This window comes from Terrabacter sp. 2TAF16 (assembly GCF_052115065.1).
Taxonomy (GTDB): domain Bacteria; phylum Actinomycetota; class Actinomycetes; order Actinomycetales; family Dermatophilaceae; genus Terrabacter.
Genome location: NZ_JBFRFZ010000003.1, coordinates 112,698 through 168,315, shown reverse-complemented (window position 1 = coordinate 168,315; position 55,618 = coordinate 112,698). Strand labels below are relative to the sequence as shown.

Here is a 55,618-nt window from a genome sequence, read left to right as displayed (position 1 = left end):
GTGGGTGCCGTGCGCGGCGACGTGGACGACACCCGAGCGGGCGAGTGCCCCGACGAGGTCGGCCCGGCGGGACGGCTCGGCGAGGTGGGCCACCTCGCCCCACGTGCCGACGATCGTCCGTCCCTCGCCCGACGCGCGAGGGACGGACGGGCCGACGCTGACGTGGACGGGCCCCCGACGAGGAGCGTCCCCCGGTGGTGCGGCGCGGCGGGTGAACGACGTCAGCGACAGTGCCACCGTGAACGGCCGTCCGGTCATCGACGGCAGGAGCGCCCACGGGAGGGCCGACAGCTCGGGGCACGTCACCACGACGAGGCCACGGTCGGTGCGCCACGGCCGCAGCAGGCCGTCGTCGAGCTCGGTCGCGCTCGAACGCAGCGACGACCAGACGGCGCCGGCGAGCGGGCCCAGGTGGTGCGTGGCCGCGGCCCGCAGGTCGACGCGGATGCGTTGGGCGAGCTCTGCGGCCCGATCGGCCGGCATGAGGTCACGCATCGTCGCGCGACCACCGACGACCCCGACCGCACCGATGCGGCCGCGGTGGCGGAAGAACCACACGAGGTCGCGGTCGACCCGGCCGAGGTGCTCGCGCGCCTCACGGACCCGCACCGGCACGGCGCGCGAGGCCCCGCCGCTGCGGCTCAGGGCCCAGTCGCGGTCTCGGATCTGCCGCTCCAGGCGCGAGGCGTGGTCGTGCAGCTCACGCGCCTGCTCGGGGTCGCCCTCGCCGCGCAGGTGCCCACGGACGGCGCGCAGCTGCTCGGTGAGCTGGGCGAGCTGCTCGTCGTCGGGCCGCCCGAGCGAGGGCAGCCGGTCGGTCGCGCTGCGCCACCGCTCGAGGGCCTCGAGCACGGCGCCGCTGCCCCGGGGCACGGCGAGCTCGAGGTCGAGCTCGGAGAGCCGGGCGCCGTGGACCGCGCGGGCGGTGCGCAGGTCGAGACTCGCGCTGCCCTCCTGGCCGGCCGCGAGGCGACGGGAGGCCCGAGCGAGGATGCGTCGGGCCGGCGCGAGGTCACCCGTGGCGACGAGCGTCATCGCGGTGACGACGGCGGCATCGAGCTCGTCGGAGAGTGACCCGGTGGAGACCCGCTCGAGGCCGAGCAGCCTCGTGTTGGCTCCGGCCGGGTCACCGGCGAGCAGCAGCGCCTGCGCGGCGACGACCCTGGCACTGTCGGCGAGCTCGGAGTCGCCCAGCTCGGTCGCCGTCTCCGCGAGATCGTCGGCGGTCGCCGCCGCCGCGAGCGCCACGGTGGCGTCCCCGACACCGACGACCTGCCGGACGAGCTCGGCGTCGGGATGGGCGTCCCCGACCCCATGACGGCCGTCGCGCTCCCGACCACGGCGGGTACGCCGCTGGCGGTCCAGCTCGACGAGGAGGCCGACGAGCATCGCCTTGGCAGCCCACGCGGTCGCCCCGATGCGGGCGTACGTCTCGCGAGCCGACGCCGCGGCCGAGGCTGCCAGGTCGAGGTGGCCGAGCAGCCGGTGGGCGCGCGCGAGTGCCAGCTCGAACTCGGCCCGCATCTGGTCGTGGCCGTCGCCCTCGAGGGTCTCGAGGCCACCGTGCAGCGCCTCGACGGCCTCCTTGACGAGCCCCGCCTCGAGCAGCACCTGGGCGCGGTCGAGGCGCGCCGGTCCCGTGAAGACGTCGGACTCCAGCTCCTCGGCGAGGGCCATGCCGGCGAGGGAGCGCGGGATGTCACCGAGGAGGTAGGCGGCATACCCCTCGTTGTGGCGGGCCATGAACTCCTGGGCCACCCCGCCGAGGTCGTGCGCGAGGCGCGCCGCCTCGGCGAAGGACTCGAGCGCCTCCTGCGGCCGCAGCAGCTCGAAGGCGAGCATCCCGCGGCTCAGGTGCACCGAGCACTGCTCGCGCTCGGTGAAGGCGTCGAGGCGGCGCACCGCCCCCTCGAGCCCGTCCCATGCCGAGGCGAGGTCACCGACGCGGCCGTGGATGTTGGCGCGCTGGTAGTCGAGCCGGGCTCGGAGCGCCTCGTCGCCGAGCTCGTCGACGAGCACCTCGGCCTCGGAGAGCCGAGCCAGGGCGGCCTCCACCCCGGACAGCATGAACTCCGTCAGGGCGAGCGTGATGAGCGTCTTGCAGCGCAGCTCGAGCCGGTCCCGGGAGGGCGCGGCGCCCGCCACGCGCTCGATCTCGTCGAGGGCCGCCGTCAGCGAGCGCGCCGCATCGACCGGCCGCCCGGCCATGTTGTCCGCGGCACCCTGCTCGCGCAGGGTGCGTGCACTCTCGAGCAGATCGATGGCTCCCGCCCGGCCTCTCGCTCAGGGGCCGGTCACCACGTCAGGTCGGGATCGTCAGATCTGGATCGTGGGGGTGATGACCGGTCGCATGTCCTCGTTGCCCGGGTCAGTGACGACGAAGTGCACCGGCCCATGGGGTAGATCATCCAGAACAAAGCGCCCGTTCGCATCCGAAATCACCGTCGAGCTGCCCTCGGTCGTCACCGCCTCGATCTGTGCACCGGGCGCCGTGACCCAGCCGTCGACGCGCACGCGGTCGTCCGCGTCGTCGTCGTCGGAGTCCGCCGGCCCGGCCGAGACCATGAGGCTCACCGAGGCGGCCGTGAACGTCACCGAGTCGGTGGGCGTCGGCTCGACCTTCGTCTCCGCGCCGCGGGTCGTCAGCAGGGCCGAGTCCATGAGCTCGGCGACCTCGGCGTGCAGGGCGTGGACCGTGATCGCGAACTTGATGCGCTCGGCGAGGTCGCTCGGGACGGGGTCGGCGTGGCCGAAGAGGTCACGCACGTGGTGGAGGTTGGCGATGTCGCGGGCATCGATGGCGTCAGTGTGAGATGTCATGTCAGACCGCCCATCCGGGGTCGGTGCCGAGGGTCGTCCTCAGCTTCTGGAGGCAGCGGCCACGGGTCGGGCCGATGCTGCCGACCGGCATCCCCAGCGACTCCGCGATGGCGGCGTAGTCGGGGCGGTCGGCGAACGCGATGACCCGGAGCAGCTCCTGGCACCGCGGGGAGAGGGTCGAGACGTGCTTCCACAGCACGCGCTGGCGCTCCGAGAGGATGGTCTGCGCCTCGGGGTCGAGCTGCTGCGCCGGGGCCTCCGGCACCTCCTCGACACCGAACTCGCGCCGGGCCCCGCGGGCGAGCCGCCACACCTCGCGCTTGACGACGACGACGAGCCAGCCGAGCACCGCAGCCGGCTCGTTGATCGAGTCGGCCCGGTCGACGAGCTGGAGGAACGCCGTCTGGATGGCGTCCTCGCACGTCGCCGGCGCACCGCCCTGGGACCGTGCGGCGTTCCACAGCACGGGGGTCACGAGGTCGACGAGCTCGGAGAGCCGCTCGCGCTCGCCCGCGCGGTAGGCGGCGAACGCCTTGCCCGCGAGGGTCCCGAGGCCGTCGGGGGCGGTGGGGGTCGGCGTCATGATCGCGCCCTTCCGATGCAGGTGCGCAGCGCACGGATGGCGCGCTTGCGCATGACGGGGGACGAGACGTCGGCCAGGCCGCCCTCGTCGATGAGGGCCGCCGCGAGCTCTGCCGCGAAGACCGGGGTGGAGAAGGACGTGCCGCTCCAGACACCGAAGCCACCGGTGTAGTCGTCGGGGTCGACCGTGCAGCGCACCGTGCCGTCGGCCGAGACCTGCGACGACGGCTGTCCCATGCCGTTGGTGAGCGGCAAGGTGCTGACGACGGAGACGCCGGACCGCACGGCGCTGACGACCGTGAGGTTGTTGGAGAAGAGCGCGACGGTCACCCCGTCGGGGTTCGTCGCGCCGACGCTGGCCAGCGGCGGGACCGACTTCGCGGTGACGCGCTGCGGGGGCGCCGCCGCGAGCGCCGCCGGGACGAAGGGCGCGTTCGTGCCGTCGTTGCCGACACCGGCCACGACGAGGACGCCGTGCTCGCCGAAGCGGTCGAGCAGGTCGGCGACCGGCCCGGACGTGTAGCTGCGGTCCTCGGCGTAGTAGCCGAGGGAGAGCGAGAGGACGTCGACCACCTCGGACGCGTCGTCGTGCTCCTGCCCGTGGACGTGCCGGTCGAGCAACGCCTGGAGGACATCGAGCATGACGCTCTCGTCGACGACGCCGTCGTCACCCATGACAGGGATGGAGAGGATCGTCGCCTCCGGGCAGCCCTGGCGCACGAGGCCGGCGATGAACGTGGCGTGCCCCTGGAGCAGCCCGACGGGCTCGCTCGGGGCCGGCACGGCGATCGGTGGGTCGACCGGCTTCGGCGTCTTCACCGGCACGAGCCGGCCGTCCTTGAGCTCGAGCCGCACGACCCCCTCGCCGTCCTTGAACCAGGGGTGCGCCGCGACCGCCGTGTCGGGCACGACGACGACGGGGTTGCGGTCGACGGGACGTGCCCGCAGCCGCGGGTCGGGCAGGGCCAGGGCCACCGGCATACGGCCGCCCCGCCCGGGCACGGAGTACTCCTGCAGCGCGGACCCGCCGACGCCACCCCAGTAGCCCCCGACGCCACCCCAGTAGCCGCCCACGCCACCCCAGTAGCCCCCGACGCCGCCCCAGTAGCCGCCGACGCCGCCCCAGTAGCCGTCTGCCGGGCGCAGGACGTGCTCGAGGCTCAGCTGCTCGGCGATCGGCTCGCCGGACTGGCGCAGCCGCTGGAGCACGCTCCACGCGTCGACAGGGTCGATCGAGCGGGTCGGCCGGAGCGTGATGCTCGTGCCCCAGGAGGGCTGGTCGAGATCGCGCGGCCCACCCTCGGGCCGAGGCGTCACGGTGAAGTCGAGCTCGAGCTTGCCCAGCGCCGTGCGCAGGTCCTCGAGTCCTCGCGGCCTGCCCCCACCCGACGGAGTCCGCACGAGGAGGCGGTCGGAGAGGTAGAGGGCGGGAAGCGGCGGGCGACCGTCGGTCAGGCGCATCGCCGTGGCCGGGTCGAGGGCGCGGACGGGCGGACGTTCGGGGCGGCGGGAGCCGCCGGCCGCGTTCTCGCCGGTCGCTCCCTGTGGGGCGTCGGGACCCGACTCTGACATCGACAACCTCCTGAGGGGCGGATGGTGTTGGAAAGACCCTTACACCCGACTGAGTGTGCGTACGCGTTTTCCTGATACATCGGGCCTTCCGAACTTTTTCGTCCGGAGACGTATCAAGCCCGGACGGGACGACTCTGGGTGGTCAGGGGGAACGGTCACCGGGCTGCAACGGGGCGCTGCGGAGGGGCAGCAGGCCCGGTGACCTGCACAGGGGTTCGGGACTTCCAGGGGGCGGTCCCGTCCGTGGGGCGCCGGGCCTGGCAGCACCGGCGCCCCCTCCCCTGCCCTCGCGCGCAGGGCGCACCTCGGACGGGCAGGGCCCGCGTATGCCGTCGCCGCGCGTCGCGCTCGCGCGCTCACTCCCTGCGGCGCATACTTCTCGAACGTGCGCGGACGTCGGTACCGCGCGACGTGAGCTCAGGGGAGTCAGGGTGCAGGGCATGGCAGGCGTTCGGAACAGTCACGATCGACGGGGCGGGATCGCCTCTGCTGCAGCGGTGGTCGTGCTCGGCCTGACGTTGACGGCGTGCAGCGGCACGACACCGCAGACGACGTCAGCCGTCGAGTCGCCCACGGTCACGGCCACGGCGACGGGCACCGTCCAGCCCGGCCCCACCGAGCCGATCCCGACGGTGACGGCCGACCCGCTCACCCCGACGAAGCCCACCCCGCGCCCGTCGGCCACGCTCAGCGCGACACCGGCTCCGACGCCGACGACACCGGCTCCGACGCCGACCGACCCGGGGAGCGTCGCGGGGGCGTGCGAGCGCACGCTGCCGGCATACCCCGTGCTCGAGCCCGGCGCGAAGGCAACCGCGGTGCGGTCGCTCCAGTGCTTCCTCAACGACGCCGACTACGGCCCGGTCGCGGTCGACGGCGTCTACGGCGCCCAGACCCGCGCGGCCGTGACGAAGGTCGAGTCGACCTTCGAGGGGCCGGCGCCCAAGCCGGGCCGCATCGACGCCGGCATGTGGGTGCTGCTCATCTCGCGCGCCCTCGGTGACGGCACGCTCAAGGTCGGCTCGAAAGGCCCCGACGTCGTGACGCTCCAGCGGGCGCTGCGGGCCGCGGGCGGCACGATCACCGTCGACGGGGACTTCGGCTCGGAGACGAAGAAGGTCGTCAAGCGCTTCCAGCAGGCCAACCGCATCGGGGACGACGGCGTCGTCGGCGACGAGACGCTCTTCCTGCTCAGGATGGGCGCGACGATCGGCTGAGGCCGAGTCGGCCGGACCGCCCGAGGAGGGCCGGTCAGGCGCGCAGGTCGTCGAGCCAGGTCCTCGCGCGATCGAAGTCGTCGTCGGACGTGCCGGGCCGTGCGTCAGGGCGACCCCCGTCGGCCCGCGGGTAGGACCCGAGAAACCGCACCTCGGCACACACCCGCCGCAGGCCCATGAGGGTCTCGCCGACGCGCGCGTCGAGGAGGTGGCCCTCGAAGTCGATGGAGAAGCAGTAGGACCCCATGGCCTCGCCCGTGGGCCGCGACTCGAGGCGGGTCATGTTGACGCCGCGGACGGCGAACTGCTCGAGCAGCTCGAGCAGGCCACCCGCGTGGTCGTCGCGCTGGAAGAGCACGACCGTCGTCTTGTCGGCGCCGGTCGGCTCGGGCAGCGTGCCGGGTCGCGCGACGAGGACGAAGCGCGTCACGGCCGACGCGTTGTCGCCGATGTCCTCGGCGAGGATCTCGAGCCCCTCGTTGCGGGCCGCGGCGGGCGCGCAGACGCCGGCGTCGAACATGACGTCGCCCGGCTGCCCGAGCGCGGCGGCGCTCGCGGCCGTCGACAGGGTCGGGACGTACTCCGCCTCGGGAAGGTGCTGCCCCATCCAGCCGCGCACCTGGGCCCAGGCGTGCGAGTGGGTGCCGACCGTGCGGACCGTGTCGAGCGGCACACCCGGCCGGGCGCAGAGGACGAACGTGATCGGGACGAGCACCTCGCCGATGACGACGAGCGGCTCGCCCGTCGCGAGCGAGTCGAGGGTCGCGGAGACGCCGCCCTCGACGGAGTTCTCGATGGGCACCATCGCGGCGTCGATGTCGCCCGTCCGCAGCGCCGAGAGCGCGGCGTCGACCGAGCCGAACGGCAGGTGGTCGCGGCCCTCGGCGGCGTCCCAGGCGTCGAGCGCCATCTGGGTGAAGGTGCCACGCGGCCCGAGGTAGCCGAAGCGGTGCAGCTGGTCTGGGGTGCGGGGCGGCGTCACGACGCGTCCTTCGTCCGGTCGGGCAGGCGGGTCGCCGAGGCCAGCGCCTGCTGCTCCTCGGGGGTCAGGGTGATGCTCGACTTCCCGCCGACGATGCCCTTGGCGTAGGTCCGGGACTCGCCGCGGGCGTGGATCGAGCTGATGACGATGCCGTCCCCGAGGTCGTCGACGATCGCGGCCGAGAAGGACAGCCGCCCGCCCATGTCACCGAAGGCGTCGTAGCGCACGACGGCGACGTTGCGCAGGCTCTGGCGCACGTCGTCCTCGGCGCTCGCCACGTGCTCGCGCAGGCGGGTCAGCTCGGCCGTGAGCCGGTCGATGCGGTGGTTCTGGGTGGCGGCCACGCGCGCGATGTCGGTCTGGCCGCCGTCGTCCAGGGCGGCGAAGTCGCGCCGGACCCGGGAGAGCTGCAGCTGGGCCCTGACGGCGAGTGCGAGGGCGAGCAGCGCGACGACGACGGCGGCGATGGCCAGGGTCGTCAGCGTCGGGGCGTCCACGATCGGCAAGGGTAGCCGCGCCGGTGGCCCGTAGCCTTCCGATTCCAGCCCGTGACCTCGCCCTCCACGGACAGGCTCGGTTTGTAGTCTGTCCCCCGTGATCCGCCGCCACCCCGTCAAGACGCTCGTCGTCCTGCTCCTGGTGATGGTGGCTGCGCTCACGCTCGCGTACGTCAAGCGCACCACCGTCCCCGTGCCGCCCACCTCGCAGCCGAAACCGGGCGAGTCGCTCGTCGTCGTGGGGCTCGGCGGCCTCTCGTGGGACGACGTCTCGGCCGAGGACACGCCCATCCTCTGGGGCCTGCTCCGTGACGGCTCGGCCGCGTCGGTGTCGGTCAAGAGCCTGCGGCTGACGACGTGCCCGACCGACGGCTGGGCCACCGTCTCGGCCGGCGAGGCGGCCGGGCCGGACACGACGGAGTCCCGCCCCCAGTGCACGCCGCTGCCGTCCGTCGCGGGTGACGCGACGACCGGCTACCGCGTCATCGGCTTCGACGCACTTGCGGCGGCGTCGCGCGAGGCGGAGTTCCGGGCACAGCTCGGCCTGCTCGGCGACAGCTTCGCGGCCGCCAAGACGTGCATCCAGGCCGTCGGCCCGGGCGCCGGCCTCGCCGCCGCGACGGGGGACGGCAAGGTCGCGAAGTACTCCCCCTTCCAGGCGACGACCCTCGTGTCCGACCTGGCGCAGTGCCCGGTCAGCATCGTCGACGTCGGCGGCATCAGCTCGACCGACCCCAACCCGACGCGGCACCTCGAGCAGATCAACGGCATCGAGCGCCGGATCGAGCTCGTCATGGACGCCATGCCCAACGGCGCCGACCTCGTGGTCGCCGGCCTGGCCGACCGTGACCAGCAGGAGCGTCTGCGGCTGCTCACGGCGAGCGGCCCGCACTACGCCCCGGGCCTGCTCGCGTCGGCCTCGACGCGCATGGTCGGGATCGCGCAGCTCTCGGACATCACGGCCACGATCCTCCAGCGCGGCGGTGTGGAGCCGCAGGCCGCCATCGGCGGCCGGGCGCTCAGCGTCGTGCCGTCGGCCAACAACAGCGAGTCGACGGCCGCGGCCAAGCTGACGGTGCTCACCGACATCGACACCAAGGCCGACGCGATGCACGACGTCGTCGCGCCGTTCCTGCTCATCTGGCTCGTGGGCACGGCCCTGGCGATGGGCGTGCTGTGGCTCGTGATGCGCCGGGCCCGACCGTGGAACCGCCGTTTCACGCGGGCGCGCGTCCTGCGCCTCGTGCGCCTCGTCGGCCTCGTCTCCGCGGCGATGCCCGCCGCGACCTTCCTGGCCAACCTCGTCCCGTGGTGGCGCTGGTCGACGAACACCGTCGTGCTCGTGGCGGTGCTCCTCGTCCTCGTCCTCGCGATCAGCTCCGTGCTGACCCTCGCGTGCCTCCAGGGCCCGTGGAGCAGCTCGGCCCTCGGCCCGCTGGCTGCGATGTCGGCCATCACGGCGGGCGTCATCGGCATCGACCTGCTGACGGGCTCACACCTGCAGATCTCGTCGATCTTCGGGCTCCAGCCGCTCGTCGGAGGCCGCTTCTACGGCATGGGCAACGTCGCCTTCGCGTTGTATGCCGCCGCCGTCCTGCTGCTGTGCGCCGCCATTGCGCACGCGCTCGTGAGGCGGGACTCCCCGCGGCTCGCCGTCTTCGCGGTCGTCGTCATCGGGGGCGTGGCGCTGGCCGTCGACGTGCTCCCCGCCTGGGGTGCCGACTTCGGTGGGCCGATCGCGCTCGTGCCGGCCCTCGGCTTCCTCCTCATGGGCGTCATGGGCTGGCGCACGTCGGTGCGCAACGTGTCGATCGTCCTGCTCGTCGCGGGCCTCGTCGTCGGGCTCGTCTGCTACCTCGACTGGCGCCGGCCGGAGTCCGAGCGCTCGCACCCGGGGCGCTTCCTCCAGACCGTCATCGACGGCGGTGCCTGGGACGTCATGTCGCGCAAGCTGTGGGCCAACGTCTCCCTCGCCGTGCACCTGCCGGTGCTGCTCCTCGTCGTCGTCGCACTCATGGTGGTCGTCGTCATGATCGTGCTGCGCCCCGGCATCCTCGGCACCGAGCCGCTCCGCCGCCTGCTCGAGGAGGCCCCGCTCATGCGACGCGGCCTGCTCTCGGTCATCGTCATGGCCGTCATCGGCTTCCTCACCAACGACTCGGGCGCCGCGATCCCACCCGTCGCGGCGATCTTCACCGTGCCGCTCGTCGTGTCGGCGGTCATGCACTTCCTGTCCATCGAGGCGCGGAACGCCCCCGTGCGCCGGCGCCGCGACCGCCACCACATCTGAGGGCAGCCTTCGTTCGAGGTATGCCGCCGCGTCCGACCGCGACCTATCACCTCGACCCGTGGCACGTCCCGCCCGATCGGGGTGCCGCCGCGCTCCACCGCGACGTATCACCTCAACCCGTGGGGCACCGGATGCGGGCGCCGGCCGTCAGCCGGGGCCGAGGCGGCGACGCAGCCGGCGGACGCCGAGGGCGAGCGCGACGTCGCGGTACTGACCGGCCCGGTGCACCTGCGCGCGCCAGTCGGTGCCGGTGACCCGGTGCTGGAGGTCGCACGGCACCTCGAGGATGGTCAGGCCGGCGTCGAGCACGTCGACGGTCATGCCCACCTCGACGCCCCACCCGCGGGCGAAGGGCGTGGCCGCGGCGATCGCCGCCGGCGAGAGGCAGCGCATGCCCGACAGCGGTTGCTTCGGCGCCCAGCCGGTGAGCTCCTCGATGCCGCGCCGGGCCAGGCCGACGACGAGGCCGTGCCCGCCCGCGCTGCCCTTCTGCTCGGGCAGGGTGGCGATCGTGAGGTCGGCCTCGCCGCGGGCGACCGGTCCGACGAGGGCACCGACGGCCTGGGCCGACGCCTCGAGGTCGGCGTCGACGAAGAGGACCGAGGTGCCGGCGTCGAGGCGCCCGACTCGGCGCAGCCCGGACACGCGGCCGAGGCCGCTCATCATCGCGTCGGCCTTGCCGTGGTTGCGCACGTGGCGCACGACCTCGGCCCCCTCGCGGGCGGCGATCACGGCGGTGCCGTCGGTCGACCCGTCATCGACGACGACGACCGCTGACACGCCGGGAATCGTGCGCACGCCCCGGATGGTCTCGGCGATCCGGGCCGACTCGTCCTTGGCCGGGATGACGACGGCGACGGACAGCGGTGGGGTCGTCATCGTCGCGCGTCTCCTCAGCGCAGGGTGACCTGGCGGTTGGTCAGCCCGGCCTTGGCGCCGCGCTCGGCCGCGGTGAGCGGCTCGGTCGAGGCGGCCGCGGCGTCGATCTTCGTCTTCATGGCCGCGACGGCGTCCTCGAAGTCGGCGGCGGCTGAACCGGGGTCGACCTCCCACACCGGGATGAGCAGTCCGCTCGAGCGGAAGCAGCCGAGCAGTCGGCCGTCCTCGCCGAGGTGGCTCTCGCCGGCGGCGTGGAGGCGGGCCAGGGCACCGGTCGCGGTGTCCTCGTCGAACGGCAGCACCCAACGCACGTAGGTGCGCTCGCCGATGCGGCACCAGAAGGCGGACGGTGCGGCGTCGAGCTTGACGGTCGGGATGGCCGACTCGTTGGCGCGGTCGAGCGACTCCTTGCCGTCGGCGTCGAGGTCGGCGTCGGCGACCCAGAAGTCGAAGCCCTCGTGCAGCTCCATCTCGAAGGTCGCCTCGGTGTCGAGGATGTCCTGCAGGCGCGGGGTGTCGGCCATCGAGACCGGCAGCGTCGTCACGGGCGAGCCGGCCTCGGCGACGGACGCGAGCGCGATCGCCTGGGCGATGTCGCGGCTCGTGTCGCCGCTCGCGTTGCCGGACTGGATGCCGACGAGCACCTCGCCGTTCTCGCGGTGCAGGCCCGGCCAGGCCAGGGGAAGCACGGTCGCGATCGTCACCTCGTCGGGCGCGTCCTCAGGCGCCTGGCCCTTCGCGAAGCGCACCGTGGCGGTCGCGGCCGGGACGATCTCGCGCATCGCGACCCAGTCGGTCTCGTTGGGCAGGCCCTCGAAGGGGCGCGCCACGAACGGGGCCGGAAGCGGACGTGCGGAACGGTCTGCGCGCTCGCTGCGCGGTCGACGTGATGCCTTACCCATGCGCGCCACCCTAGTGGCCGGGGCGGGGTCAGCCGAACGCGGTCGCGAGCGGGGCGAGGGCCAGCACGTCGTCGGGCCCGTCGAGCCCGACCGGTGCGACGAACGCGGTGGTGACCCCGAGGTCGGCGAGGCCCGCGAGACGGGTCGCGTGCTCCGCCGCCGTGCCGGCGTGGTGCCGCGCAGCGAAGGTCGCTGCGGCCGTGCGACCCCGGTGTCGCTCGACACGGCCCCAGACGTCGTCGCGGTCCCGGCCGACGAGCGGCAGGTCGAGCACCGTCGCGTGGACCGATGCCGGGTCCCGACCGGCCTGCCCCACGAGCGCGAGGTAGCGCACCACCTTGGCGAGACCGACCTCGTCGGAGGGCACGTTGCAGCCGTCGCCGAGCCGGGCCGCGATGCGCAGCGTCCGATCGCCGCCGCCGCCCACGATGACGGGGATCTCGCCGACCGGCCTGGGGTACGACGTCGTCTCGGGCAGCGAGACCCGCTGTCCGGCATACGGTTTGGTGCCGGGTGCCCAGAGGGCCTTCATCGTCTCGATCCCCAGTTCCAGCGCGTCGAGTCGCGCTCGCGCAGAAGGGAACCCGAGGCCGTATGCCGCGTGCTCGCGCTCCCACCAACCCGCACCGACACCGACGAACGCCCTCCCACCCGTCAGCGCGGACAGCGTCGCCACGGCCTTGGCCGTGATGCCCGGGGCCCTGAAGGTGACGGGCGTGACGAGGGTGCCGAGCTGGAGTCGGGTCGTCGAGGCGGCGAGGGCGCCGAGGGTCACCCACGGCTCCGGGATCGGGTCCCACGCGCGGCCGACCTGAGGGATCTGGATGAGGTGGTCCATGAGGGCGAGGCCGGCGAGCCCGGCCTCCTCGGCCGCGGCGGCCATGTCGCGCAGCCAGACGAGCAGGTCACCCTCGGCCGGGAAGCGCGAGAGCTGGAGCACGACCCCGTGCAGGCCCGGCGGTGCCCCGGCCGAGGCTGGAGGACGGGCAGGCCCGAGCGCGGGCCCGTCGGTGGACGACTGGTCCACGGCGACCCGCACGACCTGCCAGCCCTCGGCATCGAGCACGTCGACCGTGGCTGCGACCGACGCGAGCTGGCTCGTGAGGACGCGGGCCGGGACCGGGCGGTCGCGGGCCGCGTTGCGCGCACGGCATACGCCCGCAGGGGTGTCGAGGACGACCGCGACGGCCGGGAGTCCCACGGCCCGAGCGGCGTCCCGCCACGCGCGGCGCCGGGTGGCATCGGTGCCGAGCGTGTCGACGACGGTCGTCAGTCGGCGACCGAGGCGGGCGGCGACGACCTGCTCGAGCAGCGCGAAGGCATCGGTCGAGGCGTCGAGGTCGTGCTCACCGCTGCCGACGACGGCGCGCAGCGCGTCGGACGAGACGACCTCGGCGTCGCGGTAGCGCGAGGCCGCCCACGTCGACTTGCCCGAGCCGGAGGCGCCGACGAGGACGACGAGCGCCGGGTCGGGAAGGGACACGACGCGGGTTGCCCGAGGCTCAGTGCGAACGGCGGCGCGAGGGACCGCCGAGCGAGGCCCAGACGGTGCGGCCGTGGGGCTCCTCGATGACCCCCCACTCGTGGGCGAGGGAGCGGACGATGCGCAGACCGCGGCCGCCCGGGGCCCACATCGTCGGGGGCGCGGGGCGGGGCGCGGTCGGACCGCCGCCGTCGGAGACCTCGACCTCGACGACGTTGTTCTTGACCTTCCAGTGGATGCGGATCGCACCGTCGGAGAGGGGTTTTGCGTGGCGGATGGCGTTGGCGACGAGCTCGCTGACGACGATCTCGGCCTCGTCGATGACCTGCGGCGAGACCTCACGGGCCAGGAGGTCCTCGACGAGCTCCTTGCGGATCCGAGGAGCCGCGGACGGCGCCCACTGGATGCGGACGGTGCGCTTCTCGCCCAGCGGAACGGCCGGGACGTTGCTCATGGATCTCCTCGCGATCGCGTTGGCTCGTCGGGCGTCCACATCGGTGTGGGACGCCGAGCCGCTCCCCTGTGTGCTCGCCACGTCAAGTCCTCCTCACGGGCGATTCGCATGCCCCCGTCGTTGAACGCTAACGAAACCTGCGCCGTACCTCAATGAAGTGCGAGTTTTTCCCGTGGCGCTGACCTGCCGATTCGTCCGTATCCAGACATCTAGCGAATGTCGTAGAGGGCTGGATACGGCGGAAGCCGCGGACTCGCACCGGGGGGCTCTCGCACCCGCCCCGCCCTTACCCACTCGCGGAGGTCTTGGACAGGTGCTTGCATCACGAACAGTCGCGATATATCGTCGACCTATCGCGACTGTTCGTGAGTCGCGTTCGTAGAAGGAGAACCACCATGCACGGACACCACCACCACCGACGCGAGTCCGGCTGGGACGGCAACTGGGGCGGCGGCTGGGGAGGCCAGGGCAACGGCCCCGGCTTCGGACCCGGTCGTGGCCCCTGGGGCGGTCCCGGAGGACCCGGCCCCGGCGGCCGTGGCCGCCCCGGCCCGCCCCCATGGGTCGCCGACCTCGTCCGCCACTTCGGCGGACCCGGCTTCGGCCCTGAGTTCGGCGGACGCCGCGGACCCCGCGCCCGACGCGGCGACGTACGCGCCGCCATCCTCGACGTCCTCGCGGGCGACGAGATGAACGGCTACCAGCTCATCCAGCAGATCTCCGAGCGCACGAACGGTGCGTGGAAGCCGAGCCCCGGCTCGGTCTACCCGACCGTCCAACAGCTCGAGGACGAAGGCCTCGTCGAGGGCCGCGACGTCGAGGGCCGGCGACTGCTGCGCCTCACCGACGCGGGTCGCGCCTACGTCGAGGAGAACGCCGAGGAGATGGCCGCCACCTGGCGGCCCTTCGAGGAGTCGACCGAGGAGGAGGCGCCCCGCCCCTCCGGCGGTGCCAACGACCTCATGCCACTCGTCGGCCAGGTCATGGGCGGGATGTGGCAGGTCGTCACGACCGGCACCTCCCAACAGCGCGCGGAGGCGGCGGAGATCCTCACGGAGACCCGACGCAAGCTCTACCGCCTGCTCGCCGACGGCGACCCGGAGTAGGCCGGACAACCACCGGCCCCACCTGTACCCCGCGCGCGCTCAGTCGCGCTCGGGGTGCAGCACGAAGAAGCCGAGGTCGCGCCCACCGGCACGTTCCTCGTAGGCCGTGTAGCCGCGGTAGTACTCGAGCGCCGCCTCGCGCACGCGCTCCTTGTCGGGCCCCTGGACCTGCTCGGCCCTGACCCGGTGCACGACGCCGTCGACCTCGAGCGAGGCCTGCGGGTGCGCGCGGAGGTTGAAGTACCACGCCGGCGGCGTCGCCGAGCCGTAGCGGGAGGCGATGACGCCCCACCCGTCCTCGAGCGGCGCCAGCATGAGCGGCACGGTGCGGGGCTGCCCGGACCGTGCACCCGTCGTCGTCAGCATCCCGACGGGGACGGCGGCGAGCCACTGGCTCGGCAGGGTCCGGCCGGGCGCGAGCCGGTGGGCCAGCAGGTCGAGCCGGTGGAGCGCGCGCTTCGAGACCCACGCACCCGGCCGGGAGGCGACGACGGACCGCAGGGCGCGCTGGACCGGGTTGGCGTCGTCGACCGGGCGCAGCTGCATGTGTGCAGCGTAGGACCGTCGGGTGGCGTTGCGGGGTCGTCCGGCAGGATGGTCAGGTGCCCACGCCCGCCGCTCCCTCCGGCCTCCTCGTCGCCGGGACGTCGTCCGACGCCGGCAAGTCCGTCATCGTCGCGGGACTGTGCCGCGCGCTCGTGCGCCGTGGCGTGCGGGTCGCCCCGTTCAAGGCGCAGAACATGTCGAACAACTCGATGGTCTGCCTCGACGGCGGCGAGATCGGCCGGGCGCAGTGGCTCCAGGCCGTCGCCGCCCGCGTCGAGCCGACCACGGCGATGAACCCCGTGCTGCTCAAGCCGGGCACCGACCGCCGGTCGTTCATCGTCGTGCGGGGCGAACCGGCCGGGACGCTCGAGGCGGGCCAGTATGCCGCCGGGCGCGCTCACCTGGCCGACGCCGCGTTCGCGGCCTACCGCGAGCTCGCGGACGCGTACGAGCTCGTCGTGTGCGAGGGCGCCGGCTCCCCCGCCGAGATCAACCTCCGCTCGGGCGACTACGTCAACATGGGACTGGCCCGCGAGTTCGGCCTGCCGGTCCTCGTCGTCGGTGACATCGACCGCGGCGGCATCCTCGCCTCGCTCTACGGCACGTGGGCGCTCCTCGACGAGGACGACCGGGCACTGCTCAAGTCCTTCGTCATCAACAAGTTCCGCGGCGACGTGTCGGTGCTCGAGCCGGGGCTGGACGCCATCACGGACCGCACCGGCGTGCCGTTCCACGGCGTCATCCCGTGGCTGCTCGACGTGTGGCTCGACAGCGAGGACACCCTCGAGGTGGGTCACTGGCGGGCCTCGACCGCCCTGTCCGCGACCTCTCGCGACCGGCTCAAGGTGGCGGTCCTCAGGCTCCCCCGCATCTCGAACGCCACCGACGTCGACGCCCTCGCCGCCGAGCCCGGCGTCGACGTCCTCGTGACGATCGACCCGGCCGTCGCCGAGGCCGCGGACCTGCTCCTCCTGCCCGGGTCCCGTTCGACGGCAAGCGATCTCGAGTGGCTGCGCGAACGGGGACTCGCCGAGGTCGTCGACCGCCGCGTCGCGGCCGGACGTCCGGTGCTCGGCGTGTGCGGCGGCTACCAGATGCTCGGGCACGAGATCGAGGACGACGTCGAGGGCCGCGTCGGAGTCGTGCCCGGCCTCGGGCACCTGCCCGTGCGGGTCGAGTTCGGCGAGTCGAAGGTGCTCGCGCGGCCCGAGGGGTCGTGGGGCCAGCACGCCGTGGACACCGCCTACGAGATCCACCACGGCATCGCGCGACGGCTGACCGACGGTCACCCTGCGGCCGTGGAATCGCCTGCAGCGCAAGGCTTCCTCGACGGCTGGAGCGTCGGCCAGGTGTGGGGCACGATGTGGCACGGCGCCTTCGAGAGCGACGACTTCCGTCGAGCCTGGCTCGCACAGGTCGCCCTCGCGGCGGGGTCGCAGTGGCGGCCGCACGCCGACGCCCCGGGCTTCGCGGCGCGGCGCGAGCGGATGCTCGACACCCTCGCCGACGCCCTCGAGGCGCACGTCGACATCGACGCACTCCTCTCCTTCACCCGGGTGGGAGCCACGCCATGATCGAGCGCATCCGTGTCATCGGGATCGGCATGGGCGACCCGGGCCACGTGACCGGCGAGGCGGCCCGCGCCCTGGCCACCGTCGACGTCTACCTCGTCGCCGACAAGGGCGAGGCGAAATCCGACCTCGTCGCCGCCCGGCAGGCCGTGTGCGACGCCCTCATCCCCGCCGAGCACGCCTACCGCGTCGTGGAGGTCACCGACCCGCGACGGGGGCCGGACGCCGAACGCGACGAGACGGCATACGACCGCGGGGTGCGCGACTGGCACGCGGCCCGCGTGGACGCGTACGCCGACGTCATCGACGGGCTCGACGACGGCGAGACCACCGTCGGCTTCCTCGTGTGGGGCGACCCGGCCTTCTACGACTCGACGATCCGGGTCGTCGACGCGCTCGTCGAGCGCTACGCCGCAACGGGTTTCACCGTCGAGCACGACGTCATTGCCGGGATCAGCGCGCCGCAGCTGCTCGCCGCGCGGCACCGCATCCCGCTCAACCGGATCGGCGCGCCGATCCACATCACGACCGGTCGGCGGCTCCTTGACGAGTACGACCCCTCGCTCGGTGACGTCGTCGTCATGCTCGACGGGCACCTCGCGTGCGCCGAGCTCGCCGGCGCGTTCCCCGACCTCCAGCTCTGGTGGGGCGCCTACCTCGGCACGCCCGACGAGCTGCTCGTGCACGGACGTCTCGCCGACGTCGTCAGCGAGGTGCGGCGCCTGCGCGCCGAGGCGCGCGAGCGCCACGGCTGGGTCATGGACACCTACCTGCTCCGGCCGCAGGCGGACGCGCCGACCGGCCCCCGCCCGAGCCCCTTCCCGCAGACGGAACCGCTGACCGACGGAGTCGTCACGCTGCGGCCGATGACCGCTACCGACTGGGAGACGGTGCGGGACGAGCACAACAACGAGGAGTCGCTGCGCTGGGACTTCGCGGGTCAGCGGCTGACCGACGACGAGGCGCACCGCCGGGCGGCCTCGGCCACGCTCGAGTGGCGCCGCGGGCGGGCGGCGCGATTCGTCGTCGTCGACGCCGCCTCCGGTGAGAGTGCGGGCGTCATCGGCGTCCTGCGGATGGGACCGCCCGGCACCGGGCTCATCGGCTACGGCGTGCTCCCGGCCTTCCGGGGGCGCGGCGTCACGACCCGGGCCCTGCGACTCGTGTCGCGGTGGGCGCTCGAGGAGACAGGACTCGCCCGGCTCGAGCTCGGCCACAAGGTGGGCAACGAGGCCTCGGGCCGGGTGGCCGCCAAGGCGGGCTTCCGGGCCGAGGGCCGGCTCAGCGGCCGTCTGCCCAACCCGGACGGCACCCGCTCCGACGAGATCTACTACTCCCTGACCCGCGAGGCCCTGAGTCCAGAGACCCCGGCCTGAACCCTCAGACCCGGGCGAGGAAGTCGAGGACGCGCTGCTGCACGAGCGCTGCGGCCTCGGGGTCGTAGGCCGTCGTGCTCGCATCGGCGAAGAGGTGCCCACACCCGGCATACGTGAAGAGCTCCCCGTCCTCGGCGGCGGCGACGACGGCGCGAGCCGCGTCGACGTCACCCTCGTCCATGAAGAACTCGTCGGCCTCGCCGCCGTGGATCTGCACGGGGACGCCCGCGGGCCAGTCGGGGGCGAACTCGCCGAGCGGGATGGCCGAGTCGAGCAGGACGGCGCCGCGGGCGCCCGGTCGGGTCTGGGCGAGCCGCTGCGCCGCCATGACGCCGAGCGAGAAACCGGCATAGACGAGGTCGTCGGGGAGACCGTCGGCCGCGGCGACCCCCTGCTCCTGGAGGGTGCCGAAGCCGATCGAGCGGGCCTTGGCCATCCCCTCGTCCAGGGTGGCGAAGCTCTCCCCGCCGTAGAGGTCCGGCGTGTGGACGGTGTGGCCCGCGGCGCGCAGGGCGTCGGCGAAGGCGAGGAAGCCCTGGGTCTGGCCCTGGGCGTGGTGGAGGAGGAGGACGTCGGCCATGCTTGCTCCTGTGCTCGATGGTTTCCCTGCTGTTGATCCAACAATCTAGACTGATCCAACAATGTCGATCAATAGCCCGCAGCTTCCCGACTACGAGCTCCCCGACGCGGTGGAGCTGACGACGCCTGCCCAGCTGCGGGCCATCGCCGACCCGCTCCGCTCGTCCCTCCTCGACCTCGTGCTCGAGCGGGCGGCCACCGTGGCCGAGCTGGCCGCCGCCGTCGGCCGGCCCAGGAGCACCGTCGCCCACCACGTCGGCGTGCTCGTCGACGCCGGCATGCTGCGGGTCGTCCGGACCCGCCGGGTGCGCGCCATCGACGAGCGCTTCTACGGCCGCACCGGCCGAACCATCACCATCGGCGTCTCCCGCCACCCCGGGGACCCGACGGTCCCCGTGTGCGTCAACGGGCTCTCGGTCGCCGCGGCCGAGTCGGTCCCGGCCCACGAGGACGACACGCTCTACTCGACGCTCCGGCACGTCCGGATTCCCAGGGAGAGCGCGTCGGAGTTCTGGCGCCGCGTCGAGGGGCTCGTGCGCGAGTTCACCGCCCTGCCGCGCTCGGGCGACACCGTCTACGGCCTCGCCGTCGGCCTCTACCCCACCGACCAGCCCGTCCTACCCGAGGCCGAGCCCGCCGACGAGCAGGCACCATGAACGCCGACCCAGCCCCCCTTCGCGTCAGCGCCGTCTCGCTCGACTGCGCCGACCACGCCGCGCTCGCGACCTTCTACGCGGAGCTCTTCGACGGCACGGTGCTCTGGTCGCACGACCACGCGTCGGCTGTCGACGTGGGCGGCCTGGTCCTCGTGGCGCAGGGGGTCGAGGACCATCGCGAGCCGACGTGGCCCGACCACTCGATCGTGCACCTCGACGTCACGGTCGACGCCGACGACCTCGACGCCCAGACCGAGCGCGCCCGCGGACTGGGCGCGCGCCTCGCGGACCCGCAGCCCGACGCCCGCTGGCGCGTGCTGCTCGATCCGGCCGGCCATCCCTTCTGCCTGACGCCCTTCGCTCCCTGACAAAACGTCCAGATGCGGCCACGTCCCGACATACGCTCTGGATGTCAGGACCCTGACGAGGCTGAGGAGGAGCTCGATCATGAACCAAGGACCTTCGGCTCCTCCCGGCTGGTACCCGGCCGGTGAGGGCGAGCGCTACTGGGACGGGCGCGCGTGGACAGCGCACACCCGGCCCCCGATGGCCCCACCGGCGGCCGCGACCGACGCCCACGGGCTGCCGCACCGTGTGGCGGACACGCCCTGGGGACAGGCCGGCTGGCCGCCGCCGACGCCCTCCCCCGGCCCTCCCGGGATGGTCGGCACCCCGGTCTACTACGCCCAGGTGGCACCGAAGAGCCCGGCGCTCTCCGTGCTCGCGTCGTTCTTCCTGCCCGGCCTCGGCAGCATGATCAACGGCGACGTGGCCAAGGGCGTCGGGATCCTCATCGGCTACCTTCTCAGCTGCGTGCTCGTCATCGTCCTCATCGGGATCGTCGGCGTCTTCGGCTTCTGGGTGTGGGGCATGGTCGACGCGGCTGCGGGCGCGAGGCGCTGGAACGCACGCCACGGGATCCTCAGCTAGTTCCGGTCGATCCGGTCTCGGAGCGAAGGGATCGGAGGAGACTCGGGGGATGGCGCGACGAAATCTCAAGTGCCTCATCCTCGGCCACCGCTACACGCGCATGAAGCTGAGGGGTCGCACGATCCTGACCTGCAAGCGGTGCGGCGACGTCGACGTCGTCGAGCACGACATGCGCGGCCTCCAGTTCTGAGCCGCCGGCGCCGCCCCGCCAGGGCTTCAGCCCACCGCCTCAACCCAAGCGAAGGGCACGGTGAGCACGCCCTCCTCCAGACGCACCTTGTAGTTGCTCCGGCCTCTGCGCAGGATCGGTCCGACGAGACCACCGTACGGGCCGGGTGCCGTCACGCGGACGACCTGCCCCGGCGGGAGGCTTCCCGGTGCCTGATGCGGGACATCGGCCAGAAGTGCGGTGAGCTCGGCGACGTAGTTCGGGTGCATGGTCCCCGCCTGCCCGTGGAAGGTCGACTCGAACACACGAACACGCGGCGGCCCCGAGCAGCGGCCACACCAGCCGACGCGGGTCGGCCGTCGATGACGAGTCAGCGTATGGCCCGCTGGGCACGTGGCACGCCAGGCACCTTCGACGGTGGGCGCTTCTGCGGACGAGCACCGTTGGCCGGAGCAGCCGAGCTCGCGCGCCTTCGCACGGTCGAACACCAGGATCCAGTCATCCAAGCTGTGCTGTTCCATGAGTTCACGTCCCATGGCACGTGCCGACCTCACGTCCTTCCGCGCTCCCAGCGTGTCGCCACTACGTCGTGCTGCACCGGTCGGGAAGCCAGCGCTTTGAAGTCCCGACCGAACCGTAGATGGTTCGGCCGACAGAGCGGTGGGGGCCTTCACTGGTGATCATGCGGGTGATCGCGCGGCTGTTGTCGCCCACTCACACCACCTGCGCGGTGAGGCGCACGATCTCGCTCGGGACGAGGACCGACCGGACCTCGTGGCACATGGCGTCAGTCCTCGAGGTCGCCCTCGACGTCGAGGTAGACCTGCTGGAGGTCCGCCATCAGCTGGGGGTCCGGCTCCTCCCAGAGGCCGCGGTCGACGGCCTCGTGGAGCCGCTCGATCATGCCGTGTAGCGCCCACGGGTTGGCGTGCTGGAGGAAGTCGCGGTTCTCCTTGTCGAGCACGTAGGTCTGGGCGAGCTGCTCGTACATCCAGTCCGTCACGACCCCGGCCGTCGCGTCGAAGCCGTAGAGGTAGTCGACGGTCGCCGCGAGCTCGAAGGCGCCCTTGTAGCCGTGCCGCCGCATCGCCGCGATCCAGCGCGGGTTGACGACGCGCGCCCGGAAGACGCGCGCCGTCTCCTCCGTGAGGCTGCGCGTGCGCACCGCGTCCGGCGTCGTGGAGTCGCCGACGTACGCCTTGGGCTCGCGACCGGTGAGCGCGCGGACCGTCGCGACCATGCCGCCGTGGTACTGGAAGTAGTCGTCGCTGTCGGCGATGTCGTGCTCGCGCGTGTCGATGTTCTTGGCGGCGACGTCCATCCGCGCGTAGGTGCGCTCCATGTCGGCCCGAGCAGGTATGCCGTCCAGCTCGCGCCCGTACGCGAAGCCGCCCCACGTCGCGTAGACCTCCGCGAGGTCGCCGTCCGAGCGCCAGTTGCCCGACTCGATGAGCGGGAGGATGCCGGCGCCGTAGGAGCCGGGCTTGCTGCCGAAGATCCGGGTCGTGGCGCGGCGGGCGTCACCGTGCTCGGCGAGGTCGCCGGCGACGTGGGCCCGGAGGTAGTTGTCGTCGGGGGACTCGTCGAGGTCGGCCACGAGCTGCACGGCGTCGTCGAGCATGGCGATGACGTGCGGGAAGGCGTCGCGGAAGAAGCCGGAGATGCGGACCGTGACGTCGATGCGCGGCCGGCCGAGCTCGGCGAGCGGGGTGGCGTCGAGCCCGACGACCCGGCGCGACATCTCGTCCCAGCGGGGGCGCACGCCGAGGAGCGCCAGCACCTCGGCGATGTCGTCGCCCGACGTGCGCATCGCCGACGTGCCCCACACCGAGAGACCGACCGACCGGGGCCACTCGCCGGTGTCGGCCCGGTGCCGGGCGAGCAGGTCGTCGGCGAGGCGCTGCCCGGTCTCCCAGGCGAGTCGGCTCGGGATCGCCTTCGGGTCGACGGAGTAGAAGTTGCGGCCGGTCGGCAGCACGTTGACGAGGCCGCGCAGAGGCGACCCCGACGGCCCGGCCGGGACGTAGCCGCCGTCGAGCGCATGGAGCACCGCGTCGATCTCGCCCGTCGTCGCCCGCAACCGCGGGACGACCTCGCGGCACGCGAAGGCCAGCGAACGGCATACGCCATCGGTGTCGACCTGCGGGTCGGCGCCCAGCCGGTCGCGCACGATGCCGGGCACTGCGGCCTCGTCCCAGTCGGCCTCGGCGAGAGCGACGACGAGTGCGCTCGCCTGCTCCTCGGCGTCGTCGACGGACGAGCGCTCGGAGTGCCCCTCACTCACCCCGAGCGCCGTCCGAAGTCCCGGCACGGCGCCCACGGCACCGGCGAAGACCTGGTTGGCCCGCAGGATCGCGAGCACGAGGTTGGCGAGGCCCTCCCCCGTGGGGGCCTCGCCAAGAACATGGAGTCCGTCCCTGATCTGGACGTCCTTGACCTCGCAGAGCCAGCCGTCGACGTGCATGACGAACTCGTCGAAGGCATCGTCGTCGGGCCGGTCCTCGAGTCCCAGGTCGTGGTGCATCTGAGCGGACTGGATGAGCGTCCAGATCTCGGCGCGCAGGGCCGGCGCCTTGGCCGGGTCCATGACGGAGACGTTGCCGTACTCGTCGAGCAGCTGCTCGAGTCGGGCGATGTCGCCGTAGGACTCGGCGCGGGCCATCGGGGGCACGAGGTGGTCGACGATCGTCGCGTGGGCGCGGCGCTTGGCCTGGCTGCCCTCTCCGGGGTCGTTGACGAGGAAGGGGTAGACGAGCGGGATCGAGCCGATCGTCGCGTCGGGCCCGCACGCCGCGGAGAGCGCGAGGTTCTTGCCGGGCAGCCACTCGAGGTTGCCGTGCTTGCCCATGTGGACGACGGCGTGGGCGCCGAACTCCCTTGCGAGCCAGTCGTAGACGGCGAGGTAGTGGTGCGTCGGCGGGAGGTCTGGGTCGTGGTAGATCGCGATGGGGTTCTCGCCGAAGCCGCGCGACGGCTGGACGAGGACGACGACGTTGCCGGCCCGGATGCTCGCCGCGACGAGCTCGCCCTCGGGGTCCGCGTGGCGGTCGACGAAGACCTGGCCGGGCGCGTCGCCCCAGTGCCTCGTGACGGCGTCGCGCAGCCCCGACGGGAGGGCGTCGAAGTGCTCGCGGTAGCGGGCAGCCGGGATCCGCACCGGCTGGCCGCTCAGCTGCTCCTGCGTCAGCCAGTCCTCGTCCTGGCCACCGGCCTCGATGAGGGCGTGGATGAGCGCGTTGCCCGCGGTCGTGTCGGGCGACTCGCCGTCGACCGGCTCGAGCGGCCCGGTGCCGGGGATCTCGCCCGGCTCGCCGAGGTCGTAGCCGGCGTCGCGCATCGCCCGCAGCAGCCGGATGATCGAGACCGGCGTGTCGAGACCGACGGCGTTGCCGATGCGCGAGTGCTTGGACGGGTAGGCCGACAGGACGACCGCGACCCGCCGCTCGGCCGGCGAGGTGTGGCGCAGGCGGGCGTGGTTGACGGCGAGCGTGGCGAGACGCGCGCAGCGCTCGGGGTCGGGCACGTAGTGCGGCAGGCCGTCGGCGTCGGTCTCCTTGAAGGAGAAGACCCCTCCGATGATGCGGCCGTCGAACTCGGGCACGGCGACCTGCGTCGCGACGTCGAGCGGGCTCATCCCGTCGTCGCTCGCGTCCCACTGGTCGCGGCTCCACGTCAGGCAGAGGCCCTGGATGATCGGGACGTCGAGGGCGGCCAGTGCCTGCACGTCCCACGCCTCGTCGTCCTCGCCGGCGCTCGCCGTGCCCGGCTTCGTGCCGCCCGCTGCGAGCACCGTCGTCACGAGGACGTCGTATGCCGTCAGGTGCTCGAGAAGGTCGGCGGGGGCGTCGCGCAGCGACGAGACGTGGACCGGCACACCGACACCGCCGGCCGCGTCGACGGCGTCGGCGAGGGCGTGGACGTAGGAGGTGTTCTCGGCGGCGAACTGAGCGCGGTAGAAGAGGATCCCGACTCGAGGACGGGGGTGGCCGCCGGCCGCAGGCTGGGGCTCCGGGCGGTCGAGGACGCCCCACGTCGGCAGGGTGACGGGTGGCTCGAAACCCTCCCCCGTCATGAGGAGTGTGTCGCCGAGGAAGGCGTGCAGCTCCCGGAGGTTGGCCGCGCCGCCCTCGGCGAGGTAGCGGTGCGCCCCGGCGACGACGCCGGGCGCGACCGTCGAGAGCTCCATGAGGGCGGCGTGCGGGGTCTGCTCGCCGCCGAGCACGACCATCGGCGTGTCCGTGCTCCGGATCCGGCGGAACCCCTCGCAGAGGTCCTGGGGACCGCCGAGGATGCGGGCCACGACGATGTCGGCAGCCTCGATGGCCTCGGCCATGGACGTGTGACCGGGACGCGAAGGGTTGGCGACCAGGTAGTCGGCACCGCTCCCGCGGGCACACAGCAGGTCGGTGTCAGACGTCGAGAGCAGCGCGATGCGCGTCACTGGAACTCCTCGGCGGGGTGTCCACGCCCCGCGGTCGAAAGGAAAGAGAAGCGCTGCCGGCAGTTCCTGACTCACCGCCTCCCTCACGGGTGGCGACTCACAGTGGCGGGACCGTCCCGGATTCTCACCGGGTTCCTGGATCGACGACGCTGGCCCCACCATAGCCCGTGGGCGACGCGCATTTCCCTGCGGACCGCATCGCGCCCCGGCTACGGTGCGACGGTGAGCGCTCACGGCGATCCACGAGTCACCGCAGTGGAGGAGAACCTCATCGCCCAGTTCCGGCTCCTGGCCGGCACCGAGCACGTCGAGGCCCTCCCGGACGACGATGTCGTCGCGTTCACCCGCGATCTCGCGTTCCCGCTCTTCAACGCGATCTGCGGAGCACGGTTCGCTGCGGGTTCAGAGGCGCGGCGCACCGCCGAGCTCGTCGACGGTTACGTGGCCCGAGGGCTGCCCTTCCTGTGGTGGGCGACCCCGTCGACGATGACGCCCGAGACGGACGCCGTGCTGCGCGACCGGGGCATCGACCCGCGCCCCGAGCCGGGCATGCACGTCCGGCTCGCCGGACCGGTCGACACACGCCTGCGGGCGGGTGTCGACATCTCGCTCAGCCCGGTGACCGAGGAGCTCGTGGCCGTGATGGCCTCCGGTTTCGGCTTCCCCGACTTCGTCGTCGAACCGCTGCGACTGGCCCTGGCCGACTTCGGCCCGGACGTCCTCTTCCACGTCGTCGCACGGGTCGATGGGGAGGCCGTGAGCACCGGGTCGGTCTTCGTCACCGGGCGGACGGCGGGGGTCTACAACATCGCCACGGTCGAGTCGGCCAGGCGACAAGGCCTGGGGTATGCCGTCACCGCCACCCTGATGAACCTCGCGCAACGCCGCGGATGCACCGAAGCAGTCCTCATGGCGTCCGAGATGGGTCGGCCCACGTACGAGCGACTCGGCTTCGTCGAGGTGTGCCAGACCCCCCAGTACATGTGGGTGCCGAGCCCCTGACATCGGACCGGTGCCCGGGACGGCCGTCTTGACCTCGCCGGGCTCGGGCCTAGCATGTGCCGCGTGACCGCCCCGTCGAGCCGAGAGCGCCGGGCAGGCGATGCCTGTCCCGGTGTCAGCCGACCCTTCGTCGCGGTCGACGGCTCGATCGTGCGGCTCCGTCCTGCCGGCCAGCCGGTGCGCATCGAGGCCCTGTCCGCTCTCATGGATGTCATTGCCGGACAGCCGGATCCGGCGATCCAACTGACGTCTCGTGGCGCCCTGCAGCTGCGCGGGCTCCCCGACCCGCTGACGCCGCGGATCCGTGATGCGATCCGGGCGACGGGACTCGTCCCCTCGGCGACCCACGAGCTCGTCCGCAACATCGTCGCCTCGCCGCTCTCCGGCCTCGACGGCACCGGGCACTGTGACCTGCGTCCCGTGACCCGCGCGCTCGACGCCGCGCTCCGCACCGATCCCGACCTCTCCCGCCTCGGCGGCCGCTTCCTCCTCGTCCTCGACGACGGGCGTGGCGACGTCGTGGGCGAGTCCTTCGACCTCGGCCTGTTCGCGACCGGTCCCGGTCGCTGCGTCGTGCTGGCTGGTGGCATCGACCGCGGCTGGGACGTGCCACTGGTGGCCGTCGTGCCTCGGCTCATCGCCCTCGCCCGTGAGTTCGTGCAAGCGGCCGGCGGCGACGAATCCGTCTGGCACGTCAGCGAGCTCGGGGTGCCGCTCGGACCCGAGCCGACGGCCGAGATCGACCTGCCACGTCGGCTTGAGCGTCCGCTCGGCTCCGTCGGCGACCACGCTGTCGTGGCCGTGCCGCTCGGCCTGCTCCGACGCGACCACGTTGCCGCGCTCGCCGGGGTCACGGACCGCGTGCTCGTGACGCCGTGGCGCTCGCTCGTCATCGAGAACGCCGCCGCAGCACTGTCCGAGCTCGAGGCAGCGGGCCTGGTGACCCACGCCGGCTCACCCTGGACCCGGCTGCACGCCTGCACCGGCCTCCCGGGCTGCGCGCGGTCCGCTCTCGACACCCGAGCCCTGGCCCGCGACCTCGCCCCGGTCCTGTCGGGAGGCCACCTCCCCGTGCACGTCAGCGGGTGCGAGCGTCGGTGCGGAACGCCCGCGACGGCATACGTCGACGTGCTGGCCCCAGGGTCCACCGAGGAAGCCTTGTCCACCATCGCCGAGCAGGAGTCCTCATGGACGTGACCGCCGAGACACGGGAGGCGCCGACGCGCCGCTACGACTACGTCACGGACGGGGCGGAGATCTATCGCCGGTCGTTCGCGACGATCCGGACGGAGGCCCGGCTCGACCACCTTCCCGAGGACGCCCGAGTCGTGGCCGTCCGCATGGTGCACGCGAGCGGCGACGTCGACCTCACCGAGCACATCGCCGTGCACCCCCGGCTCGTCACGGCCGCGCGGAACGCGTTGCGGTCCGGTGCGCCCATCCTCACCGATGCGCACATGATCGCCTCCGGCATCACCCGGGCCCGGCTGCCCCGCGACAACGAGGTCGTCTGCACGCTGCGCGACGAGCGGGTTCCGGCTCTCGCCCAGGCCTGGGGCACGACGCGATCCGCGGCCGCCGTCTCGCTCTGGGGCGACCGGGTCGACGGCGCCGTGGTCGCCATCGGCAACGCGCCCACGGCGCTCTTCCACCTCCTCGAGACCATCGCCGACGGGGGCCCGCGGCCGGCCGCCATCATCGGCATCCCCGTCGGCTTCATCGGCTCCGCGGAGTCGAAGGTCGCCCTGGCCGACAACCCTTTCGACATCCCGTGGCTCGTCGTGCACGGTCGGCGCGGTGGCTCAGCCCTCGCGGCCGCTGGCGTGAACGCCCTGGCCCGCGAGGAGGAGCTGTGACCGGCTGGCTCCGCGGCGTCGGCGTCGGGCCAGGTGACCCCGAGCTCGTCACGGTCAAGGCCGCGCGGCTCATCGGTGAGGCCGACGTCGTCGCCTTCCACAGCGGGCCGCGGGGCGACTCGATCGCCCGACGCATCGCCGCCTCCTACTTCCGTGAGGGAGTCGTCGAGGAGCTGCTCGTCTACCCTGTCACCACCGGCGCGACGGACCACCCCCTCGGCTACCACGGCCGCATGGCCGACTTCTACGACGAATCGGCCGATCGCCTTGCCGCACATCTGGACTCGGGCCGCAACGTCGTCGTCATCGCCGAGGGGGACCCGCTCTTCTACGGCACCTACATGTACCTCCACGACCGTCTCGCCGACCGCTACGACACCGCGGTCGTCCCGGGTGTCACGTCGGTCAGCGGGTCGGCGGCCGCCGTCGCCACCGGCCTCTGCCGGCACGAGGACGTGCTGACGATCCTGCCCGGGACGCTGCCGGTGCCGGAGCTCGCGCGCCGGCTCGCCGACACCGAGGCTGCCGTCGTGATGAAGCTCGGCCGCACCTTCGAGAACGTCCGCGAGGCCCTGCGCCAGGCCGGACGGCTCGACGAGGCGCGCTACGTCGAGCGGGCCAGCTCCGATGCCGAACGGGTGCTCCCCGCCGCCGAGGTCGACGCCTCGACCGTGCCGTACATGTCGATGGTCGTCGTCCCCGGTCGCGACCTGCGGGCCGACGCGGCGGGGCGTGCGGCATCCTCAGGCACCAGCGATCCGGCTGTCCCGCAAGAAGGCCCGGTGGACGACGTCCAGGGCGAGGTCGTCGTCATCGGCCTCGGCCCCGGACCCGACCGCTGGCTCACCCCGGAGGCGTCGGTCGCGCTCGCCGAGGTCGGTCACGTCGTCGGCTACGCGCCCTACGTCAACCGGGTCCCGCAGCGCGAGGGCGTCACCCGTCACGCCTCCGGCAACACGGTCGAGGTGGACCGCGCCCGGGACGCCCTCGAGCTGGCCCGCAAGGGCGAGCGGGTCGCGGTCGTCTCCGGTGGCGACGCCGGAGTCTTCGGCATGGCGTCGGCGGTCTTCGAGGCGGCCGAGACGCACGGCTACACCGACGTGCCCGTGCGCGTGCTACCCGGAGTCACTGCGGCCCAGGCCGTGGCGGCTCGCGCCGGCGCACCGCTGGGCGGCGACTTCGCCATCATGTCGCTCTCCGACCGGCTCAAGCCGTGGCACGTCATCGAGAGGCGCCTGCGAGCCGCCGCGTCGGCCGACCTCGTCGTCGCTCTCTACAACCCCGCCTCACGCAGCCGGACCGAGCAGGTGGCCCGCGCCCGCGAGGTCCTCCTCGAGGAACGCGACCCAGCCACCGTCGTCGTCGTGGGTCGCGACGTCGGGCGAGCCGAGGAGTCCCTCACGGTGACGACGCTCGCCGACCTCGACGCGGCGACGATCGACATGAAGTGCCTCGTCATCGTCTGCGCGTCCGGCACCCGCGTCACCGGCGTCGGCCAGGTCTGGACGCCCCGCTACGTCCACTGACGCTCGCGGGCGACCACTCTGACCAGGGCCCGAGACGCGTGCGAACACTCTGTCGGCTCCCCTAGTCGAAGAGTCGCAGGAGCAGGTGTCGATTCTGCGGTGCCCAGATCAGCTCGCGGAACTGGTCCACGGGTCCGACCGGCCATCTCTGCGCAATGCTCACGACCGCTGGGTCCTGGATCAGAGGCAGGAGCAGGTCCGGGATGCCGGCCCACGCGACCTTGAAGGGTCGGTCCCACATCTGCACGACCTCCGTCGTGACCGGAGCCGTCAGACCGAGCGCGTTGTGCATCGCGGTCAGACGCTCGTACGCCGTCATGAGGGCCGCTTCGCGGTCCGGCCACGTTGCCGCGCGGCCTACGTTCCACAGGACCGGAGTCAGCTCTGGGCCACACGCCAGACGTGAGAAGGCCGTCCCGAACCACTTCGAGTACGGCGCGTACTGCCGTTCCATCAGGAACGCGAGCCGCATCAGGTCGCCGACGAGGCGCGACCCGATCAGCGAGGAGCCCAGCTCGTCGCCCGCAGCTCCCGCTCTGCCCACCAGGTTCATCTCCGGGTGGACGCGCCACCACCCGGCGATCAACAGGTAGAGCCAGACGTCATGGGGGTAGTAGGCCAGACGGTCGCGGGCCGTCTCCAGGTCCACCTCGTCGTGGAAGACGACGCCCGAGGTGAACGCACGTAACCCGTGCTCCGGCAGGGTCAGCCAGTCGCGCGGCTCGATGTCGTGGTCGATGTCCAGCTCCAGCTGTTGCCGGAGATAGCCGCGCACGGTGTGGACCGCATGGCCGGTCGGACGACCGGCGAAGGTCGCCGGCAGGTCGCGCTGCAGCGCCGCTCGCACCTCGGCACCGAGGCGCCGCTCGTCCTCCTCGGCAAGGAAGATCAGAGCACGCGGCTTCCAGTCGTGGTCCGTCGACATCTCATCATCGAAGCCGAGCACCTCCGACCCGCGGCCGAGCAGCGCAGCAGAGTGCGGCACACCGGGAAAGGTGGCGCTCAAGACGGGCTGCACGGCCTCGTCGTGGAACCGCCGGCTCAGCTCCGCCCCGGGAACGAACATCGACACGCCCCCACCTCCTCCGTGGACAGTGTTGACCCGACGGCTTGGTCGACCACGCCGCCATCTCTGCTCCGTGGACAACGGTCCGCAGCTCTGGTCGCCGGTCATGCCGTCGCGGATCGGAGCTCGGTCTGCTTGGGCTCGGGTTGACCGGCGAGGTAGGCCTCGACCTGCTGAGGAATGTCCATCTCGGTCACGATGCTAGCGACCGCAGGCCGTCGCAGACCACGTCGACCGGACCGACATCGGTGCCATCCTGTGGGCATGGAGCTGGAGTTCAGCGCCGAGGTCTGGGAGTGGCGAGGTCCGTCGCCCTACTACTTCGTCACCGTGCCCGAGGACGAGTCGCAGGCGCTCCACGACGTCGCCCACGTCAGCTACGGCTGGGGCATGATCCCGGTCACCGCCCGCATCGGGCGCACCCGGTGGACGACGTCGTTGTGGCCCAAGGACGGCGGCTACGTCGTCCCCCTCAAGGTCGCCGTCCGTCGCGCCGAAGACGTCGAGGAGGGCGACACCGTCGAGGTGGGGCTGGACGTCCGCGCCGACTCCTGACGCGGCGCCTCAGACCGCCGACCACGTCAGCGACAGCCCGCTCGGGGCGAACACCTGCTGCGCGAGCGGCGCCGGCACGTCCGCGACACCCGGGCCGCCGAGCGCGACCCAGCCGGTGACCGCGTCGACCGTCTCGTCGTCGAGCACGGCGCGCACCCACACGGGCCGACCGCCGGCCAGGCGACCGGCCACCGACGGCGTCACGACGACGACGTTCGACTCGTCGCAGGCGAGCAGGCACGCGCTCCGCAGCACACGGGCGCTCCCCCGGGTGCCGACCTCGAGACGGGCCAGGAGCCCGTCGTGGTCGACCCCGGGGTGCTTGCGTTCCGTGCCGCAACAGCAGTCACGGCACACGCGGACGATGCACGTGCGCGCGGAATCGTTGTCAGCAGAGGCGTTCTCGTATGCCGTCACGCCGTCACGGGCTCGAAAGCCCGCTTGGGCGCTGCGAGCCGTTCGAGGAGCAGGCCGAAGACGAGACCCAGCGTGAGCCACATCGTGGCGAGCTGTGCCAGGGACGCGAGCCGGAAGTCCCAGAGCAGCGTCGCCGGCACGTCGGCTGGCACTGCATCGGGCGAGCCCGGCACGAGCACCAGCACGAGCACGACGAGCACCACGGTCGCGACGACGTCGATGGCCCACCGCGTGGACGGCACCGTCCCCCGCGCCGCGAGGCGCTGGTCGAGCACCGGCACGAGCAGGGCGATCGCGACCCCGAGGAGGAGGACGACGGCGTACACCATCGTGCGCTGCCCGACTGTCTCCGGATCGCCGACTGCCGGCGGGTTCGACGGGATCTTCAGTGCCGGAAGGAGACTCACGGCTGCGAAGCCGATGGTGGCGAGCACCATCGAGCGGCCGAAGTCGCCCCGACCGGGGAGCCGCTCACGCATCCTGGCGAAGACGACGGCGAAGACGACCCCGACGGCGACCCCGACGAGGACCGCCGTGAGGGCGCCACCGACGACCTGGGCGGCCCGCGACACGAGCGGCTCGTCGCCACCGTGGGTGGGCAGACCGGCGCGTGCCGACTGGCCGCCGTGCATCGAGCGCATGTCCTCGATGGCGAGGGCCCGACGGATGACCGGCTCGACGACGAGCCAGATCACGACGGCGGCCGCGAGACCTGCGGACACGCCGGCAAGGACCCCGCGCCGCAGCACGGAGCCGAAGCTCAGGCCCACCTCAGTGGCAGGGGACGCCGAGGGCGTGACGCGCGTCGTGCGTCAGCTCGTGGAGCATCTGCGCAGCGGGAGCGCTGAGCAGGGCGCCGTTCTCCTGCGAGACGAAGTAGAGCGCGAAGACGGCGAACGCCAGCAGGACCCACGCCCAGACGGGGACGCGGACGCTGGTGGACGGGGAGACGGCAGACGCCGATGCAGCAGTGGTCATGGCAGATTGACCCTTTCGTTCCATGCCTCGTGGACAGATCGCGCCGCAGCCGGTCTCCTGGCTTCCAGATCGTCACGCCTCCCCAGCCTTCCCAGCGACCCGGCGTCAACCTGAGGTCACCAGTGGCGAATGGTGGGGACTTGCTCCCTGGTCACAGTGGCGAGGACCACGTCGGAATCACACCGACTTCCCGTGCACTGCGGCACTCGCATCCTGACACAGCCCGTCCGGACACGCCACGGGGACCCTAGGCGCCCGGCGTGTTTCGGGTGATCCGCGTGCCGTAGAGGTGCGACTCGACGAAGTCGTCGGCGTCGCGCGCGGCGAGCGTGCGTCCGACGAGGATGACCGCGGCCTGACGCAGACCGGCGGCCTCGACCTGGTCGGCGATGTCGGCCAGGGTCCCGCGCAGCACGAGCTGGTCGGGCTGCTCGGCGTTGGCGACGACGACCACGGGGCAGTCGTCGCCGTAGTCGCCGACGAGCGACGCCATGAGCTCGCGGGTGCGGCGGATCGCGAGGTGCAGCACCAGCGTGGCCCGGGACCGCGCGAAGTGGGCGAGCGACTCCGTCTCGGGCATCTGCGTCGAGTCGCGGTGGGCCCGGGTCAGCACCACGGACTGCGCGACCTCGGGGACCGTCAGCTCGCGGCCGATGAGGGCAGCAGCAGCGGCATACGCGGGAACGCCGGGCGTCACGTCCCACGGCACTCCCGCGCGGTCGAGCCGCCGGGTCTGCTCGGCGACGGCGGAGTAGAGCGACGGGTCCCCGGAGCACAGCCGCGCCACGTCGTGACCGGCCGCGTGGGCGCGGACGCAGTGCTCGGTGATGGCGTCGAGGTCGAGGTGCTGGGTGTCCACGACCTCGGCTCCCTCGGGGCAATGCGCGAGCACCTCCGACCCGATGTAGGTGCCGGCATAGAGACACACCTGCGCCTCCCCGAGGAGCCGCACCGCGCGGAGCGTCAGCAGTTCGGCGGCACCAGGGCCGGCACCGATGAAGTGGACCGTCATGCGTCAGTCTCCGAATCCGTCTGTGTCACAGGTTTTTCCGCCGACCACTGCACGATCGACCGTGCAGGCTTCCAGCCGTGGAGCGACCCGATGGTGCCGAGGTCCTCGACGGCGATCCGGCTCATCGACCCGCCGAGCCTGGCCCGGACCTCGTGGAGCAGCACCTCGGTCTCGACCGTGACGCCGTGGACGACGAGCCGTCCCCCCGGCACGAGTGCGGCCCAGCACGCGTCGAGCAGCGGGCCGGTGGCTCCGCCCCCCACGAAGACGGCGTCCGGACGGGGCAGCCCCGCGACCGCGTCGATCGACGCCGCCTCGACGACCCGCACCCCGGGCACCCCGAGCGCACGGGCGTTGCGCCGCACCCGCTCAGCCCGCTCCGGGTCACGCTCGACCGAGTGGACCTCGTTGCGCGGGTGCTGCCGTGCGAACTCGATGCCGACCGACCCGGCGCCGGCGCCGAGGTCCCACATGACGTCGCCGGGCTGCGGGGCGAGGTGGGCCAGCGCGGCCGCCCGCACGACGCGCTTCGTCAGCTGCCCGTCGTGGTCGTATGCCGTCTCGTCGAGTCCCGGCACGAGTGACCTCGCGCTCCGCGCGGGACGGGGCTCGCACTCGACGCAGACGAGGCTCAGCCGAGGGGCGGGACGGCCGTCCCACGATGCGGCAACCCCGTCGATGCGCGACTCCGCCGGTGAGCCGAGGTCACCGAGCACCGTGAGCCGGCTGCCGGCATACCCCTCCTCGACGAGCAGGGAGGCGATGCGCGCGGGGGCGTCGTCACCCGACGTCAGCACGAGGAGCCGGGCCCGCGGCGCCAGGTCACGTCGCAGCCGGTCGACATCTCGGCCCACGAGGGTGACGACGTCGGAATCCTCTGCAGCCCAATGCATCCGCGCTCGGGCGAGCGCTACCGACGAGACAGCCGGGTGGATGCGTACCGCGGCGGCACCGAGCTCGCGCACAAGGGTCGACCCGATGCCCGAGACGAGCGGGTCCCCGCTCGCGAGCACGACGACCCGACCCGCACCGGCGTCGTCGAGCACGCGCCGCAGGCCCGGGAGCAAGGGCGACGGCCACGGCACGAGGCGCCGGCCAGGACGGACCCCGAGCATCGCGAGATGACGCTCACCGCCGACGACGACCTCGGCCTCGCCGACGAGCCGGCGGCCGTCGGGGCCGAGGGACTCCAGCCCGGATGCACCCACGCCGACCACCTCGATCACAGCGGCGACCCTAGCGCGACGATCCGGAGGCATTCGTTATGACCGTTCCGGCCCGATACGCCCCACCTCGGCCTCATGATGTTTATCGCACGTCGTCGGGGGACGGCTGGCAGCCAGATGGCGACAGGGGAGGAACACCAGATGACCGACGTCCACCAGGGATCGGAGCAGGTCCCGACGGCCCGACTGACCACGATGAGCACGCGCGGGGGCGGGGTGTCGTTCGCCGTGCCAGAGCACTGGGACGCGATCGAGCTCTCGCCGGACGGGGACGTCGTCGCCGCCGTCGAGCCGGACGACTCCGACCGCTTCCGGACCAACGTCGTCCTCATGTTCGCCGACGTGCAGGGCTCGCTCGCCGAGTGGCAGCGCACGACGCAGCACCTGGAGTCGCAGGAGCTCGACGGCTACCTCCTCCTCGACCACGAGGAGATCACCGTGGGGGGCCACGTCGGGCTGCGCCGGCTCACGACCCACTCGACCCCTGCCCATGAGTCCGTGACCACCGAGTCGTGGACGACCGTCGTCGACGGCACGGGCATCACGCTGACCGCCCGGGTCGGCACCCTGCGACTCACGCACCTGGCACCCGTCCTCGACGCCGTCGCGGCGAGCCTCGTCATGCGGACCGACGGTCGGGTGCCTGCATGAGCGTGACGTTCGACGCCTCGACCACCCGTCTGCGGCTCGACGCCGACGCGTTCATCACCCTCGTGGAGTACGCCACCGACCCCGAGGGCGCCTGCGAGGACGTCGTGGAGCGCCTCAGCGACGCCGGCGTGGTCGCCGACGGAACCCCGCACCCCGTCCTGCGCAACGCCCTGGCCGCCGTCACCACCTCGCTCGGCTCGCTCCAGGTGCTCGTCACCGGACCCGACGGAGTGCGCCTCCACCAGGCCTGGGTGGCCTTCGTCAGCGCCATGCTCACCGACCTCGCCGACGGCACCTACGACTTCGCGGCCCTGAGCACCGAGTTCGTGCCGACGACCATCGCGCAGCTGACCGGGCTGCAGGCCCGGCCCCGTCTCGACGCGGCGTCGGCCGTCGTCGACGAGTCGCTGCTCGACGACCTCGCCTCCAACTCCGTGGCCGCCCGCACCGCCGGCAGCGAGTCCCTCGCCGACCTGCTCGCCCCGTGGCCCCGCGCCGGCGCGGCCGTGCGTGCCGGACTGTGGCAGCTGTCGGTCGTCGACATCGCCTTCCAGGCCCGGGACCGCACCGTCGTGCGCAGACTCGCGTGGGTCGACGTCGACGCCGGACTGCTCCGGGTCGAGGCCGACGAGCACGGTCCGGCCCTGGTGCCCACGACGTCGACCGCCGTGTGGCGGGCCATCGTGTCGATCCTGCCGACCGACGCCGAGACGGGCACCGAGACCGGCACCGGGGCGCAGTCGGCCTGAGCCGCCGGGCGCCGCACCCCGGCGACGTGGCAGACTGCCGCTGGCGACTGGGAGAGGAATCCGGTGCGAATCCGGAGCGGTCCCGCCACTGTGAACCTCCGACCACGCGGTCGGCGGAAGCCAGGGCATCTCCCGTCGCTGGTCGCGCCCGCCGGGCGCGTCCGGTCCACCGACGCGGGCGCGGCACCCGCAGGAGGCTCGCAGTCACATGCGCGACGGCTCGAACGACGTCCCGAACGACGTCCTCAACGACCCTGACCAGCACGGGTCACCACCCGGCACCTTCCCCTTCTCGGCGGTCGTCGGCTCCGACGACCTGGCCCTGGCGCTCGTCCTCACGGCGGTCTCGCCGGAGGTGGGCGGCGTGCTCGTGCGCGGCGAGAAGGGCACGGCGAAGTCGACGATGGTGCGCGGCCTCGCCGCTGTGCTCCCCCGCCAGCAGGTCGTCGCCGGCTGCCGCTTCGGCTGCGCACCGGGCGACGGCGCCGGATGCCCGGACGGACCGCACGACCCGGACGCCGCGGCCGGCACCCGAGCGGCCCGTCTCGTCGAGCTGCCGATCGGCGCCACCGAGGACCGTGTCGTCGGGTCCCTCGACCTCGAGCGGGCGCTGGGACGCGGCGAGACGGCATACCAGCCCGGCCTGCTCGCGGCCGCGAACCGCGGCATCCTCTACGTCGACGAGGTCAACCTCCTCCACGACCACCTCGTCGACCTGCTGCTCGACGCGGCGGCCATGGGCCGCAACACCGTCGAGCGCGACGGCGTCTCGGTCTCGCACGCCGCCCGGATCGTCCTCGTCGGGACGATGAACCCCGAGGAGGGCGAGCTACGCCCGCAGCTGCTCGACCGCTTCGGGCTGACCGTCGAGGTCGCCGCGCCCCGGGAGCCCGCGCTGCGCGCCGAGGTCGTACGCCGCCGGCTGGCCTTCGACGCGTCGCCGGCTGCGTTCGCGGCCCGGTTCGAGGACGACCAGGAGGCGCTGCGCGGGCGGATCGCCGACGCGCGGTCACGGGTCGGAGCCGTGACCCTGACGGACGAGATGCTGACCCGGATCGCGGTCGTCTGCGCCGGCTTCGAGGTCGACGGTCTGCGCGCCGACATCGTCACGGCACGCGCCGCCATCGCCCACGCGGCCTGGTCGGGACGCACGGTGGTCACCGTCGCCGACGTCCGGGCGGCTGCCCGGCTGGCGCTGCCGCACCGCCGGCGCCGCATCCCGTTCGACTCCCCCGGGATCGACGAGGACCTCCTCGACGAGCTCCTCGGCGACGACGATCCGGACCTCGAGCCGGATCCGAGACCGGGGGACGGCGGCGAGCCAGAGCCTGCCGACCACGACCACGACCGCGACCACGACCACGACCGCGAAGCGCAGCCGAGCTCGTCGTCGGAGACGGCACGGACCGACGGGCAGGAGTCGCCACGACAGCCCGAGCCCCAGCACGCCGAGCTCGAGCCGGGGCTCGGCGAGGGCGGTGAGAGCGGCGAGGGCGGTGAGAGTGAGGTGCCCACTGCCTCGGCGGTGAGCGCCGCCGATGAGCCCTACCGGGCGAAGCTGCTGCGCGCCAAGGGGATCGGGCAGGGCGACCCGGGACGCCGGTCGGCCGCCCTGACGAGCACCGGACGCCGCGTCGGCTCGACGACCGCCCGCACCGGGCCGGTCCACGTGCCCGCGACGATCCGCGCGGCCGCGGGACGCGGCGCCACCGGCGACCGGTCGGGACGCCTGCGCGTCCTGCCCGGCGACCTGCGCCGCTCGGTCCTGCAGGGTCGGGAGTCCAACCTCGTGCTGCTCTGCGTCGACGCGTCCGGGTCGATGGCCGCCCGCAAGCGCATGGAGGCCGTGAAGTCGGCGGTGCTCTCGCTGCTCCTCGACGCCTACCAGCGGCGCGACAAGGTCGGCCTCGTGACCTTCCGCGGGTCCGACGCCGAGCTCACCCTGCCGCCGACCGGCTCGGTCGACATCGCGGCCCGGCGGCTTCGCGACCTGCCCCACGGCGGACGGACGCCGCTCGCGGAAGGGCTCGGGACGGCATACGACACGTTGCGCGTCGAGCGCCTGCGCGACCCGAACCGGCGCGCGCTCCTCGTCGTCGTCACGGACGGCCGGGCCACGAGCGGCACCGATGCCCTGGGCCGCGCCGGGCGCGTCGCCACCCAGCTGCGCGGCGAAGGAGTCGAGAGCGTCGTGCTCGACTGCGAGTCGGGGCGCTTCCGGATGGGGCTGGCGGCCCGGCTCGCCGAGCACCTCGGCGCCGAGCACCTGCCCGTCGGCGAGCTGGCCGCGTCGGCCATCGTCGGCGCGGCACGCACGCCGCGCCCGACGGGACGGGCCGCCTGATGCGCGGCCAGCCGACGACCGTCCCCGAGGACGGCCTCACGACGCGCCAGCGCCGCAACCGCCCCCTGCTCATCGTCAACACCGGCGACGGCAAGGGGAAGTCGACGGCCGCCTTCGGCCTCGCCCTCCGCGGCTGGAACCAGGGCTGGTCGGTCGGCGTGTTCCAGTTCGTCAAGAGCGCGAAGTGGCGCATCGGCGAGCAGACCGCCGTCGAGACCCTCGCCGAGCTGCACCGCGAGACCGGCAAGGGCGGTCCGATGGAGTGGCACAAGATGGGCGCCGGCTGGTCCTGGACCCGCAAGGAGGGCACCGAGGACGACCACGCCGAGGCGGCTCGCGAGGGGTGGGCGGAGATCAAGCGCCGGCTCGCTGCCGAGACGCACGCCGTCTACGTCCTCGACGAGTTCACCTACCCGATGGCGTGGGGCTGGATCGACGTCGAGGACGTCGTCGCGACCCTGAGCGACCGCCCGGGCCACCAGCACGTCGTCATCACCGGGCGTCGCTGCCCGCAGGCCGTCCTCGACCTCGCCGACCTCGTGACCGAGATGACCAAGGTCAAGCACCCGTTCGACGAGGGCCAGAAGGGCCAGCGAGGGATCGAGTGGTGAGCGCCTTCAGCAGCGCGGTCGACGCCGCCGTCGGCTCGGCGGTCGGCACCGCCCTCGGCCGGCTCCCGGCCGGGCCCGACGTGCCCGGCGCCACCGCCCTCCCTCGACTCGTCGTCGCGGCCCCCGGCTCGGGCCACGGCAAGACGACCGTCGCGACGGGGCTCATGGCCGCGCTGCGCGCCCGTGGTCTCGGGGTCTCGGGGTTCAAGGTGGGCCCGGACTTCATCGACCCCGGCTACCACGCGCTCGCCACGGGCCGGCCCGGTCGCAACCTCGACCCCTTCCTCTGCGGCCAGGACCAGGTCGCGCCGCTCCTCGTGCACGGCGCGACTGCCGGCGGACCGACCGACGTCGCCGTCGTCGAGGGCGTCATGGGCCTCTTCGACGGGCGCATCGGCGGCGACGGCTACGCCTCGACCGCGCACGTCGCGACCCTGACCCGCACGCCGGTCGTCCTCGCCCTCGACATCAGCCACATGACGCGCACCGCGGCCGCGATCGTCCACGGCCTCGCGACCTTCGAGCCCGGGGTCCGCGTCGCCGGGGTCGTCCTCAACAAGGCGGCGTCGGGCCGGCACACCCGCGAGGTCTGGTCGGCGCTCGAGGCGACCGGGGTCCCGGTCCTCGGGGTGCTGCCGCGCGACGCCGGCATCGAGGCGCCGTCGCGTCACCTCGGCCTCGTGCCCGCCGCCGAGCGCGAGGAGGCCGCCCGGTCGGTGCAGCTGCTCGCCGAGCGCGTGGCCGAGCACGTCGACCTCGACGCGATGCTGTCGATCGCCCGGTCGGCCCCCGACCTCGACGTCCCGGCGTGGGACGCTGTCACCGTCCTCGGCGAGGCAGCCCGGCCGGCCCCGACCGGGCGGCGTCCCGTCGTGGCCGTCGCCGGCGGCCGTGCCTTCACCTTCCGCTACGCGGAGACCGACGAGCTGCTCCGGGCCGCGGGCCTCGAGCCGGTCGTCTTCGACCCGCTCCACGCGCGGTCGCTGCCCGCGGGCACGGCCGGGCTCTACCTCGGCGGCGGCTTTCCCGAGGTCCACGCCGAGGACCTGTCCGCGAACTCCGCCCTGCGCGAGGACATCCTGGACGCCGTCCGCGGCGGCCTGCCGACCGTGGCCGAGTGCGCGGGCATGCTCTACCTCTCCGAGTCCGTCGACGGCCACGAGATGGTCGGCGCGATCCCGACGGTGGCCGCGATGGGCCCACGCCTCACCTTGGGCTATCGCACCGCGATCGCCCCGGGCGACTCGGTGCTCTCGGTGGCCGGCACCCGCGTGACGGGCCACGAGTTCCACCGGACGACTGTGGGCGGCGAGCAGCGGCCCAGCTCGGCGGCCTGGCTGCTCGACGGGACGCCCGACGGCTTCGCCCTCGACCCCGCCGGCACCGGCCGGCCCACCCTGCACGCGTCCTATCTCCACACCCACTGGGCGGGTCACCCCCGGCTCGCTGGCCGCTTCGCCGAGGCCGTCCACGCGTATGCCGTCACGGACGCCTCGCGCCGGAGGGCGTCGTGAGCGGGCTCGTCGACCTGCACCACCACGGCGACCGTGACGCCGTCCCCGGTCTCGTCGACCTCGCGGTCAACGTCCGGCTGCCGGCGCCGCCGCCATGGCTCGCCGACGTCATCGCGGACTCGCTGCACGACCTCGGGAGATACCCGGACCCGTCAGCGGCGGTCACCGCCATCGCGCGACGGCACCGCGTCGACCCTGAGTGCGTACTGCCGACCGCGGGAGGGGCCGAGGCGTTCACGCTCGTCGCCCGCGCGGTCGCCGGCAGCCGCCCCGTCGTCGTGCACCCGCAGTTCACCGAGCCCGAGGCAGCCCTCGTCGCCGCCGGTCGACCGGTCGACCGGTGCGTGCTCCCGCACGAGGACGGCTTCCGCCTCGACCCCTCAGCCTTCGCCCCGTCCGGCGAGTACGCCGACGCCGACCTCGTCGTCGTCGGCAACCCGACGAACCCCACGGGGGTGCTGCACCCCGCCGGCGGCGTGCGGTCGCTGCGCCGGAGCGGGCGCGTCGTCGTCGTCGACGAAGCCTTCATGGACGCGGTGCCGGGCGAGCCCGAGTCGGTCGTCGGTCGCGACCTCGAAGGGCTGATCGTCGTCCGGTCGCTGACGAAGACGTGGGGCCTGGCCGGCCTGCGTGCCGGCTACGTCGTCGGCGACCCCGCGCTCGTCGCCGGCCTCCGTGTCGTGCAGCCGCCGTGGTCCGTCTCGAGCCCTGCCCTCGCCGCCACGGTCGCCTGCCTGTCCGAGCGCGCCGTCGCCGAGGCGGAGGCAGCGGCCGTGTCCTTCGCCGCCGACCGCGCGGTGCTCGTGGGCGAGCTCGCCGCCGTCGGGCTGCGCACCGCGGCCCCGTCGGCGGCGCCTTTCGTCCTCGTGGACACGAGCCCACTCGGCGCCGGGTCCGTCCGCGAGGACCTCGCCCGCCTCGGGTTCGCCGTGCGCCGGGGCGAGACGTTCCCCGGCCTCGGCCCGACGTGGATCCGGCTCGCCGTGCGTGACGCCGAGACCTCACGCAGCGTCGCCGCGGCGCTCGACGACCTGAGGAGACTGCGTCATGTCGCCTGAGCTGAGCTTCTCCGGCCTCTCCGTGCTCGTCGCGCGCATCGCACCGCACTCGGTCGCGACGGTCCATGCGCTCCTGCGCGACGAGGCCCGCGTGACCGTCGCCGCGGCGCTCGACGACCTTCCCACCTCGCTGCGCGACCTCGCCGAACGCGGGCTCGTCACGCTCGCCCCGCAGGCCGACCCGACGGCCTACGACGTCGTCCTCCGCGGCGACCCGTCGACGTCTCCCGCGCCGACCCCCGGAACCGCTGTCACGGAAGGTCACCCAGAGGTCGGGACGGTGACGCTCCTCGGGGGAGGCCTCGGGGACCCAGGACTGCTGACGGTCGCCGGCATCGAGGCCGTCCGGCAGGCCGACGTCATCGTCCATGACCGGCTCGCGCCGCTCAGCGCGCTGCGGCACGCCCGCGACGACGTGCACGTCGTTGACGTCGGCAAGATCCCGCGCGGCGACTTCACACCCCAGGAGCGGATCAACGACCTCCTCGTCGAGCACGCCCTGGCCGGTCGGAACGTCCTGCGCTTCAAGGGCGGCGACAACTTCGTCTTCGGTCGCGGTGGTGAGGAGGCCGAGGCCTGCGCGGCGCGCGGCATCCCCGTCGTCGTCATCCCGGGGATCTCGTCGAGCATCGCCGCACCGGCCCTCGCCGGCATCCCCGTGACGCACCGCAGCCTCGTGCAGGGCTTCACCGTCGTCAGCGCCCACGTGCCGCCGGGCGACCCGCGCAGCACCCTCGACTGGGGGGCCATCGCCCGGAGCCGCACGACGATCGTCGTGCTCATGGGTGTCGCCACGCTGGGAGCGGTCGCCGAGACCCTCGTCGCCGAGGGTCTGTCGCCGGAGACCCCTGCGGCGGTCGTGGCCGACGCGGGGCTGCCGAGCATGCGAACGGTCCGGGCACCCCTGCGCGACATCGACGCCCGCGTCCGCCGTGACGGCCTCGGCGCCCCTGCCGTCGTCGTCATCGGTGACGTCGCAGCCCTCGACGTCCTCCGATGAGCCGGTCCGTCGGACTGGTCCTGGGCTGGGCGCTCGACCAGGCCTTCGGCGACCCGCGCCGCTGGCACCCCGTGGCCGGGTTCGGCTCGGCCGCAACGGCCCTCGAGCAGCGGACGTATGCCGTCCGGCGCGCTCGCGGCGTCGCGCACGTCGCGCTGCTCGTGGGCGCCACCGCCGGCCTCGGCGTCGTGGCCGAGCGGTCGACGCGGCGCAGCGACGTCGCCCACACCCTCGTGACCGCCGCGGCGACCTGGGCCGTGCTCGGCGGTCGCTCACTGACGCGCGAGGCGTCCACGATCGACGGCCAGCTGCGGCGGGGTGACCTCGAGGCCGCTCGCGTGCAGGTGCGCCACCTCGTCGGGCGGGACACGACGCGGCTCGACGCCGACGAGGTCGCCCGCGCCTGCATCGAGTCGCTCGCCGAGAACACGTCCGACGCGGTCGTCGCGCCGCTCCTCTGGGGCGGTCTGCTCGGCGTCCCCGGGCTGCTCGGCTATCGAGCCGTCAACACGCTCGACGCGATGGTCGGCCACCGCAACGACCGCTACCACGAGTTCGGCTGGGCCGCAGCGAAGCTCGACGACGTCGTCAACTGCGTCCCGGCCCGGGTCGCGGCCGCACTGGCCCTGGCGAGCGCCGGGTCGAGGGAGCGGGCCGTCGCCGGCTGGGCGGCCGTCCGGCGTGACGCCCCGGCCCACCCGAGCCCGAACGGCGGCGTCGTCGAGGCCGCCTTCGCCGGCGCGCTCGGGGTGCGGCTCGGCGGGTCCAACACCTACGACGGCCGGACCGAGGACCGCGGCACGCTCGGGGACGGCCCGACGGCGCGCGCCCACGACATCGCACCGGCCGCCCGCCTCGCGCAACGCGTGGGGGCCGGCTCCCTCGCCGTCGCACTTGGGCTCGCGATCATCCGACGTACTCCTTGCACCCCGAACCCTCGACGTGGCGCCATCCTTCCTGCCATTGTCTGAGTCCTAAGCGGTTAACCCCCACTGCGAAGACAGGGAGAAATTCTTGGCATCCAGCACTTCTGCCTCGTCCGTTAGCGCACCTGCTTCTTCCCCTACGGCAGCATCTGGGCCAACATCTCCCCCCGACCCCGTCGCCAAATGGGCAAAGAAGCAGCAGTCGGTACTTCTGCCACTTCTGGCCGCGTTGGGGGCGGCGTTATTCGCTTGGTTGGTGGGCGCTACCGAAGCCACGCTCGCGCACTTTCAGGCAACGGCATACGACGTGCCCGAGCAGTACATCGAGGTCTCCGGCCTGGCCACGGCATCGGCTCTTGTCATACCTACGGCGGCCCTCGTGGCACTGGTTACTTTCGTCACACACTGGACGAACGCGTCAAAGCGGCGTCGCGTCATCTATCGAAACGTCTTGCTGGCCCTGACACTCGCTTGCACAGTTGCCGCACTCATCTTTCAGGATGCTGGCGGCCGTTGGTTGATCGTGATCGTTGCGGCCATGATTTTGGCCCTCTGGGCAGGACTTCGAGCCTGGAGTGGGCACCAAAAGCCGCCGGTACCCGCCACCGGTCCGCCGAGCCTCTGGCAGTACTTTCTTGCCTTACTCAGTATCCCCATTCTGGCTGGGGGGATGTGGCTGTATGCGGCGATAGTTGGGGCCATCATGTACGCGACTTCAATCACCGGCCCGGTGCGAGTGCTGGAATCAAGCACAAAGGCAGGGAGCCCTGTACTCGTATTCATCGAGGGCGATCGCGCCGTACTGAGACCACTGGGAAAGACTGCCGACGGCAGTCTGACGCCCTGCGGAGCTTTTGAACTCAAAGGTTCGGACGGGTTGAAACTTGCCACCTACACCGTCAAGGTCGAAAGCGCGCAGGAGGGAACGACATGCTCAAGCGGCGCGGCGGTGAGGCCCAAGTGATCATTTAGTACGTCCACCCGATGGTCGCGAAAGCGGGCGAGTCGCTGACGTGCACAGATGGCCGGATCGGTCTAGGAGTGAAAGTCGACCTCGTCGCCGACGCTGATCGTCCCGGACGTCAGCAACCGGAAGACCGTCCCCGCCCGCGCGTGCAGCGCCCGCGCCGCGCCCGGTCCGAGGTTGTCGTCGAGGAGGCGGCAGGGCGCCGCGATGCGCACGACCTCGAGCTCGACGTCGCCGATGGAGATGCGGGTGCCCGGCTTCGTCGGGATCACGCCGCCGGAGATCGTCAGGTTGCGACGCGTCAGGCCCGGGTCGACCGGACGGCCGAGGTCCGCAGCGGCCGCCTCGAGGTCGGGGAGCGACTGGATCGTCACGTGCCGGTGCTTGCTTCCGTGGTAGCGGTCACCGACGAGCCCGGCGCCGGCCTCCGCCTCGACGCTCGGCACCGAGCGCGTCGGCAGCCGGCGCCCCTTGGCGACATGAATGCCGACGACGGTCGGCGGCGCGGCAGGTGGGTCGAGGTGCATGCCGGCAAGGCTAGGCGTCGGGCTCGGGCTGGACCGGCACGGGTGGGATCCGCAGCCCGGGCGGACCAGAGCCGTGCTCGCGCTCGTACCACGCGGCATACGCGGCCACGGCGGTCGGCAGCGTCGGGAAGATGAGGTCCGTCCCGACCTTCTCGATGAAGCCACCCGCCTCGAGCGAGAGCCGCATGTCCTCCTTGACCCGGGCCATGGCGAAGCGGATCTCCCGGTCCGAGAGCGTCGAGCGCAGGGTCTCGAGCGCGTCGACGGCCGTGAGGTCGACCTCGGTGTTGGCCTCGGCGTTGAGCAGGAACCACTCGACCCGTGCGTGGCGGGTCGCCTCGTCGACGACCTTGAGGGCACGGCTGACGAAGTCGTCGGAGTTGGCGAAGAAGAGGGGCGAGTCGTAGCGGTAGACGACGAGGCCGGGCACCTGCACGGCGTCCGGGTGGTCGTCGATGTCGTGCATGCCCGCGACGTCGGGCACGTAGCCGAGCACCCCGTCGTGCGGGTGGACGATGCGGCGCAGCAGGTCGAGCACCGAGAGCGCGATCGCCGCCCCGATGCCGGGCAGCACCCCGAAGAGGAGCACGGCGACGGTCGTCGCGAGAGCCAGCACGAGCTCGCTGCGCCGGAACGCGCCGATGCGCCGCATCTCGGCGATGTCGACGAGGCGGATCGCGGCGTAGACGACGACGGCGCCGAGCGCCGCGGTGGGGAAGGCCGCGATGACCGGCCCGAGCCAGAGCAGGGTCGCGATGACGAGGACGAGCGAGACGAGGGAGTGCAGCTGGGTGCGTGCCCCCATCGAGTCGGCGATGACGGTGCGGCTGCCGCTCGAGCTGATCGGGAAGCCCTGCAACAGGCCGGTCGCGACGTTGGCGCCGCCGAGGGCCAGGAACTCCTGGTCGCTGTCGATGGTCTCGCGGTGGCGGCCGGCGAAGGCCCGGCCGGTCAGCACGTTGTCCGAGTAGGCGACGACCGCGACGCCCAGGGCCGCAGGCAGCAGGGCCCACACGTCGACGTCGGACACGTCGGGCAGCGAGAAGGACGGGAGCCCCTCCGGCACGGGGCCGACGAGCGTGATGCCGAAACGGTCGGCGAGGTCGAGGACGGCGACGACCACCGTCGCCCCGAGCATCGCGATGAGCGGCCCCGGCCAGAGCGGCGCGAAGCGCTGGAAGGCGAAGAGCACGACGAGCACGCCCAGCGACAGCAGCACCGTCGGCACGTGGACGTCGCCGAGGTGCGTGACGGCATACCTCACCTCCTGGAGGAAGGAGTCGCCGTCGACGTGGAGCCCGGTCACCTTGCCGATCTGGCTGACGATCATGAGTGCCGCGATGCCGGCCATGTAGCCGACGAGCACCGGCTTCGACAGCAGGTCGGAGAGGAAGCCGAGCCGCGTCACGAAGCCGACGAGGCAGATGAGCCCGACGGCGATCGCGAGGAGCGCAGCCATCTCCTGGCGCATCGCGATGCCCCCGCCGGCCGTCACGAGCGCACCCACGCCGGCAGCCGTCATGAGCGCGGTCGTCGACTCGGGCCCGACGGACAGCTGTCGCGACGACCCGAGCACCGCGTAGACGAGCAGTCCCGGCCCGACGGCCCACAGCCCGCTGACCGCGGGCAGTCCGGCCACCTCGGCGTAGGCGAGCACCTGGGGCACGAGGTAGGCGGCGACCGTGATGCCACCGAGCACGTCGCCGCGCAACCACACCTTGTCGTAGCGGCGCAGCACCGCCACACCCGGGAGCAGCCGCTCCCACCGCGCCCGCTGCTGCAGGTCCGCCGTCACCTCTCGAACGTACGCGAGGTCGTATGCCGTCAGGCCGGTTTCGCGCCCATCGCGCCGATCGCGCCGAGGGCCTCCCCCACCGACTCGACGACGTCCACGCCGTCGGGCACCGGCGGTCGTCGCACGACGACGACGGGCACGCCGAGGTCGTGGGCGGCACCGAGCTTGGCCTCCGTCAGGGCGCCGCCGGAGTCCTTGGTCAGGAGCACGTCGACGCCCCGGCTCTCGAGGAGCTCGCGCTCGGCGGCGTAGGGGTAGGGCCCGCGCGCCCTCAGCACCTCCCAGGAGGAGGGCACATCCCAGTCGGGCGGGTCGACGACACGCGCCAGGACGTAGCGGTCGTCCCACGCGGCGAAGGTCTCGAGCTGCTGGCGCCCGGTCGTGAGGAACGGCCGGACCCCGAGGGCCTCGGCCGCGACCCGCGCGGCCTCGACGTCGTCGACCCAGGTGAACGCCCCGGCGAGCGGGTGGCGCGACCACCCCGGCCGCTGGAGTCGGACGAGCGGCACGCCGACCCGGCCACAGGCGGCGACGGCGTTGCCCGTGATCTGCGCGGCGAAGGGGTGGGTCGCGTCCACGACGACGTCGTAGCCGTGCGCCACGAGGTGGTCGGCGAGGCCGTCGACACCGCCGAAGCCGCCGGCGCGCACCTCGCCGACCGGCAGGGCCGGCGCGCTGACCCGACCCGCGAGGCTCGACACGACGGCGTCGCCGCGCTCGACGAGGCGACCGGCGAGGTCCCGAGCCTCCCCCGTGCCCCCGAGGACGAGGACGCGCACCGTCAGGCGGGGATGCGCAGGCGGCGCGTCATCTCGCCCACCGCGACGGTGATCGAGTGGCCGAGGTGCACGCAGGGTCCGCTGATCTCGTTCTGCTGGCTGCCGCCGAGCCCGATGACGACCTCCGGGTGGACGCGGGCCACGGTGTCGACGATCTCCTGCGCCGAGGCGATGTCGATGTTGCGCGGCACGGCCATGACCATGCCGGTCGCCCCTCGAGCCTCGATCGCGCGCAGCCAGTCCTCGACGGGCAGGTCGGCGCCGACGTAGACCGTCGCGAAGCCGGCCCGACGCGCGGCCACGGCAAAGGCGAGCAGGCCGAGCTCGTGACGGGAACCGGGTGGCAGACCGATGAGGAGGGTCGGGCCGTCGACCCGGACCGACGCGGCCTCGTAGGCGGCTGCGAGACGGCGCTGGACGGCATACGAGACGAGGTGCTCACCGGCGACGGTGAGCCGGCCGTGCGCCCACTCCTCACCGACGAGCTGGAGGGTCGGCATGAGCCAGTCGTCGACGACGTGCTCGAAGGTGCCGAGCGCGAAGCGCGCATCGAGCACTGCCGTCGCGGACGCGGAGTCGAGCCGCTCGGCCGCGCGGATGAACGCCTCGGCGTCCTCGGACTGGTAGCGCCCGCCGGGGCGCAGCGGTGCGACGCGGCCGCCGCGGCCGCCGCGGCCCTCTCGGTCGGCGCGGTCGGCGCGGTCGGCGCGACCGAAGGGTGCCTCGCGACCAGCGGGGTCGCGGCTCGAGAGCCGCCGGGTCGTCTCGGCGGCGGCCTCACGGGCCGACCAGCCCTCGTTGACGAGGGAGTTCATGATCGCGAGGGCGCGGACGTCCTCGGGGCCGTAGAGGCGGTAGCCGCCGTCGGAGCGCTGCGGGCTGACGACGCCGTAGCGGCGCTCCCAGGCGCGCAGGGTGGCGACGCTGATCCCGGTCAGCTCCGCGGCACGCTTGATGGTGTACATCCGCTACCCCAGCCTGCTCAACGCGTCTCGCATGCCCTGCTCGGCCTCGTCGCCCAGCTTCTTGAAGGCCGGCGCGAGCAGCGGTGCGGCGAGCTTGGCGATGCCCTTGAACTCGAAGTCCGCCCGGTAGGTCACCGTCGTGCCCTCGCCCGCGGCTGCTCCCGAGCCGGTCACGGTGCGCACGAAGGTCATCGTGTCCTTGGCGACGACCGTCGCGTTCTCGCCCCGCAGCGCGAACCGTTCGTCGGGGACGTGCTCGATGACCATGTAGTCGAGCTCGGTCTCACGGCCGAGGAACTTCGACACGTTGTGGTAGCGCGTGCCGAGGCCCCCGTCGCCCGACACCCGCTCGGTGCGGACGGTCCCTGGGTCCCATTCCGTGGTGTTCGTGAAGTCGCTGAGGTACGCGAACACACGGCCGACCGGGTGTGCCACCGTGACGCTGCGCTCGATCTCCATGCGTTCTCCAACCTTTGACAGACCTTGTACAGCCACTCTACGGTGTGGACGAAGGATGGACAACGCACGACGCGACCTCCGTCACTCGAACCGTCGGAACCATCCGGTCGGGGCTCCGCGCCGAACCACACGGGACCACATCAGCCAGGAGGCCTCGGTGACTCGACCGAACCGACCCACCCCGTCGACCAGACCGACCGCAGCCGTCATCGGCGCGGGCGTGTCCGGCCTGACCGCCGCCCACGTGCTCAGCGCGACGCACGACGTGACCCTCTACGAGAGCGACACCCGCCTCGGCGGGCACGCGCACACCCACGACGTCCCCGGGCGCGATGGCAGCCTGCGCATCGACAGCGGCTTCATCGTGCACAACGAGAAGACCTACCCGCACCTGCTCCGCCTCTTCAGCGAGCTCGACGTGCCGACCCAGCCGACCGAGATGAGCATGAGCATCACGTGCGAGGGGTGCGGCCTGTCGTATGCCGGTGGGCGCGGTCCCAGGGGGATGTTCGCCCAGAAGCGCCGCCTCGCCGACCCTCGCTTCATCCGGATGCTCCGCGACGTCCCGCGCTTCCACGCGGCAGCGCGCGCCCTGCTCGCCGACGACTCGCAGGACCCGACGTGGGGCGAGTTCCTCGCCGTCGAGGGCTTCTCCGACTACTTCGTGCGCCACTTCGCGATCCCGCTCGTGGCCTGCGTCTGGTCGTGCGGCGACCTCGACGCGTCGTCCTACCCGGCGCGTCATCTCTTCCGGTTCCTCGACCACCACGGGATGCTGACGGTGACGGGGTCGCCCACGTGGCGCACCGTCACCGGCGGGTCGGCGACCTACGTCGACCGGCTCGTCGAGCGCCTGCCCGACGTGCGCAAGGAGAGCCCGGTGACCGCCGTGACGAGGCACGACGACGGCGTGGACGTGCTCGTGGGCGACGGTCGGACGGCGACGTTCGACCGCGCCGTCATCGCCACGCACGCAGACCAGGCCCTCGACCTGCTCGCTGACGCGATGCCCGACGAGAAGCGTGACCTCTCGGCGATCCGCTACTCCCGCAACGAGACCTGGCTGCACCGCGACTCATCGGTCCTGCCGAAGCCGCGCCAGGCCAAGGCCTCCTGGAACTACCGCATGCACGCATGTGACGCCCCGGCCCCCGACGTCACCGTCAGCTACTGGATGAACCGCCTCCACGGCATCACCGACGCCGACGACCACGTCGTGACGCTCAACCCGGAAGGCAGCATCGACGAGTCGCTCGTGACGGCGCGGATGTCCTACGACCACCCGATCTTCACGCGTGAGGCCGTCGAGGCCGCGTCGCGCCTGCGCGAGGGCGGCGGCGACCGCCTGGCCTTCGCCGGCGCACACCTCGGCTGGGGCTTCCACGAGGACGGGTGCCGCTCCGGCGTGGAAGCCGCAGAGTCCTTCGGGGTGCGCTGGTGACGGCCGTCCTGACACCGCCCGAGGTGCCCGCGCTCGTCGACGGCACCGTGGCCCACTCGCGCCGCACCCCGCTGCACCACAGCTTCACCTACGGCCACTACCAGTGGCTCGTCGACGTCGACCATCTACCCCGACTCCCTTGGCCTGCAAGGCTGCTCGCGCGCTTCGACGTGCGCGACCACCTCGACGAGGGTCGGCTCGGCGGCGGCATCCGCGGCGACATCGAGCGCTTCCTCGCGGCGCGCGGTGTGTCGCTGGCCGACGAGGACCGTGTCCTCATGCTCGCCAACGCGCGGGTGCTCGGCCACACCTTCGACCCCCTGTCGGTCTTCTGGTGCCTGCGGCCCGACGGCTCGCTCCTCGCCGTCGTCTTCGAGGTGCACAACACGTACGGCGAGCGCCACGCCTACCTCCTCGACGTCCACGACGACGGCACGGCGACCGTCGGCAAGGCCTTCTACGTCTCCCCCTTCAACGACACCCGCGGGGAGTATGCCGTCCGCCTCGTCCTCGAGCCCGGCGCCGTCAGCGTGACGGTGGCCCTCGACCGCGACGGCGAGCGGATCATGACCGCCGTCACCCGCGGCACCCCGGAGCCGGCCACGACCCGTGCGCTGCTCCGCCTCGTCCGACGTCACGGCCTCATCACACAGAGAGTGACGACCCTCATCCGGGTACACGGCATCCGTCTGTGGTTGCGCCGTCTGCCCGTCATGCCCCGCCCCCGACACCCCAAGGAGGCCGTCCGATGACCGCCCAGTCCCCGACCATGGCCCAGCCGCTGTGCCTGCGCCGCCCCACCCTGCGCGTCCTGTGCGTGCGCGCCCGCCTGGCCCGCAGCATCCTCGCCCAGGTCGCCAAGCGCGTGCCGGTCGACGTCGTCATGCCGGACGGCCTGCTCCTCGGTGGCGGCACGCGTCGGACCGACCGGCCGGGGCTCGAGATCGTGCGTCCGACCGCCGTCTTCGAGCGGCTCGCGCACCACCCCAAGATCGGGATCGGCGAGGCCTACATGGCCGGGGACTGGAAGGCCGCCGAGGGCACCGACCTCGCCGAGCTGCTCATGCCCTTCGCCGAGCGCATGACGACGGCCGTCCCCGAGGGGTGGCTGCGGCTGCGCGGCTTCGTCGACCGCCGCATCCCGAGCATCCAGAACAACTCGCTGCTCGGCTCGCGCCGCAACATCGAGGCGCACTACGACCTGTCCAACGACCTCTTCGCGACCTTCCTCGACGAGACGATGAGCTACAGCTCGGCGATCTTCGACGAGGACGAGCCGCTGCGCACGCAGTCCTTCGAGGAGGCCCAGCTGCGCAAGGTCCACGCGATCCTCGACATGGCCAAGGTCGGCCAGGACAGCCGTGTGCTCGAGATCGGCACCGGCTGGGGCACGCTCGCCCTCGAGGCGGCGCGGCGCGGCGCCACGGTCACGAGCGTCACCCTCTCCAAGGAGCAGGCGGCGCTCGCCCGTCAGCGCGTGGCCGATGCCGGGTTCACCGACACCGTCGACATCCGCATCCAGGACTACCGCGAGGTCGAGGGTGTCTACGACGCCGTCGTCAGCGTCGAGATGATCGAGGCCGTCGGCGAGGAGTACTGGGAGACCTACTTCCGCACCATCGACGAGCGCCTCGCCCCGGGCGGCATCGCGGCCGTCCAGGCGATCCTCATGTCGCACGAGCGGCTCATGGCGACGAAGCACTCCTACGGCTGGATCCAGAAGCACATCTTCCCCGGCGGGCTCATCCCGAGCCTCCAGGCGATGAGCGAGACGACCGACGCCGCGACGACGCTGCGCATGTCGGCCGTCGAGGCGTTCGGCACCGACTACGCCGAGACCCTGCGGCGCTGGCGCGAGACCTTCCTCGCCCGCTGGCCCGAGGTGCACGCCCTCGGCTTCGACGAGACCTTCCGCCGCAAGTGGGAGTTCTACCTCGCCTACTGCGAGGCGGGATTCGCGACCGGCTACCTCGACGTGGCCCAGGTGCGCTTCGAGCGGGAGGGCGCCGCGGCCGCGGCCTCGTGATGGCTCCGTCGACGACGTCGATCCTGTGGTTCCGCCGCGACCTGCGGCTGAACGACCACCCGGCGCTGCTCGCGGCGGTCGACGCGGCCGCGCACGTGCTGCCGGTCTTCGTCCTCGACCCACGGCTGCTGGAGACCGACACGCCCCGCACCCGGCGACTGCTCGCCTCCCTCGCGTCGCTGTCGAAGGACACCCGGGGGGCGCTCGTCGTCCGGCGCGGTGACCCCGTCGACGTCATCACCCGACTCGCCAAGCAGGTCGGGGCGACACAGGTCCACGTGTCGGGGGAGACGACGCCCTACGGCCGCCGACGCGACGACGCCGTCGAGAAGGCCCTCGCCGAGGACGGGCGCGAGCTCGTGGCCACAGGGACGCCGTATGCCGTCGGGCCGGGTCGCATCGTCAACCAGGCGGGCTCGCCGTACAAGGTCTTCACACCCTTCTCCAAGGCATGGCACCAGCACGGGCGGCCGGCTCCGGCAGCTCGCCCCAAGCGCATCCCGTGGCTGCGCGAGGACGTCCACAGCGACCCGCTGCCCGAGGTGCCCGACCTGTCCCGGCTCGAGGCCGGCGAGGCCGCCGCGCTCAAGCGGTGGGAGAGCTTCCTCCACGACGGGCTCACGGCATACGACAGGGAACGCGACCGTCCCGACCTCGACACGACGAGCCGGCTGTCGGCGCCGCTCAAGTACGGCGAGATCCACCCCCGCACGATGCTCGCCGACATCGCGGCGCACTCGGCGGGGCGGTCGCAGGCCGCGAGCACCTACGTCACCGAGCTGATCTGGCGCGAGTTCTACGCCGACGTGCTGTGGCACCGCCCGGACTCGGCGTGGCACGACCTGCGGCCCGAGCTCGCGAAGCTGCCCTACGACTCGGGCGCCGAGACCGACCGGCTCGTCGACGTGTGGCGCGAGGGGCGCACCGGCTACCCCGTCGTCGACGCCGGCATGCGCCAGCTGCTCGCGGAGGGCTGGATGCACAACCGCGTCAGGATGATCACGGCGAGCTTCCTCACCAAGGACCTCCACGTCTGGTGGCCGGTCGGGGCACAGCACTTCCTCGACCACCTCGTCGACGGCGACATCGCCTCCAACAACCACGGGTGGCAGTGGGTCGCCGGCACGGGCACCGACGCGTCGCCGTACTTCCGCGTCTTCAACCCGGTGACGCAGGGAAAGAAGTTCGACCCCGACGGGGCGTACGTCCGGCGCTGGGTCCCGGAGCTCGCCCACCTACCGGGTGGCGCGGCTCACGAGCCGTGGAAGCACGACAACGGGTACGACCACGAGTATCCCCAGCGCGTCGTCGACCATGATGAGGAGCGCAAGGAGACCCTGGCCCGCTACGAGCGCGCCCGAGGCTAGGAGACGAGATGCGGGGCCCCGTGACCGAGCTGCGTGCGTTCGTCAACGCCGCGCTCATCGAGAAGGTGGACCGCGACCACCGCGACCCCGACGACGTCTTCCGGCGCCGTCAGGTCGTCGTCGCGCTCACCTTCGTCGTGGGCACCGCGGTGCTGGCCTGGGCGCTGCGGATCACCCCGGGCGACCCGCTCTTCTACGTCGCGACGCTCGCCCTGGCGGCGGTGTGGCTCGTCGGCGCGCTGCTGTCGGGCCCCCTGCACGCGGGCATGGGGCACACGCGTCGCGGCGAGAAGGCCCGGCCGATCGTGCAGTCCCTCGTGCTCGGCGTGCTGCTCCTCGTCCTCTTCCTCGTCGGTGCGCTCGTCGTCGCCCGCATCCCCGTGCTGCGCGAGCCGGTCGACCAGCTGCTCGACCACGCTCGGTTCGGGGCCTTCACGGCGGTGCTCGCCATCACCTTCGTCAACGGCGTCGTCGAGGAGCTCTACTTCCGCGGCGCCCTCTACGCCGCCCTCCCGCGCCACCAGGTGACCCTGACGACCCTGCTCTACGCCCTGACCACCGTCGGCAGCGGCATCCCGCTGCTCGTCCTGGCGGCTGCCGTCATCGGTCTCGTGACCGCCCTGCAGCGCCGCGTCACCGGCGGCTTCCTCGGGCCGATCATCACGCACGTCGTGTGGTCGACCGGGATGCTCCTGCTCCTCCCACCCGCCCTCGAGCTGACCAGGTGACCGCATGAACCCTGCCCCGAACTCCACCACGACCGACACCACTCCGCGCCGCGCCCTAGTCACGGGCGCCTCCGGATACGTCGGCGGGCAGGTCGTGCCGCGGCTGCTCGACGAGGGCTGGTCGGTCCGGGTGCTGACCCGCCGCCGCGCCTCGATGGACGACAAGCCGTGGGTCGACCGGGTCGAGGTCGCCGAGGGTGACGTCGCGTCGGCCGACGACATGCGCCGCGCGCTCGAGGACGTCGACGCCGCGTGGTACCTCGTGCACTCGATGGACGACCAGCCCGACTTCCAGGAGCGCGACCGTGAGGCGGCGACGATCTTCTCGGAGGCGGCGAAGGAGGCCGGGGTCTCGCGCATCGTCTACCTCGGCGGCCTGCACCCCGATGACGAGGTGCTCTCGCCACACCTCGCCTCGCGCGTCGAGGTCGGCCGCATCCTGCTCGACTCGGGCGTGCCGACCGCGGTGCTCCAGGCCGCCGTCGTGCTCGGTGACGGGTCGGCGTCCTTCGACATGCTGCGCTACCTCACGACCCGCCTGCCGGCGATGGTCGCGCCGAAGTGGCTCGACAACAAGATCCAGCCGATCGCCATCGACGACGTCGTGACGCTCCTCGTGGGCGCCGGCAGCCTGGCCCCCGAGGTCAACCGCACCTTCGACATCGGGGGTCCCGAGGTGCTGACCTACCGCGAGATGATCGCCCGCTTCTCCGACGCGACGGACCGGCGCCGCCCGGTCGTCGTGACCGTGCCGGTGCTGACGCCGCGCCTGGCGAGCCACTGGGTCGGGCTCGTCACCCCGATCTCGGCGGGCCTGGCCAAGCCGCTCGTCGGCAGCCTCGTCCACGAGGTCGTCGCCAAGGAGGACGACATCAGGGAGCACGTCGACGTGCCCGGGGGCTTCATCGACTTCGACACGGCCGTCCGGTCGGCGATGCACACGGCCAAGCCCGACACGGCGATGCGCAACCTCGCCCTGACGAGCGCCGCGACGGTGGCGAGCGCCGTTGCGGGTTCGCTT

54 protein-coding genes and 3 riboswitches (2 of these 57 only partly in view) are annotated in these 55,618 nt (G+C 72.8%); of the genes, 29 read left to right on the top strand and 25 right to left on the bottom strand.

The features are described from left to right. The 4 genes from AB4Z14_RS04640 to AB4Z14_RS04625 form a co-directional block, all read right to left on the bottom strand. Window positions 1–2,208, bottom strand: partial view of a CHAT domain-containing protein gene (locus tag AB4Z14_RS04640; protein ID WP_442274170.1) — the 5' portion only. 366 nt of this gene lie to the left of the window's left edge; 2,208 of the gene's 2,574 nt are visible here — the first part of the coding sequence; its start codon is at window positions 2,206–2,208; its stop codon lies beyond the left edge, outside the window. Between the two features lie 108 nt (window positions 2,209–2,316). After that, window positions 2,317–2,820, bottom strand: coding sequence for a carboxypeptidase-like regulatory domain-containing protein (locus AB4Z14_RS04635; protein ID WP_442274169.1), 504 nt, complete (start codon window positions 2,818–2,820; stop codon window positions 2,317–2,319). 1 nt (window position 2,821) lies between these two features. Continuing rightward, on the bottom strand, window positions 2,822–3,403 hold the full coding sequence (locus AB4Z14_RS04630; protein WP_056774801.1) for an RNA polymerase sigma factor: 582 nt from the start codon (window positions 3,401–3,403) through the stop codon (window positions 2,822–2,824). After that, window positions 3,400–4,974 carry a S8/S53 family peptidase gene (locus tag AB4Z14_RS04625; protein WP_442274168.1) on the bottom strand — a complete coding sequence of 525 codons (1,575 nt, stop codon included), beginning with the start codon at window positions 4,972–4,974 and terminating at the stop codon, window positions 3,400–3,402. Before AB4Z14_RS04625 ends, AB4Z14_RS04630 begins: the two co-directional genes overlap by 4 nt. A gap of 440 nt (window positions 4,975–5,414) precedes the next feature. On the opposite strand from AB4Z14_RS04625, the gene AB4Z14_RS04620 reads away from it, so the two are divergent. Beyond that, a complete protein-coding gene (locus AB4Z14_RS04620) occupies window positions 5,415–6,191 on the top strand; it encodes a peptidoglycan-binding domain-containing protein (RefSeq protein ID WP_442274167.1) in 777 nt (258 codons plus the stop codon). A 34-nt stretch (window positions 6,192–6,225) separates the two neighbouring features. Here the strand turns inward: AB4Z14_RS04620 and pheA are convergent, their stop codons facing one another. After that, window positions 6,226–7,173, bottom strand: a complete 948-nt coding sequence (gene pheA / locus AB4Z14_RS04615) for a prephenate dehydratase (protein ID WP_442274166.1) — start codon at window positions 7,171–7,173, stop codon at window positions 6,226–6,228. Continuing rightward, entirely contained in the window at window positions 7,170–7,670 is a 501-nt protein-coding gene (locus AB4Z14_RS04610; protein WP_442274165.1) for a DUF4446 family protein, read from the bottom strand. Before AB4Z14_RS04610 ends, pheA begins: the two co-directional genes overlap by 4 nt. A 97-nt stretch (window positions 7,671–7,767) precedes the next feature. Between AB4Z14_RS04610 and AB4Z14_RS04605 the strand changes: the two genes are divergently transcribed. After that, complete coding sequence (locus AB4Z14_RS04605; protein WP_442274164.1) at window positions 7,768–9,960, top strand: hypothetical protein; 2,193 nt, start codon at window positions 7,768–7,770, stop codon at window positions 9,958–9,960. A gap of 147 nt (window positions 9,961–10,107) precedes the next feature. Here AB4Z14_RS04605 and AB4Z14_RS04600 read toward each other — a convergent pair whose 3' ends face one another. Genes AB4Z14_RS04600 through AB4Z14_RS04585 form a run of 4 tightly spaced genes read right to left on the bottom strand, consistent with a single transcriptional unit; the run spans window position 10,108 to window position 13,678 of the window. Further along, window positions 10,108–10,839, bottom strand: coding sequence for a glycosyltransferase family 2 protein (locus tag AB4Z14_RS04600; protein ID WP_442274163.1), 732 nt, complete (start codon window positions 10,837–10,839; stop codon window positions 10,108–10,110). Between the two features lie 14 nt (window positions 10,840–10,853). Continuing rightward, entirely contained in the window at window positions 10,854–11,741 is an 888-nt protein-coding gene (locus AB4Z14_RS04595; RefSeq protein WP_442274162.1) for a DUF5926 family protein, read from the bottom strand. A 28-nt stretch (window positions 11,742–11,769) separates the two neighbouring features. Next, window positions 11,770–13,224, bottom strand: coding sequence for an LLM class flavin-dependent oxidoreductase (locus AB4Z14_RS04590; protein WP_442274161.1), 1,455 nt, complete (start codon window positions 13,222–13,224; stop codon window positions 11,770–11,772). 19 nt (window positions 13,225–13,243) lie between these two features. Then, a complete protein-coding gene (locus tag AB4Z14_RS04585) occupies window positions 13,244–13,678 on the bottom strand; it encodes an ATP-binding protein (protein ID WP_056774825.1) in 435 nt (144 codons plus the stop codon). Between the two features lie 395 nt (window positions 13,679–14,073). On the opposite strand from AB4Z14_RS04585, the gene AB4Z14_RS04580 reads away from it, so the two are divergent. Then, window positions 14,074–14,784, top strand: a complete 711-nt coding sequence (locus tag AB4Z14_RS04580) for a PadR family transcriptional regulator (protein ID WP_442274160.1) — start codon at window positions 14,074–14,076, stop codon at window positions 14,782–14,784. A gap of 39 nt (window positions 14,785–14,823) precedes the next feature. On the opposite strand, the gene AB4Z14_RS04575 is transcribed toward AB4Z14_RS04580, so the two are convergent. Then, entirely contained in the window at window positions 14,824–15,330 is a 507-nt protein-coding gene (locus AB4Z14_RS04575; RefSeq protein WP_442274159.1) for a nitroreductase family deazaflavin-dependent oxidoreductase, read from the bottom strand. A 56-nt stretch (window positions 15,331–15,386) separates the two neighbouring features. Between AB4Z14_RS04575 and AB4Z14_RS04570 the strand changes: the two genes are divergently transcribed. Together AB4Z14_RS04570 and cobF are read left to right on the top strand one after the other, a co-directional pair. Further along, entirely contained in the window at window positions 15,387–16,904 is a 1,518-nt protein-coding gene (locus AB4Z14_RS04570; protein WP_442274158.1) for a cobyric acid synthase, read from the top strand. Further along, on the top strand, window positions 16,901–18,277 hold the full coding sequence (gene cobF, locus AB4Z14_RS04565; RefSeq protein ID WP_442274157.1) for a precorrin-6A synthase (deacetylating): 1,377 nt from the start codon (window positions 16,901–16,903) through the stop codon (window positions 18,275–18,277). The genes AB4Z14_RS04570 and cobF overlap by 4 nt, the downstream gene beginning before the upstream one ends. Window positions 18,278–18,281: 4 nt before the next feature. Here the strand turns inward: cobF and AB4Z14_RS04560 are convergent, their stop codons facing one another. After that, the gene (locus tag AB4Z14_RS04560) at window positions 18,282–18,857 is read right to left on the bottom strand and encodes a dienelactone hydrolase family protein (protein ID WP_442274156.1); all 576 of its coding nucleotides are present in this window, start codon (window positions 18,855–18,857) and stop codon (window positions 18,282–18,284) included. A gap of 61 nt (window positions 18,858–18,918) precedes the next feature. Here AB4Z14_RS04560 and AB4Z14_RS04555 point away from each other — a divergent pair, with 61 nt between their 5' ends. From AB4Z14_RS04555 to AB4Z14_RS04540, 4 genes are all read left to right on the top strand, one after another. Further along, window positions 18,919–19,512, top strand: a complete 594-nt coding sequence (locus AB4Z14_RS04555; RefSeq protein ID WP_442274155.1) for a helix-turn-helix domain-containing protein — start codon at window positions 18,919–18,921, stop codon at window positions 19,510–19,512. Next, the gene (locus tag AB4Z14_RS04550; RefSeq protein ID WP_442274154.1) at window positions 19,509–19,880 is read left to right on the top strand and encodes a VOC family protein; all 372 of its coding nucleotides are present in this window, start codon (window positions 19,509–19,511) and stop codon (window positions 19,878–19,880) included. The genes AB4Z14_RS04555 and AB4Z14_RS04550 overlap by 4 nt, the downstream gene beginning before the upstream one ends. 79 nt (window positions 19,881–19,959) lie before the next feature. Then, a complete protein-coding gene (locus AB4Z14_RS04545; protein WP_442274153.1) occupies window positions 19,960–20,442 on the top strand; it encodes a DUF2510 domain-containing protein in 483 nt (160 codons plus the stop codon). A 49-nt stretch (window positions 20,443–20,491) separates the two neighbouring features. After that, the gene (locus AB4Z14_RS04540; RefSeq protein ID WP_156415514.1) at window positions 20,492–20,632 is read left to right on the top strand and encodes a hypothetical protein; all 141 of its coding nucleotides are present in this window, start codon (window positions 20,492–20,494) and stop codon (window positions 20,630–20,632) included. Between the two features lie 26 nt (window positions 20,633–20,658). Here the strand turns inward: AB4Z14_RS04540 and AB4Z14_RS04535 are convergent, their stop codons facing one another. Beyond that, the gene (locus AB4Z14_RS04535; RefSeq protein WP_442274152.1) at window positions 20,659–21,132 is read right to left on the bottom strand and encodes a hypothetical protein; all 474 of its coding nucleotides are present in this window, start codon (window positions 21,130–21,132) and stop codon (window positions 20,659–20,661) included. A gap of 266 nt (window positions 21,133–21,398) precedes the next feature. Further along, window positions 21,399–25,052 (bottom strand): cobaltochelatase subunit CobN, encoded by a 3,654-nt coding sequence (cobN, locus tag AB4Z14_RS04530; protein WP_442274151.1) that lies wholly within the window; start codon window positions 25,050–25,052, stop codon window positions 21,399–21,401. 43 nt (window positions 25,053–25,095) lie between these two features. After that, window positions 25,096–25,238: riboswitch (cobalamin riboswitch) on the bottom strand. A 36-nt stretch (window positions 25,239–25,274) separates the two neighbouring features. On the opposite strand from cobN, the gene AB4Z14_RS04525 reads away from it, so the two are divergent. The 4 genes from AB4Z14_RS04525 to AB4Z14_RS04510 are packed head-to-tail and all read left to right on the top strand — an operon-like array spanning window position 25,275 to window position 29,436. Further along, entirely contained in the window at window positions 25,275–26,054 is a 780-nt protein-coding gene (locus tag AB4Z14_RS04525; RefSeq protein ID WP_442274150.1) for a GNAT family N-acetyltransferase, read from the top strand. 54 nt (window positions 26,055–26,108) lie between these two features. Then, complete coding sequence (locus AB4Z14_RS04520; protein WP_442274149.1) at window positions 26,109–27,251, top strand: precorrin-3B synthase; 1,143 nt, start codon at window positions 26,109–26,111, stop codon at window positions 27,249–27,251. Beyond that, on the top strand, window positions 27,242–27,910 hold the full coding sequence (locus AB4Z14_RS04515; protein WP_442274148.1) for a precorrin-8X methylmutase: 669 nt from the start codon (window positions 27,242–27,244) through the stop codon (window positions 27,908–27,910). The genes AB4Z14_RS04520 and AB4Z14_RS04515 overlap by 10 nt, the downstream gene beginning before the upstream one ends. Then, window positions 27,907–29,436 (top strand): precorrin-2 C(20)-methyltransferase, encoded by a 1,530-nt coding sequence (locus tag AB4Z14_RS04510; protein WP_442274147.1) that lies wholly within the window; start codon window positions 27,907–27,909, stop codon window positions 29,434–29,436. Before AB4Z14_RS04515 ends, AB4Z14_RS04510 begins: the two co-directional genes overlap by 4 nt. Before the next feature lie 61 nt (window positions 29,437–29,497). Here the strand turns inward: AB4Z14_RS04510 and AB4Z14_RS04505 are convergent, their stop codons facing one another. Further along, a complete protein-coding gene (locus tag AB4Z14_RS04505) occupies window positions 29,498–30,502 on the bottom strand; it encodes a DUF4037 domain-containing protein (RefSeq protein WP_442274331.1) in 1,005 nt (334 codons plus the stop codon). Window positions 30,503–30,766: 264 nt separating this feature from the next. Between AB4Z14_RS04505 and AB4Z14_RS04500 the strand changes: the two genes are divergently transcribed. Further along, entirely contained in the window at window positions 30,767–31,057 is a 291-nt protein-coding gene (locus AB4Z14_RS04500) for a DUF1905 domain-containing protein (protein WP_442274146.1), read from the top strand. 9 nt (window positions 31,058–31,066) lie between these two features. Here AB4Z14_RS04500 and AB4Z14_RS04495 read toward each other — a convergent pair whose 3' ends face one another. The 5 genes from AB4Z14_RS04495 to cbiE form a co-directional block, all read right to left on the bottom strand. Beyond that, a complete protein-coding gene (locus AB4Z14_RS04495; RefSeq protein ID WP_442274145.1) occupies window positions 31,067–31,474 on the bottom strand; it encodes a hypothetical protein in 408 nt (135 codons plus the stop codon). After that, the gene (locus tag AB4Z14_RS04490; RefSeq protein WP_442274144.1) at window positions 31,471–32,244 is read right to left on the bottom strand and encodes a CbtA family protein; all 774 of its coding nucleotides are present in this window, start codon (window positions 32,242–32,244) and stop codon (window positions 31,471–31,473) included. Before AB4Z14_RS04490 ends, AB4Z14_RS04495 begins: the two co-directional genes overlap by 4 nt. Before the next feature lies 1 nt (window position 32,245). Continuing rightward, window positions 32,246–32,452, bottom strand: coding sequence for a CbtB domain-containing protein (locus AB4Z14_RS04485; RefSeq protein WP_442274143.1), 207 nt, complete (start codon window positions 32,450–32,452; stop codon window positions 32,246–32,248). 30 nt (window positions 32,453–32,482) lie between these two features. Then, window positions 32,483–32,669, bottom strand: a riboswitch (cobalamin riboswitch). 30 nt (window positions 32,670–32,699) lie between these two features. Further along, window positions 32,700–33,464, bottom strand: a complete 765-nt coding sequence (locus AB4Z14_RS04480) for a cobalt-precorrin-4/precorrin-4 C(11)-methyltransferase (protein ID WP_442274142.1) — start codon at window positions 33,462–33,464, stop codon at window positions 32,700–32,702. Then, the gene (cbiE, locus tag AB4Z14_RS04475) at window positions 33,461–34,690 is read right to left on the bottom strand and encodes a precorrin-6y C5,15-methyltransferase (decarboxylating) subunit CbiE (RefSeq protein ID WP_442274141.1); all 1,230 of its coding nucleotides are present in this window, start codon (window positions 34,688–34,690) and stop codon (window positions 33,461–33,463) included. Before cbiE ends, AB4Z14_RS04480 begins: the two co-directional genes overlap by 4 nt. Window positions 34,691–34,831: 141 nt before the next feature. Between cbiE and AB4Z14_RS04470 the strand changes: the two genes are divergently transcribed. From AB4Z14_RS04470 to AB4Z14_RS04430, 9 genes are all read left to right on the top strand, one after another. After that, a complete protein-coding gene (locus AB4Z14_RS04470; protein WP_442274140.1) occupies window positions 34,832–35,341 on the top strand; it encodes a hypothetical protein in 510 nt (169 codons plus the stop codon). Beyond that, complete coding sequence (locus AB4Z14_RS04465) at window positions 35,338–36,090, top strand: hypothetical protein (protein ID WP_442274139.1); 753 nt, start codon at window positions 35,338–35,340, stop codon at window positions 36,088–36,090. The genes AB4Z14_RS04470 and AB4Z14_RS04465 overlap by 4 nt, the downstream gene beginning before the upstream one ends. Before the next feature lie 30 nt (window positions 36,091–36,120). Beyond that, a riboswitch (cobalamin riboswitch) is annotated at window positions 36,121–36,241 on the top strand. Between the two features lie 57 nt (window positions 36,242–36,298). Beyond that, entirely contained in the window at window positions 36,299–38,434 is a 2,136-nt protein-coding gene (locus AB4Z14_RS04460) for a VWA domain-containing protein (RefSeq protein WP_442274138.1), read from the top strand. Next, entirely contained in the window at window positions 38,434–39,045 is a 612-nt protein-coding gene (gene cobO, locus AB4Z14_RS04455; protein ID WP_442274137.1) for a cob(I)yrinic acid a,c-diamide adenosyltransferase, read from the top strand. Before AB4Z14_RS04460 ends, cobO begins: the two co-directional genes overlap by 1 nt. Then, the gene (locus AB4Z14_RS04450) at window positions 39,042–40,559 is read left to right on the top strand and encodes a cobyrinate a,c-diamide synthase (RefSeq protein ID WP_442274136.1); all 1,518 of its coding nucleotides are present in this window, start codon (window positions 39,042–39,044) and stop codon (window positions 40,557–40,559) included. Before cobO ends, AB4Z14_RS04450 begins: the two co-directional genes overlap by 4 nt. Next, window positions 40,556–41,617, top strand: a complete 1,062-nt coding sequence (gene cobC / locus AB4Z14_RS04445) for an Rv2231c family pyridoxal phosphate-dependent protein CobC (RefSeq protein ID WP_442274135.1) — start codon at window positions 40,556–40,558, stop codon at window positions 41,615–41,617. The genes AB4Z14_RS04450 and cobC overlap by 4 nt, the downstream gene beginning before the upstream one ends. Next, complete coding sequence (gene cobA / locus AB4Z14_RS04440; protein WP_442274134.1) at window positions 41,607–42,617, top strand: uroporphyrinogen-III C-methyltransferase; 1,011 nt, start codon at window positions 41,607–41,609, stop codon at window positions 42,615–42,617. The genes cobC and cobA overlap by 11 nt, the downstream gene beginning before the upstream one ends. Next, window positions 42,614–43,588: a cobalamin biosynthesis protein gene (locus AB4Z14_RS04435; RefSeq protein WP_442274133.1), complete on the top strand. Its 975-nt coding sequence runs from the start codon at window positions 42,614–42,616 to the stop codon at window positions 43,586–43,588. Before cobA ends, AB4Z14_RS04435 begins: the two co-directional genes overlap by 4 nt. Before the next feature lie 211 nt (window positions 43,589–43,799). Continuing rightward, on the top strand, window positions 43,800–44,507 hold the full coding sequence (locus tag AB4Z14_RS04430) for a hypothetical protein (RefSeq protein WP_442274132.1): 708 nt from the start codon (window positions 43,800–43,802) through the stop codon (window positions 44,505–44,507). A 71-nt stretch (window positions 44,508–44,578) separates the two neighbouring features. On the opposite strand, the gene AB4Z14_RS04425 is transcribed toward AB4Z14_RS04430, so the two are convergent. Genes AB4Z14_RS04425 through AB4Z14_RS04405 form a run of 5 tightly spaced genes read right to left on the bottom strand, consistent with a single transcriptional unit; the run spans window position 44,579 to window position 49,035 of the window. Next, entirely contained in the window at window positions 44,579–45,037 is a 459-nt protein-coding gene (locus AB4Z14_RS04425) for an MOSC domain-containing protein (RefSeq protein ID WP_442274131.1), read from the bottom strand. 10 nt (window positions 45,038–45,047) lie between these two features. Beyond that, window positions 45,048–46,832 (bottom strand): SulP family inorganic anion transporter, encoded by a 1,785-nt coding sequence (locus tag AB4Z14_RS04420; RefSeq protein ID WP_442274130.1) that lies wholly within the window; start codon window positions 46,830–46,832, stop codon window positions 45,048–45,050. Window positions 46,833–46,861: 29 nt separating this feature from the next. After that, a complete protein-coding gene (locus AB4Z14_RS04415; RefSeq protein ID WP_442274129.1) occupies window positions 46,862–47,611 on the bottom strand; it encodes a cobalt-precorrin-6A reductase in 750 nt (249 codons plus the stop codon). A gap of 2 nt (window positions 47,612–47,613) precedes the next feature. Further along, on the bottom strand, window positions 47,614–48,576 hold the full coding sequence (locus tag AB4Z14_RS04410; RefSeq protein ID WP_442274128.1) for a MerR family transcriptional regulator: 963 nt from the start codon (window positions 48,574–48,576) through the stop codon (window positions 47,614–47,616). Window positions 48,577–48,579: 3 nt separating this feature from the next. Continuing rightward, window positions 48,580–49,035, bottom strand: coding sequence for an SRPBCC family protein (locus tag AB4Z14_RS04405; protein ID WP_442274127.1), 456 nt, complete (start codon window positions 49,033–49,035; stop codon window positions 48,580–48,582). Window positions 49,036–49,192: 157 nt separating this feature from the next. On the opposite strand from AB4Z14_RS04405, the gene AB4Z14_RS04400 reads away from it, so the two are divergent. The 6 genes in view from AB4Z14_RS04400 to AB4Z14_RS04375 are tightly spaced (at most 8 nt apart) and all read left to right on the top strand, a layout consistent with a single transcriptional unit that may run on beyond the window. Beyond that, window positions 49,193–50,476, top strand: a complete 1,284-nt coding sequence (locus tag AB4Z14_RS04400; RefSeq protein WP_442274126.1) for an NAD(P)/FAD-dependent oxidoreductase — start codon at window positions 49,193–49,195, stop codon at window positions 50,474–50,476. Next, the gene (locus AB4Z14_RS04395) at window positions 50,473–51,228 is read left to right on the top strand and encodes a DUF1365 domain-containing protein (protein WP_442274125.1); all 756 of its coding nucleotides are present in this window, start codon (window positions 50,473–50,475) and stop codon (window positions 51,226–51,228) included. Before AB4Z14_RS04400 ends, AB4Z14_RS04395 begins: the two co-directional genes overlap by 4 nt. Continuing rightward, entirely contained in the window at window positions 51,225–52,502 is a 1,278-nt protein-coding gene (locus AB4Z14_RS04390; RefSeq protein ID WP_442274124.1) for a class I SAM-dependent methyltransferase, read from the top strand. The genes AB4Z14_RS04395 and AB4Z14_RS04390 overlap by 4 nt, the downstream gene beginning before the upstream one ends. Further along, a complete protein-coding gene (locus tag AB4Z14_RS04385; protein ID WP_442274123.1) occupies window positions 52,502–53,869 on the top strand; it encodes a cryptochrome/photolyase family protein in 1,368 nt (455 codons plus the stop codon). The genes AB4Z14_RS04390 and AB4Z14_RS04385 overlap by 1 nt, the downstream gene beginning before the upstream one ends. Window positions 53,870–53,877: 8 nt before the next feature. Beyond that, window positions 53,878–54,597: a CPBP family intramembrane glutamic endopeptidase gene (locus AB4Z14_RS04380; protein WP_056774914.1), complete on the top strand. Its 720-nt coding sequence runs from the start codon at window positions 53,878–53,880 to the stop codon at window positions 54,595–54,597. A gap of 4 nt (window positions 54,598–54,601) precedes the next feature. Then, window positions 54,602–55,618, top strand: partial view of a tryptophan-rich sensory protein gene (locus AB4Z14_RS04375; RefSeq protein WP_442274122.1) — the 5' portion only. Its footprint extends 411 nt past the window's final position; only the first 1,017 of its 1,428 coding nucleotides appear in the window; the start codon lies at window positions 54,602–54,604; its stop codon lies beyond the right edge, outside the window.

What these genes read in the sequence shown, in the direction of transcription:
- AB4Z14_RS04635 (WP_442274169.1), bottom strand. Translation starts at nt 2,820, where the DNA reads ATGACATCTCACACTGACGCCATCGATGCCCGCGACATCGCCAACCTC.
- AB4Z14_RS04630 (WP_056774801.1), bottom strand. Translation starts at nt 3,403, where the DNA reads ATGACGCCGACCCCCACCGCCCCCGACGGCCTCGGGACCCTCGCGGGC.
- AB4Z14_RS04625 (WP_442274168.1), bottom strand. Translation starts at nt 4,974, where the DNA reads ATGTCAGAGTCGGGTCCCGACGCCCCACAGGGAGCGACCGGCGAGAAC.
- AB4Z14_RS04620 (WP_442274167.1), top strand. Translation starts at nt 5,415, where the DNA reads ATGGCAGGCGTTCGGAACAGTCACGATCGACGGGGCGGGATCGCCTCT.
- AB4Z14_RS04600 (WP_442274163.1), bottom strand. Translation starts at nt 10,839, where the DNA reads ATGACGACCCCACCGCTGTCCGTCGCCGTCGTCATCCCGGCCAAGGAC.
- AB4Z14_RS04595 (WP_442274162.1), bottom strand. Translation starts at nt 11,741, where the DNA reads ATGGGTAAGGCATCACGTCGACCGCGCAGCGAGCGCGCAGACCGTTCC.
- AB4Z14_RS04585 (WP_056774825.1), bottom strand. Translation starts at nt 13,678, where the DNA reads ATGAGCAACGTCCCGGCCGTTCCGCTGGGCGAGAAGCGCACCGTCCGC.
- AB4Z14_RS04580 (WP_442274160.1), top strand. Translation starts at nt 14,074, where the DNA reads ATGCACGGACACCACCACCACCGACGCGAGTCCGGCTGGGACGGCAAC.
- AB4Z14_RS04575 (WP_442274159.1), bottom strand. Translation starts at nt 15,330, where the DNA reads ATGCAGCTGCGCCCGGTCGACGACGCCAACCCGGTCCAGCGCGCCCTG.
- cobF (WP_442274157.1), top strand. Translation starts at nt 16,901, where the DNA reads ATGATCGAGCGCATCCGTGTCATCGGGATCGGCATGGGCGACCCGGGC.
- AB4Z14_RS04560 (WP_442274156.1), bottom strand. Translation starts at nt 18,857, where the DNA reads ATGGCCGACGTCCTCCTCCTCCACCACGCCCAGGGCCAGACCCAGGGC.
- AB4Z14_RS04555 (WP_442274155.1), top strand. Translation starts at nt 18,919, where the DNA reads ATGTCGATCAATAGCCCGCAGCTTCCCGACTACGAGCTCCCCGACGCG.
- AB4Z14_RS04550 (WP_442274154.1), top strand. Translation starts at nt 19,509, where the DNA reads ATGAACGCCGACCCAGCCCCCCTTCGCGTCAGCGCCGTCTCGCTCGAC.
- AB4Z14_RS04545 (WP_442274153.1), top strand. Translation starts at nt 19,960, where the DNA reads ATGAACCAAGGACCTTCGGCTCCTCCCGGCTGGTACCCGGCCGGTGAG.
- AB4Z14_RS04540 (WP_156415514.1), top strand. Translation starts at nt 20,492, where the DNA reads ATGGCGCGACGAAATCTCAAGTGCCTCATCCTCGGCCACCGCTACACG.
- AB4Z14_RS04535 (WP_442274152.1), bottom strand. Translation starts at nt 21,132, where the DNA reads ATGGAACAGCACAGCTTGGATGACTGGATCCTGGTGTTCGACCGTGCG.
- AB4Z14_RS04520 (WP_442274149.1), top strand. Translation starts at nt 26,109, where the DNA reads ATGTGCCGCGTGACCGCCCCGTCGAGCCGAGAGCGCCGGGCAGGCGAT.
- AB4Z14_RS04515 (WP_442274148.1), top strand. Translation starts at nt 27,242, where the DNA reads ATGGACGTGACCGCCGAGACACGGGAGGCGCCGACGCGCCGCTACGAC.
- AB4Z14_RS04505 (WP_442274331.1), bottom strand. Translation starts at nt 30,502, where the DNA reads ATGTTCGTTCCCGGGGCGGAGCTGAGCCGGCGGTTCCACGACGAGGCC.
- AB4Z14_RS04500 (WP_442274146.1), top strand. Translation starts at nt 30,767, where the DNA reads ATGGAGCTGGAGTTCAGCGCCGAGGTCTGGGAGTGGCGAGGTCCGTCG.
- AB4Z14_RS04485 (WP_442274143.1), bottom strand. Translation starts at nt 32,452, where the DNA reads ATGACCACTGCTGCATCGGCGTCTGCCGTCTCCCCGTCCACCAGCGTC.
- AB4Z14_RS04480 (WP_442274142.1), bottom strand. Translation starts at nt 33,464, where the DNA reads ATGACGGTCCACTTCATCGGTGCCGGCCCTGGTGCCGCCGAACTGCTG.
- AB4Z14_RS04470 (WP_442274140.1), top strand. Translation starts at nt 34,832, where the DNA reads ATGACCGACGTCCACCAGGGATCGGAGCAGGTCCCGACGGCCCGACTG.
- AB4Z14_RS04465 (WP_442274139.1), top strand. Translation starts at nt 35,338, where the DNA reads ATGAGCGTGACGTTCGACGCCTCGACCACCCGTCTGCGGCTCGACGCC.
- AB4Z14_RS04460 (WP_442274138.1), top strand. Translation starts at nt 36,299, where the DNA reads ATGCGCGACGGCTCGAACGACGTCCCGAACGACGTCCTCAACGACCCT.
- cobO (WP_442274137.1), top strand. Translation starts at nt 38,434, where the DNA reads ATGCGCGGCCAGCCGACGACCGTCCCCGAGGACGGCCTCACGACGCGC.
- cobA (WP_442274134.1), top strand. Translation starts at nt 41,607, where the DNA reads ATGTCGCCTGAGCTGAGCTTCTCCGGCCTCTCCGTGCTCGTCGCGCGC.
- AB4Z14_RS04435 (WP_442274133.1), top strand. Translation starts at nt 42,614, where the DNA reads ATGAGCCGGTCCGTCGGACTGGTCCTGGGCTGGGCGCTCGACCAGGCC.
- AB4Z14_RS04425 (WP_442274131.1), bottom strand. Translation starts at nt 45,037, where the DNA reads ATGCACCTCGACCCACCTGCCGCGCCGCCGACCGTCGTCGGCATTCAT.
- AB4Z14_RS04410 (WP_442274128.1), bottom strand. Translation starts at nt 48,576, where the DNA reads ATGTACACCATCAAGCGTGCCGCGGAGCTGACCGGGATCAGCGTCGCC.
- AB4Z14_RS04405 (WP_442274127.1), bottom strand. Translation starts at nt 49,035, where the DNA reads ATGGAGATCGAGCGCAGCGTCACGGTGGCACACCCGGTCGGCCGTGTG.
- AB4Z14_RS04390 (WP_442274124.1), top strand. Translation starts at nt 51,225, where the DNA reads ATGACCGCCCAGTCCCCGACCATGGCCCAGCCGCTGTGCCTGCGCCGC.
- AB4Z14_RS04385 (WP_442274123.1), top strand. Translation starts at nt 52,502, where the DNA reads ATGGCTCCGTCGACGACGTCGATCCTGTGGTTCCGCCGCGACCTGCGG.
- AB4Z14_RS04380 (WP_056774914.1), top strand. Translation starts at nt 53,878, where the DNA reads ATGCGGGGCCCCGTGACCGAGCTGCGTGCGTTCGTCAACGCCGCGCTC.